At 40.3% G+C, this 57671-nt stretch carries 46 protein-coding genes, 21 tRNA genes, 3 rRNA genes and 1 pseudogene (2 of these 71 only partly in view); 60 read left to right on the forward strand and 11 right to left on the reverse strand.

Annotated elements, in window-relative coordinates:
- Positions 1–4227: the 3' portion of a Cna B-type domain-containing protein gene (locus MKY20_RS07660; RefSeq protein ID WP_341000858.1), read on the forward strand. It extends 2550 nt beyond the left edge of the window; 4227 of the gene's 6777 nt are visible here — the last part of the coding sequence; its start codon lies beyond the left edge, outside the window; its stop codon occupies positions 4225–4227.
- A gap of 310 nt (positions 4228–4537) precedes the next feature.
- Positions 4538–5113: a class D sortase gene (locus MKY20_RS07665; protein ID WP_251175042.1), complete on the forward strand. Its 576-nt coding sequence runs from the start codon at positions 4538–4540 to the stop codon at positions 5111–5113.
- Between the two features lie 100 nt (positions 5114–5213).
- On the opposite strand, the gene MKY20_RS07670 is transcribed toward MKY20_RS07665, so the two are convergent.
- Entirely contained in the window at positions 5214–6329 is a 1116-nt protein-coding gene (locus MKY20_RS07670; protein WP_251266891.1) for a response regulator, read from the reverse strand.
- Between the two features lie 112 nt (positions 6330–6441).
- Between MKY20_RS07670 and MKY20_RS07675 the strand changes: the two genes are divergently transcribed.
- From MKY20_RS07675 to galU, 11 genes are all read left to right on the forward strand, one after another.
- Positions 6442–9462 carry an ATP-binding protein gene (locus tag MKY20_RS07675; RefSeq protein ID WP_341000859.1) on the forward strand — a complete coding sequence of 1007 codons (3021 nt, stop codon included), beginning with the start codon at positions 6442–6444 and terminating at the stop codon, positions 9460–9462.
- Positions 9463–9733: 271 nt separating this feature from the next.
- Positions 9734–10657, forward strand: coding sequence for an NAD-dependent epimerase/dehydratase family protein (locus MKY20_RS07680; RefSeq protein WP_251175045.1), 924 nt, complete (start codon positions 9734–9736; stop codon positions 10655–10657).
- A 17-nt stretch (positions 10658–10674) separates the two neighbouring features.
- On the forward strand, positions 10675–11418 hold the full coding sequence (locus tag MKY20_RS07685) for a YveK family protein (RefSeq protein ID WP_217034008.1): 744 nt from the start codon (positions 10675–10677) through the stop codon (positions 11416–11418).
- Complete coding sequence (locus MKY20_RS07690; RefSeq protein ID WP_034296032.1) at positions 11411–12052, forward strand: CpsD/CapB family tyrosine-protein kinase; 642 nt, start codon at positions 11411–11413, stop codon at positions 12050–12052. The genes MKY20_RS07685 and MKY20_RS07690 overlap by 8 nt, the downstream gene beginning before the upstream one ends.
- A 30-nt stretch (positions 12053–12082) precedes the next feature.
- Positions 12083–13534 (forward strand): oligosaccharide flippase family protein, encoded by a 1452-nt coding sequence (locus MKY20_RS07695; protein WP_341000860.1) that lies wholly within the window; start codon positions 12083–12085, stop codon positions 13532–13534.
- A gap of 1 nt (position 13535) precedes the next feature.
- Complete coding sequence (locus MKY20_RS07700) at positions 13536–14789, forward strand: O-antigen ligase family protein (protein WP_251175047.1); 1254 nt, start codon at positions 13536–13538, stop codon at positions 14787–14789.
- 16 nt (positions 14790–14805) lie between these two features.
- Positions 14806–15858 (forward strand): glycosyltransferase family 4 protein, encoded by a 1053-nt coding sequence (locus MKY20_RS07705; protein ID WP_374940703.1) that lies wholly within the window; start codon positions 14806–14808, stop codon positions 15856–15858.
- Between the two features lie 97 nt (positions 15859–15955).
- Positions 15956–17311, forward strand: a complete 1356-nt coding sequence (locus MKY20_RS07710; protein ID WP_251175048.1) for a sugar transferase — start codon at positions 15956–15958, stop codon at positions 17309–17311.
- Positions 17312–17384: 73 nt separating this feature from the next.
- Positions 17385–18158 carry a glycosyltransferase family 2 protein gene (locus MKY20_RS07715; protein WP_251175049.1) on the forward strand — a complete coding sequence of 258 codons (774 nt, stop codon included), beginning with the start codon at positions 17385–17387 and terminating at the stop codon, positions 18156–18158.
- A 198-nt stretch (positions 18159–18356) separates the two neighbouring features.
- Entirely contained in the window at positions 18357–19217 is an 861-nt protein-coding gene (locus tag MKY20_RS07720) for a hypothetical protein (RefSeq protein WP_341000861.1), read from the forward strand.
- A gap of 184 nt (positions 19218–19401) precedes the next feature.
- Positions 19402–20286, forward strand: coding sequence for a UTP--glucose-1-phosphate uridylyltransferase GalU (gene galU / locus MKY20_RS07725; protein WP_251175051.1), 885 nt, complete (start codon positions 19402–19404; stop codon positions 20284–20286).
- A gap of 228 nt (positions 20287–20514) precedes the next feature.
- Here galU and MKY20_RS07730 read toward each other — a convergent pair whose 3' ends face one another.
- Positions 20515–20739, reverse strand: coding sequence for a hypothetical protein (locus MKY20_RS07730; RefSeq protein WP_341000862.1), 225 nt, complete (start codon positions 20737–20739; stop codon positions 20515–20517).
- Positions 20740–21128: 389 nt separating this feature from the next.
- Here MKY20_RS07730 and MKY20_RS07735 point away from each other — a divergent pair, with 389 nt between their 5' ends.
- From MKY20_RS07735 to MKY20_RS07750, 4 genes are all read left to right on the forward strand, one after another.
- Complete coding sequence (locus MKY20_RS07735; RefSeq protein WP_251175053.1) at positions 21129–21683, forward strand: signal peptidase I; 555 nt, start codon at positions 21129–21131, stop codon at positions 21681–21683.
- 20 nt (positions 21684–21703) lie between these two features.
- Positions 21704–22417: a hypothetical protein gene (locus tag MKY20_RS07740; RefSeq protein WP_251175054.1), complete on the forward strand. Its 714-nt coding sequence runs from the start codon at positions 21704–21706 to the stop codon at positions 22415–22417.
- A 189-nt stretch (positions 22418–22606) separates the two neighbouring features.
- Positions 22607–22867: a hypothetical protein gene (locus tag MKY20_RS07745; RefSeq protein ID WP_019383228.1), complete on the forward strand. Its 261-nt coding sequence runs from the start codon at positions 22607–22609 to the stop codon at positions 22865–22867.
- A gap of 223 nt (positions 22868–23090) precedes the next feature.
- Positions 23091–23723, forward strand: a complete 633-nt coding sequence (locus tag MKY20_RS07750; RefSeq protein ID WP_251175055.1) for a protease inhibitor I9 family protein — start codon at positions 23091–23093, stop codon at positions 23721–23723.
- Between the two features lie 96 nt (positions 23724–23819).
- Here MKY20_RS07750 and MKY20_RS07755 read toward each other — a convergent pair whose 3' ends face one another.
- The gene (locus tag MKY20_RS07755) at positions 23820–24107 is read right to left on the reverse strand and encodes a helix-turn-helix domain-containing protein (RefSeq protein ID WP_308937093.1); all 288 of its coding nucleotides are present in this window, start codon (positions 24105–24107) and stop codon (positions 23820–23822) included.
- Positions 24108–24359: 252 nt separating this feature from the next.
- On the opposite strand from MKY20_RS07755, the gene MKY20_RS07760 reads away from it, so the two are divergent.
- From MKY20_RS07760 to MKY20_RS07800, 9 genes and pseudogenes are all read left to right on the forward strand, one after another.
- The gene (locus tag MKY20_RS07760) at positions 24360–24740 is read left to right on the forward strand and encodes a protease inhibitor I9 family protein (RefSeq protein ID WP_341000863.1); all 381 of its coding nucleotides are present in this window, start codon (positions 24360–24362) and stop codon (positions 24738–24740) included.
- A 444-nt stretch (positions 24741–25184) separates the two neighbouring features.
- Positions 25185–25573: pseudogene (locus MKY20_RS07765) on the forward strand (S8 family serine peptidase); the annotation flags it as partial.
- 218 nt (positions 25574–25791) lie between these two features.
- Complete coding sequence (locus MKY20_RS07770) at positions 25792–26148, forward strand: hypothetical protein (protein ID WP_019383232.1); 357 nt, start codon at positions 25792–25794, stop codon at positions 26146–26148.
- Between the two features lie 30 nt (positions 26149–26178).
- Positions 26179–26577 carry a DUF350 domain-containing protein gene (locus MKY20_RS07775; RefSeq protein ID WP_009331584.1) on the forward strand — a complete coding sequence of 133 codons (399 nt, stop codon included), beginning with the start codon at positions 26179–26181 and terminating at the stop codon, positions 26575–26577.
- Positions 26578–26593: 16 nt separating this feature from the next.
- On the forward strand, positions 26594–27052 hold the full coding sequence (locus MKY20_RS07780) for a hypothetical protein (protein ID WP_019383234.1): 459 nt from the start codon (positions 26594–26596) through the stop codon (positions 27050–27052).
- The gene (locus MKY20_RS07785) at positions 27052–28296 is read left to right on the forward strand and encodes a glutathionylspermidine synthase family protein (protein WP_251175056.1); all 1245 of its coding nucleotides are present in this window, start codon (positions 27052–27054) and stop codon (positions 28294–28296) included. Before MKY20_RS07780 ends, MKY20_RS07785 begins: the two co-directional genes overlap by 1 nt.
- Before the next feature lie 6 nt (positions 28297–28302).
- The gene (locus MKY20_RS07790) at positions 28303–29331 is read left to right on the forward strand and encodes a potassium channel family protein (protein ID WP_019383236.1); all 1029 of its coding nucleotides are present in this window, start codon (positions 28303–28305) and stop codon (positions 29329–29331) included.
- A 138-nt stretch (positions 29332–29469) separates the two neighbouring features.
- Complete coding sequence (fosM, locus tag MKY20_RS07795) at positions 29470–29892, forward strand: FosM family fosfomycin resistance protein (protein WP_019383237.1); 423 nt, start codon at positions 29470–29472, stop codon at positions 29890–29892.
- Positions 29893–30049: 157 nt separating this feature from the next.
- Positions 30050–30568 carry a DinB family protein gene (locus tag MKY20_RS07800; protein ID WP_251175057.1) on the forward strand — a complete coding sequence of 173 codons (519 nt, stop codon included), beginning with the start codon at positions 30050–30052 and terminating at the stop codon, positions 30566–30568.
- Positions 30569–31041: 473 nt separating this feature from the next.
- Here MKY20_RS07800 and MKY20_RS07805 read toward each other — a convergent pair.
- Both MKY20_RS07805 and MKY20_RS07810 read right to left on the reverse strand, forming a co-directional pair.
- A tRNA-Ala gene (locus MKY20_RS07805) sits at positions 31042–31114 on the reverse strand.
- A 67-nt stretch (positions 31115–31181) separates the two neighbouring features.
- The gene (locus MKY20_RS07810; protein WP_009331578.1) at positions 31182–31880 is read right to left on the reverse strand and encodes an MgtC/SapB family protein; all 699 of its coding nucleotides are present in this window, start codon (positions 31878–31880) and stop codon (positions 31182–31184) included.
- 146 nt (positions 31881–32026) lie between these two features.
- On the opposite strand from MKY20_RS07810, the gene MKY20_RS07815 reads away from it, so the two are divergent.
- Complete coding sequence (locus tag MKY20_RS07815; RefSeq protein ID WP_009331577.1) at positions 32027–32941, forward strand: DMT family transporter; 915 nt, start codon at positions 32027–32029, stop codon at positions 32939–32941.
- 60 nt (positions 32942–33001) lie between these two features.
- On the opposite strand, the gene MKY20_RS07820 is transcribed toward MKY20_RS07815, so the two are convergent.
- Entirely contained in the window at positions 33002–33181 is a 180-nt protein-coding gene (locus tag MKY20_RS07820) for a hypothetical protein (protein WP_009331576.1), read from the reverse strand.
- 757 nt (positions 33182–33938) lie between these two features.
- Between MKY20_RS07820 and MKY20_RS07825 the strand changes: the two genes are divergently transcribed.
- The 23 genes from MKY20_RS07825 (at position 33939) to MKY20_RS07935 (ending at position 40906) form a co-directional block, all read left to right on the forward strand.
- Positions 33939–35488 (forward strand): 16S ribosomal RNA (locus MKY20_RS07825).
- 301 nt (positions 35489–35789) lie between these two features.
- A 23S ribosomal RNA gene (locus tag MKY20_RS07830) occupies positions 35790–38725 on the forward strand.
- 127 nt (positions 38726–38852) lie between these two features.
- Positions 38853–38969: ribosomal RNA gene (gene rrf / locus MKY20_RS07835) — 5S ribosomal RNA — on the forward strand.
- The 16S, 23S and 5S rRNA genes sit together here with 20 tRNA genes alongside, the layout of an rRNA operon.
- Before the next feature lie 9 nt (positions 38970–38978).
- Positions 38979–39054: transfer RNA gene (locus tag MKY20_RS07840), tRNA-Val, on the forward strand.
- 20 nt (positions 39055–39074) lie between these two features.
- A tRNA-Thr gene (locus MKY20_RS07845) sits at positions 39075–39150 on the forward strand.
- Positions 39151–39293: 143 nt separating this feature from the next.
- Positions 39294–39369 (forward strand) — tRNA-Lys (locus tag MKY20_RS07850).
- A gap of 15 nt (positions 39370–39384) precedes the next feature.
- A tRNA-Leu gene (locus MKY20_RS07855) sits at positions 39385–39469 on the forward strand.
- 8 nt (positions 39470–39477) lie between these two features.
- A tRNA-Gly gene (locus MKY20_RS07860) sits at positions 39478–39552 on the forward strand.
- Positions 39553–39558: 6 nt separating this feature from the next.
- Positions 39559–39647: transfer RNA gene (locus tag MKY20_RS07865), tRNA-Leu, on the forward strand.
- Positions 39648–39662: 15 nt separating this feature from the next.
- Positions 39663–39739: transfer RNA gene (locus MKY20_RS07870), tRNA-Arg, on the forward strand.
- Between the two features lie 7 nt (positions 39740–39746).
- A tRNA-Pro gene (locus tag MKY20_RS07875) sits at positions 39747–39823 on the forward strand.
- 9 nt (positions 39824–39832) lie between these two features.
- Positions 39833–39908, forward strand: a tRNA-Ala gene (locus tag MKY20_RS07880).
- An 18-nt stretch (positions 39909–39926) separates the two neighbouring features.
- Positions 39927–40003 (forward strand) — tRNA-Met (locus tag MKY20_RS07885).
- A gap of 17 nt (positions 40004–40020) precedes the next feature.
- Positions 40021–40097: transfer RNA gene (locus MKY20_RS07890), tRNA-Ile, on the forward strand.
- A 13-nt stretch (positions 40098–40110) separates the two neighbouring features.
- A tRNA-Ser gene (locus MKY20_RS07895) sits at positions 40111–40203 on the forward strand.
- A gap of 18 nt (positions 40204–40221) precedes the next feature.
- Positions 40222–40295, forward strand: a tRNA-Met gene (locus tag MKY20_RS07900).
- Between the two features lie 3 nt (positions 40296–40298).
- A tRNA-Asp gene (locus tag MKY20_RS07905) sits at positions 40299–40375 on the forward strand.
- 25 nt (positions 40376–40400) lie between these two features.
- Positions 40401–40476, forward strand: a tRNA-Phe gene (locus MKY20_RS07910).
- Between the two features lie 14 nt (positions 40477–40490).
- Positions 40491–40564 (forward strand) — tRNA-Gly (locus tag MKY20_RS07915).
- A gap of 4 nt (positions 40565–40568) precedes the next feature.
- A tRNA-Ile gene (locus MKY20_RS07920) sits at positions 40569–40645 on the forward strand.
- A gap of 14 nt (positions 40646–40659) precedes the next feature.
- Positions 40660–40734: transfer RNA gene (locus MKY20_RS07925), tRNA-Asn, on the forward strand.
- A 5-nt stretch (positions 40735–40739) separates the two neighbouring features.
- Positions 40740–40830, forward strand: a tRNA-Ser gene (locus MKY20_RS07930).
- 4 nt (positions 40831–40834) lie between these two features.
- Positions 40835–40906 (forward strand) — tRNA-Glu (locus MKY20_RS07935).
- 87 nt (positions 40907–40993) lie between these two features.
- Here MKY20_RS07935 and MKY20_RS07940 read toward each other — a convergent pair.
- Positions 40994–41191 (reverse strand): hypothetical protein, encoded by a 198-nt coding sequence (locus MKY20_RS07940; RefSeq protein ID WP_009333423.1) that lies wholly within the window; start codon positions 41189–41191, stop codon positions 40994–40996.
- 223 nt (positions 41192–41414) lie between these two features.
- Here MKY20_RS07940 and glgB point away from each other — a divergent pair, with 223 nt between their 5' ends.
- From glgB to MKY20_RS07970, 6 genes are all read left to right on the forward strand, one after another.
- On the forward strand, positions 41415–43361 hold the full coding sequence (gene glgB / locus MKY20_RS07945; RefSeq protein WP_251266972.1) for a 1,4-alpha-glucan branching enzyme: 1947 nt from the start codon (positions 41415–41417) through the stop codon (positions 43359–43361).
- Positions 43303–44448 (forward strand): glucose-1-phosphate adenylyltransferase, encoded by a 1146-nt coding sequence (locus MKY20_RS07950; RefSeq protein ID WP_019382985.1) that lies wholly within the window; start codon positions 43303–43305, stop codon positions 44446–44448. Before glgB ends, MKY20_RS07950 begins: the two co-directional genes overlap by 59 nt.
- A gap of 54 nt (positions 44449–44502) precedes the next feature.
- Positions 44503–45531, forward strand: coding sequence for a sugar phosphate nucleotidyltransferase (locus tag MKY20_RS07955; protein WP_019382986.1), 1029 nt, complete (start codon positions 44503–44505; stop codon positions 45529–45531).
- On the forward strand, positions 45528–46979 hold the full coding sequence (gene glgA, locus MKY20_RS07960; RefSeq protein WP_341000865.1) for a glycogen synthase GlgA: 1452 nt from the start codon (positions 45528–45530) through the stop codon (positions 46977–46979). Before MKY20_RS07955 ends, glgA begins: the two co-directional genes overlap by 4 nt.
- Positions 46969–49383, forward strand: coding sequence for a glycogen/starch/alpha-glucan phosphorylase (locus tag MKY20_RS07965; RefSeq protein WP_251266971.1), 2415 nt, complete (start codon positions 46969–46971; stop codon positions 49381–49383). Before glgA ends, MKY20_RS07965 begins: the two co-directional genes overlap by 11 nt.
- Before the next feature lie 116 nt (positions 49384–49499).
- Positions 49500–49646, forward strand: a complete 147-nt coding sequence (locus tag MKY20_RS07970) for a hypothetical protein (RefSeq protein ID WP_157380199.1) — start codon at positions 49500–49502, stop codon at positions 49644–49646.
- A 410-nt stretch (positions 49647–50056) separates the two neighbouring features.
- On the opposite strand, the gene MKY20_RS07975 is transcribed toward MKY20_RS07970, so the two are convergent.
- Positions 50057–50905, reverse strand: coding sequence for a dimethylarginine dimethylaminohydrolase family protein (locus tag MKY20_RS07975; protein WP_019382990.1), 849 nt, complete (start codon positions 50903–50905; stop codon positions 50057–50059).
- Between the two features lie 154 nt (positions 50906–51059).
- Here MKY20_RS07975 and MKY20_RS07980 point away from each other — a divergent pair, with 154 nt between their 5' ends.
- Positions 51060–51272 carry a hypothetical protein gene (locus tag MKY20_RS07980; protein WP_009333415.1) on the forward strand — a complete coding sequence of 71 codons (213 nt, stop codon included), beginning with the start codon at positions 51060–51062 and terminating at the stop codon, positions 51270–51272.
- A 67-nt stretch (positions 51273–51339) separates the two neighbouring features.
- On the opposite strand, the gene MKY20_RS07985 is transcribed toward MKY20_RS07980, so the two are convergent.
- The 3 genes from MKY20_RS07985 to MKY20_RS07995 are packed head-to-tail and all read right to left on the reverse strand — an operon-like array spanning position 51340 to position 53324.
- Complete coding sequence (locus tag MKY20_RS07985) at positions 51340–52095, reverse strand: TraR/DksA C4-type zinc finger protein (RefSeq protein ID WP_217028096.1); 756 nt, start codon at positions 52093–52095, stop codon at positions 51340–51342.
- 44 nt (positions 52096–52139) lie between these two features.
- Entirely contained in the window at positions 52140–52352 is a 213-nt protein-coding gene (locus MKY20_RS07990; protein WP_019382991.1) for a hypothetical protein, read from the reverse strand.
- A gap of 39 nt (positions 52353–52391) precedes the next feature.
- On the reverse strand, positions 52392–53324 hold the full coding sequence (locus MKY20_RS07995; RefSeq protein WP_009333413.1) for a 1,4-dihydroxy-2-naphthoate polyprenyltransferase: 933 nt from the start codon (positions 53322–53324) through the stop codon (positions 52392–52394).
- 410 nt (positions 53325–53734) lie between these two features.
- Here MKY20_RS07995 and MKY20_RS08000 point away from each other — a divergent pair, with 410 nt between their 5' ends.
- The 3 genes in view from MKY20_RS08000 to menH are tightly spaced (at most 6 nt apart) and all read left to right on the forward strand, a layout consistent with a single transcriptional unit that may run on beyond the window.
- Positions 53735–55141, forward strand: a complete 1407-nt coding sequence (locus MKY20_RS08000; protein WP_019382992.1) for an isochorismate synthase — start codon at positions 53735–53737, stop codon at positions 55139–55141.
- Positions 55138–56883 carry a 2-succinyl-5-enolpyruvyl-6-hydroxy-3-cyclohexene-1-carboxylic-acid synthase gene (gene menD, locus MKY20_RS08005; protein ID WP_251174694.1) on the forward strand — a complete coding sequence of 582 codons (1746 nt, stop codon included), beginning with the start codon at positions 55138–55140 and terminating at the stop codon, positions 56881–56883. The genes MKY20_RS08000 and menD overlap by 4 nt, the downstream gene beginning before the upstream one ends.
- Positions 56884–56889: 6 nt before the next feature.
- Positions 56890–57671 carry the 5' portion of a 2-succinyl-6-hydroxy-2,4-cyclohexadiene-1-carboxylate synthase gene (menH, locus tag MKY20_RS08010; RefSeq protein WP_251156430.1) on the forward strand. The gene runs 58 nt beyond the window's last position, so the window shows 782 of its 840 coding nt (coding positions 1–782); its start codon is at positions 56890–56892; its stop codon lies off the right edge, out of view.

A 57671-nucleotide genomic window follows, 5' to 3' on the forward strand; every position in this document is an offset into this window, starting at 1 on the left:
TCGATAGAAGTCTATCAGATGTTGGTCCAATCAAATGGTAATTGGTCGAAGGGTGAGAAGTTATCTTCAGATCAATACGGTAAAGAAGAATTTGAGTCAGAGGGCAAGCCAGGTTTTCGTGTGAATTTAGGAGAGATCAATAGTCCCTATGTAATTGAGTTCAAAACCAATCTTGCAGGAGAATTGATAGTAAATCGGTACAATAATGAAGCGCTATTGAAAGATGGAGCAGCAGATTTTCCTTTGAACGCTCATGTATCGGTCGCGAATGGCGGAACTTACACTACAAAAGATGCTGCACAAAACGGACAGAATGAGGAAGTTCTGAATTGGTCAGTCCGCATTAACGCTGCGCAATCAATGATTGAAAACCCAAAATTGATTGATCGTCCAAGTGCTAATCAGCTCATTTTAAAAGATTCTTTTGTTCTCTATGGAACAACTGTACATGAAAGCGGCAGTTTCACTAAAAATACAGAAGACATTTTAAAAGAAGGAACGGATTACTCCATTGAATTTAAGAAGGATGAAGAAGGAAAAGAATACTTTGAATTACTATTCTCAAAAACAATAGACCGTCCATATATTTTGGAATATGATACGTTCCTGATGGCGGGGCATGGAGAAGAAGTTAGTAATCACGCACTCATAGAGGGAAAGAATATCACAACAGAAAAGACAGACACTAAAAAGCAACACATTGTTCGTTATTCTGCCGGTGATGGAGGAGCTAGCGGTAAGGTTGGTAAGCTTACTATTAAGAAAGTAGATGCAGCGACTGAAGAGCCTCTCCAAGGAGTAGAGTTCACCCTCTTCGATAAATCAGGAACGATTGCTCTTTTCACTGAAAAAACCGATTCAAAGGGAGAAATCACATTCGATCAATTGCGATTTGGTGATTACGTCTTAAAGGAAACGAAAGTACCTGAAGGGTATGTAAGTTTTTATGTAGATGGAAAAGTCATTACCATTGATCAAGAAGTGAACAGCCCTGAGGATACAGGCAATATCCATAAAGTTGAAAATCATCCAATTATCTATGCAGTTCAACTTACAAAAGTGGATGAAGCTAACCCGGATACCAAGTTAGAGGGAGCTGCATTCGAACTTCAAAAACAAGTAGATGGAGAGTTTGTCACCATTACCGATAAAGTCTTGACTAATAACAAAGGCATCATCTACGTGGATGATCTGACTCCTGGTAAATATCAGTTCATCGAAAAAACAGCGCCATATGGTTATCTCCTAGATAAAAAGCCTGTGCTTTTTACTATTCAGGAAGAGGCAATTGAAGTTGTGGAAGTCACAGCTGCTAATAAGGCAATTGAAATAACGTCCATTAAAGGCCAGAAGGTATGGAAAGACGAAGGCCCATCTGAACGTCCTGAAAGCATCTATGTGGATTTACTTCAAAATAATAAGGTTATAGAGACACTGAAAGTTTCTGAAGATTCTCAGTGGTCTTATAGTTTTAATGATCTGTTGAAAACAGATTCACTAGGCAATGCTTACAAATATGCTATTAATGAGCATCCAGTCCCCGGTTACGAGTCCATAGTCGATGGCTATGACATTACGAATCTGCGCATTGGCAAGACGTCCGTCGAAGGCGCGAAGATATGGAAGGATGACAATTCGCCTGAACGACCAGAATCAATCATGGTGAACTTGCTCCAGAACGGTGAGGTCATCGACAGCCGAGAAGTCACATCTGAAACAAACTGGACATATAGCTTCACCGGCCTGGAGAAGTATGATCTGGAAGGAAAAGCTTACGAATACACAGTTGAGGAAGAGCCAGTTAAAGGTTACGAGTCTGCAATCGATGGCTACGATATTACGAACCTGCGCGTCGGTAAGACATCGGTTGAAGGTTCTAAGATATGGAAGGATGACAATTCACCTGAACGACCAAAGTCAATAACGGTAAACCTCCTTCAGAATGGGGAAGTCATCGACAGCCAAGAAGTCACTGCAGAAACGGACTGGACATATAGCTTCATCGACCTGAATAAGTACGACGAGGAAGGGAAAGCTTACCAGTATACTGTAAAGGAACTGCCCGTCCAAGGCTATGAATCTACAATTGAAGACCATAATATCACGAATGTCCGCACAGGAAAGACAGCTGTTGAAGGAATAAAAACATGGAAAGATGGAAACTCCAAAGATCGTCCATCTAAAATTAAAGTGAATCTCCTTCAAAATGGGGTGGTCATCGATACGCAGGAAGTAACAGCTAAGACAGATTGGACATATCATTTTACAGACCTGGAGAAGTATGATCAGGATGGAAAAGCATATAACTATACTGTAAAAGAGCAAGGGGTCCCGGGCTATGAATCAAAAGTTGACGGGTATAATATCACGAACACACGCTCAGAGCAAACCTCCGCTGTTATTACAAAGGGCTGGAAAGACGATAACTCTGAAGACCGTCCGGAAAGCGTGACAGTGAAACTTCTTCAAAACGGCAAAGTTATGAAGACAGTTGAATTGAAGGCAATTGAAGGCTGGACATATAAGTTCAAGGATTTAGAAGCATATGATGAAGATGGTATTGCTTATGAGTATACTGTCGAAGAAGAAGCGGTTGAAGGTTACGAATCCAAAGTAGATGGTTATGACATCACCAATGTCCGAGTCGGCAAAACTACCGTAGAAGGCTTAAAGACATGGAAAGACGATAATTCCAAAGACCGTCCGGTAATGATCAAAGTGGATCTTCTTCAAAATGATAAAGTTATTGCTACTCAAGAAACAACTGCTGAAACGGACTGGAAGTTTAGCTTTACGGACCTTGAGAATTACGACGAGGAAGGGAAAGCTTACCACTATACTGTAAAAGAACAGCCGGTTCAAGGCTATGAATCTACAGTTGAAGACCATAATATCACGAATGTCCGCACAGGAAAAACAACAGTTGAAGGAACAAAAACATGGAAAGATGGAAACTCTAAAGATCGTCCATCCAATATTAAAGTGAACCTCCTTCAAAATGGGGTGGTAATAGATACACAGGAAGTTACAGCCAAGACCGATTGGACATATCAATTTACTGACCTGGAAAAGTATGATGAGGATGGAAAGTCATATAATTATTCTGTAAAGGAGCAAGGAGTTCCGGGCTATAAATCAAAAGTAGACGGGTTTGACATCACGAACACACGTTCAGAGCAAACCTCCGCTGTAATAACAAAAGGCTGGAAAGACGATAACTCTGAAGAACGTCCGGAAAGCGTAACAGTGAACCTCCTCCAAAACGGTAAAGTTATTGAGACAGTTGAATTGAAGGCAAGTGAAGGCTGGACATATGATTTCAAAGGTTTAGAGGCATATGATGAAGATGGTATTGCTTACGAATACACTGTCAAGGAAGAAGCAGTTGAAGGTTACGAATCCAAAATAACTGGTTACGATATCACCAATGTCCGTATAGGCCAAACATCTGTAGAAGGAACAAAGATTTGGAAAGACGATAATTTCAAAAATCGTCCGAAGATAATAGTAATTGATCTTCTGCGGAATGGTAAAATAATTCACACGCAAGAAGTGACTGCTGATACTGGCTGGAAGTACAGTTTTCCTGATCTAGAGAAGTATGATCAAGAAGGTAAAGCATATGCTTATACAGTCAAGGAGCATCCTGTTAAAGGTTATGAATCTATTATTTCCGATTATAATATCACCAACAAGTTAATTCTTGGCACGGTTGAATTGACCAAGGTCGATAGTGACAATCATCAGATTAAGCTTGAAGGGGCTGTATTCAAGCTGCAGGATGCAGAAGGCACGACTCTGAAAGAGGGTCTTACCACAGATTCAAACGGGAAGCTTGTTATCGATGATTTGAAGCCGGGTAATTACCAGTTTATTGAAACGAAGGCTCCGGAAGGTTATGAACTCGACCCGTCACCTGCTTCCTTTACAATCGAAACAGGACAACACGATAAAGTGACGGTTATAGCAGAAAACCATAAAAAACCTGAAAACGGAGCCCCAGGGGTTGATAAGCCGCAAGGTCCGGCTGATCTACCTGGGAAACCTGATACAACAAAACCAGCAACACCCGGCACACCAGTCAACGGAAATGGTCAGTTAAACTCCAATACTGGCAATATATTGCCGGATACGGCTACTTCGATTTTTAATTCTGGGCTGATAGGAATCCTTCTCTTGTTGGCAGGATTGCTTCTCACAGTTCGAAGGAAAAAGAAATTAAGATAAACAGGAAGGCTATCCTCTACGTATCACAAAGAGGATAGCCTGTTTGCAGATTATCCTCATATTCATATTGTCAAGTTCTTCCTAAAAGATAACCAATGGCATTGAACTCAAAATACACGGTAGACGTATTTTAAAAGTATCTTTCAAGAAAATCAGCATTATTCAGAGGATTGCTTTTTATGTTTCTGAACGATAAACTGTTAGACTGCAATTTGAAAAACTTACAAAATGGTTAGCGGCAGACAACTTGGGACTTAACATTTCCAAGTTGTTTTAAATACCGGTAACAAAAATGGAAGGAAAAGATAGGATGAAAAAAGCAGTCAGTACCCTGCTAATAATTACAGGCGCATTGATATTAACGATCTCCATCTGCCAATTTTACCAACAAAAAGTAAGTACAAACAAAACTCTGGAAAAAGCACAGCAGCTTGTCTTCAAAAGTGATGGACGGGCAAAGATGGTGGATCAATTTTCCCCAAAGGAAAACGATGTCATTGGAGTTTTGAATATCCCTAAATTAGAAAGGTCTTTGCCAATTATAGAAGGAACAGATGAGGAAATCCTGGAAAAAGGTGTAGGACACTATTCATCCACCGTGTTCCCAGGTCAGGATGAACAAATTCTCTTATCTGGTCATCGAGATACGGTATTTAGAAAGTTTGGAGAGCTGGAAATAGGAGACCGTTTAATTGTGGAAATGACATATGGGGAATTCGAATACGAAATAAGGAAGACGGAGGTTGTAGCATCTGATAATACGACGGTGATAGGCCCAAAAGGAGAGGAAGTTCTGACAGTTTCGACCTGCTATCCGTTCTCCTACATCGGTTCTGCACCGGATCGCTATATCATTTACGCCTATCCTGTGAAACAATTGGAATAGAAGACATGCTAGGTTAAAGCAGTCTAATTATATACCTAAAAGAGGCTATATCTTGGGAATATAGAGAAAAGTTCAGAGGGCTTTGGCCTGCTGAACTTTCTTAATTAAGCAGCTTTGAATACAAATCTTTTATTTGAGGGGCAGGGCTTAATGCCATTTCCTCTTCCAGCAGTTTTTCGTAGCACTGATAGGTTTTAAGGGCTTCTGACCACAAGCCTATTTCAGCAAAGATTTGAATAAGATTAAGTACTGCAAATTCTGAATATGGTTCGACTTTCTGGTAAATTTTTAAGTATGATATTGCTTTATTTAAATCTGTGCGTTTTGTCTCCTTAATTGCCGCTGTCAGTATATGGAGCAGGGTTTCCTTGTATGTTTCTGAATATTCATAAACCCACTCATATGCATTTATTTCTAAAAATGGTCCTTTATATTTTTCGATTGCTGATTCAATTGTTTTAAAGTCCAGAGCTTTACTATTCAATATATCCTTGGCCAATTTATTAAATTCATCAGCATCAAAAAGTACATTATCAAGCATCAAACAGTAGCTTTGGTTTATAAAGCTAATTGGATTTGAAATGCCCAGCCCAGAAAAGGTTTTTCTTAAATGTGACAAACACGTGTGCAAATATGTTTTTGCATTTTTATAATCATGCTCTGGCCAGAGTTTTTCTATGATGATGTCGCGGTGAACATACTTTCCCATATTTGCAGTCAGGAATGCAAAAAGCTCCTTGGTTTTTGCTGTCCTAAATCGGAGTGGCTTCTCATTGAAGTATACTTGCAGCGCACCAAAACAATAAATTTTAAGGATCGGTTTGGTTTTGTTAACAATTGCCTTTGACTGTGACTGAGTTCGGGTTTTCAGACGCTTAACCGTTTTCTCCAACCTTTTGGCTGTAACCGGCTTTAGGAGGTAATCGATACTTTCAAGTTCAAATGCATTGACTGCGTAGTTTGTATGTCCCGATACAAAAACAACTTGGGTTGAAGGGTAAGAAGATAAAATTTCCTGCGCAAGTTCAATACCGTTTATGTCTTTCATTTCAATATCCAAAAATATTGCATCAATAGATTCATTTTTTAAATCATCAAAAACATTCTCGTGTGTAGTATAACTTCTGACAATTTTGATATCTGGGAAAATTTGCAGTTTTTTTTCAAGGGCCAGCAATGAAAGCTCTTCATCATCTATAATGATTGTCCTTATCATATTTGCCTCCTTACTTATAAATTTCTAAGTATTTCCTTTTCTGGTATTATACCTTACTATTATTAAAAAGCATAAAAATATGGAAAAATGTGAGTCAAGGGGAAGGACTGCCATGCAGCGTAAAATATCAATCATTGTTTCTATCTTAGTCTGCGGTTTTACACTAATAAGTATAATTAGAGAATCTGGATTAAACTGGGGAAATCATTCTGCAGTAAATAAAGGTCAAATGCACCTAACATCTTCCGAGGATCTAATGGAATTAAATGGGGAATGGGGATTTTATCCGAATAAATTAATTAACCCAGCAGATCTTGAGAAAAGTAATAGAAAGCCTATTTTTTTAAAAGTGCCGATGAAGTGGGATTCTCTATATAGCTATAAAGACCATCTAAAAATTGAGGTGGGAACCTATCGGCTAACTATAACTGTCCCAGAGGATGGAATGTATGGATTCAGGGCGGAGTCTATCAGACAATCCAGCAGAGTTTATATTAATGGAGAAAAAGCGGGTGGAATTGGTAATCCAAGTATAAATAAAAAAGAATATGAATTCCGTGAGGGCCCCTTTTTATTTTTCGGAAAAAGCAAGAATAAACGAATGGATGTTATTATTCACGCTGCCAATCGAGCAAGTCCTAACGGTGGAATTGTAAAACCCATACTATTCGGCGAGGCAGACCAAATAGTGCTTCAAGCCGCTCAAGAGAAACAGACCGAGGGATTTATTACAGCAGGATACCTGATTCTGTCTTTGCTTATTTTATTTCAGTATTTCCGGCAAAGACACGCAAAAAATGAACTGTATTTTGCGGCATTCTGTTTTTCACAGAGTATTTACATATCTACCCAAAAAGAAAAACTTATCTATTTATTTTACCCAGACATCTCCTCTAAGGTGCTCTTAAGCCTACAGCTGAGTTTTATTCATTTATCGGTTTTGTTTTTCCTATGGTTTGCCCATAGTACATTCAAGAAGCAGTCTTCAATAAAAATTACGAAGTGGATGTCTATTCTGCTTATTATAAAAATTGCCTATGTAAGTATAACGCCATTATTATTCTGGTTTTATTCATTGATACCTATGATATTTATGCAGGTTAGCTTAATTGGTTTACTTGGGAGTGTTTACATCTATATCCTGTTTATCCTTTTTCGAGCTTACAGGGAAAAGGTGAGCGGATGTGAATATATCCTAACTGCTGCCATTTCATTCACCTGCTATGGTGCTGCGTTAGGCATTGAATTATTCCTGCAGATTGATATAGGCAAGATACCCTTGTTTTTATTTTTAATCATGACGATATGCCTGTCTCTCTATATAGGCTATTTAAGACAGCTTTCTTTTATTATGATTGATAATCTCTCAAAAGACTTGCTGGTCCAGGATCAGCTAAAAAATGAGTTTTTGATCAAAACATCCGATAAGTTAATGGAACCATTGCGTACTTTTATGTGGCATTCCAAAAAGTTAATGGAAGGTAAGGAAGGGCCGTTAAATAAAAGGCAGCTTAAATATATCCTGGAGATGCAAAGTTCAGGGAAAAAAATAGATCGTCTAGTAAACAACCTAAGGCATGCAAGTTCCAGTATAAACCATTCATTAAGATTAAGACCAGTTCCTCTAGACGTTATCTCAGAAATGGTGCTTGAGCTGCGGGATGTCCTAAAGCTTCCTAAAGAAGTCAAACTGGTAGATGACATACCCAAGAAGATGCCAAGTGTAATAGCTGATAGCAATATATTGAAAGAAGTAATTTTCAATGTGCTCGATAATGCTATTCGGCATACAGCTTCAGGTGAAATTCGCATCAGTGCTTTTAGAGTGAGAGAGAGTGTGCATATCGAAATATCAGATACTGGGCAAGGGATGGATTCCTTATACCTGGAAAAAATATTTGAAACATTTTACCAGATACCTGACCATTCCAAACATGATGGGATTGGAATTGGCCTGAGCATTTCAAAGAAATTTGTCCATCTTATGAAAGGTGAGATTTGGGCAGATTCTTCAAAAGGCAGAGGATCAACCATTACTATAAAGCTCCCAGCCTATAAAAATCTTTTTTACGAAGATAAAGATTTACTTGGGGAAGTTTCTGCTGACTTGGAATTGTTACGTGATTATCCTGAAGAAATTGGCAATCATAGCAGAAAGGAAATTGTATTTGCATGTGCCAATACCGAAAATAATCAATATCTTAAATACTATTTAAAGAGTTCTGGTTACTCGATTACAATTTCTCATGATGAAAAAACTGCTTTTGAAAAGGTTGAAGGTGTGATGGCGGATATGCTGATTATTGATTTAAATCTGGGGAATCAGTCTGGTATTGCACTTTGCCAAATGATCAGAAAAAGGTACCTCTTAACAGAACTGCCTATTCTCATGATTGGGTCAACAAATCAAATAGTGCCGATACTCGATAGTATGGAAATTGGAGCCAACGAATATATTCAAAAACCAGTTGATAAACTGGAGTTACTGGCCAAAATCAAATCCTTATTCGCTATGAAGGATTCTGTTAGCCAGTCCATTCACAATGAATTAAGTTACTATCAAGCGCAAATCACTCCGCATTTTTTATATAACACTATGAACACTATCATTGGGCTGAGTTATCAAAACGCGGATAGGGCAAGGGATGCGCTTGAACATCTGGCAGTTTATTTTCGATCTAAACTAGATTATACGAAGCATCATAGCATGGTCTCGATAGAGGAAGAAATGGAACTAGTCGAATCCTACTTAGCAATTGAAAAAATCAGGTTTGGTGACCTATTATTCTTTGATTGGGATATAGATGAAAGCATAGATATAATGCTTCCATCCATGACAATTCAGCCGCTAGTAGAAAATGCCGTTCAGCATGGCGTTTCCAAAAAGAAAGACGGTGGACGAATTAAGCTATCCATTCGTCAAAAAGGAAATAAGGCTGAAATAGTAGTAGAGGATAACGGAATTGGAATGTCAAAGGAAAAGCAAAATCAGCTTTATAGGGGATATAACCACCGGATAGGCTTCATTAATCCATATACAAAGGTGAAATTAATAAAGAATGCAACTTTTGAATTAATAAGTGAGGAGGGGAAAGGGACAAAAGTAATCATTACAATGCCAAATGAGAGATAAATTCTAGACGAAGAAAAGCTGTCCCCATTATTAGGGACAGCTTTTCTTGTTTAAGTCCTACAAAAAATAATAGGATTAAGGTTCAATTTAAATCGAATATACAGTTTTTCTTAATACTGGATATTATTTGAAAATAATAGTAAAAAAGTATGGTTATATAATGGCTGGGACTACATATATTTGTTTAAAGAGTCAGGTTTTCTCGAATCAATGGTGAAAAATGAACTATCAATTCGAGGAGAAAAATTCTTTAAACGGAAAGGTGAATACTATGAAGGTTTTGTTAACCGGCGGAGCAGGATTTATTGGTTCCCACATTGCCGAAGAGCTTATTAAAGAAGATTATGAAGTCGTTATTTTGGACAGTTTAGTAACTGGACAAGAACACAATATTCCTGCCGGAGCTAGATTTTACCATATTGATATATGCGGAAATTTAGATCCAATTTTCCTGGCAGAAAAACCGGATTATGTAATTCATCAAGCTGCACAAGTGTCAGTTTCCAATTCATTGATTCATCCAAAATTAGATGGAGAATCAAATATTATTGGAACAATCAATCTTTTGAATGCATGTGTAAGGCATCAAACGAAGAAATTTATATTCGCATCCACAGCTGCATTATATGGAAATCCAAAATATTTATCGATTGACGAAGAACATCCTGTATTACCTATATCCTTTTATGGCTTATCGAAACTAAATGCTGAATCCTATATTAAGCTTTTTTCAGATCTGTACGGACTGTCTTACACAATTTTACGGTACTCGAATGTTTATGGCATGAGGCAAGATACAGAGGGTGAAGCAGGAGTAGTTGCTATTTTCATTGAGAGGGCAATAACTGGACAATCCTTGAATATTTATGGAGATGGTTTCCAGACAAGAGATTTTGTATTTGTAAAGGATGTTGCCAAAGCAAATGCAGCAGCTATTCTTTATGGTGATAATGAAATAATTAACATAAGTAATAATACTCAAACTTCCATTAAAGATATTGTAAACGAGCTGAACTATCTATTAGAGTCTGAGGTTATGCCAATTTACCATGAGGAAAGGGAAGGAGATATAAGGCATAGCTGTTTATCAAATAAAAAAGCTCTTAAATTGCTGAAATGGGAGCCCCGGTATACTTTTATAGATGGTTTAAGAGAAACGGTTGCCTTTATGGACCAAATTCAATTAAAGGCATAAAAGTTTTGGAGGTTTCCATGAACGAACATATAGATCTAAAAACATTTTTCAAGATAATGAAAAAAAGATGGCTGACCATTATTTTTACTGTGATTTGCATTTTCCTTCTGACTTTGTGTCTGTCCATTTATGTTATAAAGCCGACTTATGAAGCAACTGAGAATATACTTATCGGCAAGCTGACAAAAAAGGATGGGCAATATGGAGATTCACAGGAACTTAACATGCTGCTTGCTTCAACAATTGATCTAATTAAGAGTCCGATTGTCCTGAATTCTGTTAAAGAACAGTTTAATTTGGAAGATGATGAACTAGAGAAAAAGTTAGCTGTCCAAAACAATCGAGACTCACAAATAGTCAACGTAGTGGTAAGAGGGCATGATTTGGGTACGACCAAGGAAATTGCCAATACGATTGCTAAAACAACAGTTAATAAAATGAATGCTCAGTTTGATGTGCAGGATATAAAGCTATTAAGCGACAATGATACAGACCCATCGATTAAAGTTGTCGGAAGTTTGTCATTGAATATCGCAATTGGTCTGGTAATAGGCCTTTTTCTTGGAGTGGGACTTGCCATGTGCAGAGAGTATTGGGATGAATCAATAAAAAATGTAAACGAAGTAGAAATGACTTTGGGACTTCCTGTCCTGGGACAGGTTAATTTAAAAAAAAGCAAAAGAATGTATAAGAATAAAACTGGAGTTAAACATCAGGCATCCTTAGTAAATAATGAAAAAGGGAGACAAATCGGTGTTTAAAAAAAAGAAAATAAAAAAATATACCAAGATGGTCCAACAAAGTGGCCAATCCATTTGTTCAGAGCAAATTCGTATGATTAGTACTTATATAGAACATTTATATGATAGTGAATCCCCATTATTAATGGTAACTTCACCCAGTGAGGAGGGACAGAAATCTATTATCTCTTCTAAATTGGCGATTGCTTTTGTCGAACAGGGAAAAAAGGTGCTTTTGGTAGATGCAAATATTCGCAGCCCTTCACTCCATCATTGGTTTCAGATGAAGAATGAAAATGGATTTACAAATGCAGTTAGGTATGCGGAAAGCATCCATTTGAATAGTAAAGAGACGCTTATTCCAAACTTATTCGTAATGCCTGCAGGTCCAGTTCCTTCAAATCCATCAGAAATATGGGTAGCCAGCAAAATAAAGGATATGGCAAGCTGCTGCAGGACAGAATACGATGTTGTTATTTTTGAGGCACCGCCTATTTTATCTGCATCAGATTCTCAAGTGTTAGCGAGTTATTGTGATGGAACCATATTAGTACTTAAGGAAAACAAGACAAAAAAAGATGATGCTTTCAAAGCAAAAATGAAGTTAGAACGGAAAAACAGCAAAATATTAGGGGTTATTTATCAAACAGGTTAATGCCTAACTAACACGCGGGTGGCTATGCCATTGAAAAAATTACAGAAACATACTATAGGAAAAAATATATTTCACTTATTTTATAGTACCGCCTTATCGAGTGGTTTAAATGCTGCTGCCTTAATTATTTTAGCTAATTATCTTCAATCCTATTATTATGGCATGTTTAGTGTAGCGTTAGCTTTTGCAATGATTATGGGATATTTAACAGATGCCGGGCTGAACAACATTGTGTTAAGAGAAGGATCTAAGAAAGACGTGGACCTATCAATTCTAATTTCCTCTTATTTGAAGGTTAGAATCATTTTACTTGCTGTTTCTCTCTTATGTGGATTTGCCATAATTCATTTTACAAATTCATGGAATAAAGAGTTCATTTTAACATCATATTTTTTAATTATTCCTATGGTGTTAGGGCTTACTCTGCAAAGTATTGGAACCATATTCTTTCAAATGATTGAGAGAATGCACTATTGCGGCTTAATCCGGATTATAGCCTCTGTTTGTTTAGTTGTCACATTGTCTGCTGGATTAATATTTAATTTAAACCATTTAATCATCTGCACTTTATACGGCTTTTCTTACCTGGCAGCAGGAGCGTTTGGAATATATAAAGTACGCCAATACGTGCAAATACGAATGAAAAGTTCGTTTCATAAGGGACTATTGCGAAATATTGGATCATTTTCGCTTGGTGGCCTGCTTTTTGTCATTTTACCTCATTTAGGCCCTCTTATTATAGAAAAAACTTTGACCCTAAGTGAAGTAGGCATATTTGCAGTTGCATACCGGATCCCCCAGGCACTGCAGCAAATCCCGTTTATTATAGCAGGAGCTTACTACCCTGTGTTATTCAGGGCATATAATAATAATCAACTACAGGAGCACTTACATAAAAACATTACTCTTATTAAACTGATGGCATTGGCTGGTATAACGATAACAGTTCCCCTGTATGCTAAATCGGATGCAGTTATCCGTTTATTATTTGGTGAAATGTGGATTGATGCTTCATTTCCGCTAAAGATTTTATCTTTAATGGTTACTCTGCAGGCTATAAATATTGCATTAGCTGACGGGCTAACTACTAAAGGGCTGCAATCTTACCGAACTGCCATACAGGCCATAGCCATTATTACAGGCATCCCTTTATATATTCAGTTCAGTAAATCATATGGCATAGCCGGTGCTGCATGTGCAGGAGCGGCAATTGAAGGAATTGCACTTTTGGGGTTTTGGATCTGTAATCCTAATCGCTGGATAATAGCAAAAAAAGCTTTATTTCCATATTTATTATTTTTTGCTATCTGCATCTGCAGTATAAAACTGTTTACTGATTCTCACTATATCATCGTTTTCTTATTTCATTTTCTTCTATTGGTTCTAGTCATTTTCATAGATAAAGAGATGAAGAATATGATTCTTGATGTTATGACAAGAGTACTTAATAAATGGAGGGTCAAGGAAACGCAGGGAGGATAAGATGGACCAAGGTATTATGATCAGAAAACAAAAAGCCAGCTTCACACTATTCTTCCTTTTTTTGCTCGTAACTATGGCAAATTATTATATTTACATCGGTTTTGCCATAAAGCCATACTTGATCTTTTCTTTTTTATATTTACTAGTCCATATAAGTTCATTTTACTTTCAGCGCCTGCATGGATTTGAAGTGGCAATGCTGATTTTTTACTTAATGTATAGTTTTACAGGAGCGTTTGCGTTATATCCCTCTGCAAGTATAAGAATTTTACTGGGGATTATACTTTATATTGCATGTTATTTCATTATTAAATCAATCATCGGCCGTACTAATAATTGGACTATCGAAAGAGCTATTGCCGATGCAGGTGTTTTGTTTAATACCCTAAGCCTCATTTTATATTTGATAGGGCTGCAGAGACTCGGCTTTGACTTTGAGGGTGACAGAATCTATGAATGGGGTGTGATGCTTGACCGTAATTACCCAAGGTTAATCGGAGTACTGCAGGATCCAAATTACTTTGTCTTTTATAATACTCTCTTTTTCTGTTATTTTTTATGCCATTCAAAATCCATGAAAAATAAAATGGGATTGCTCCTTTGTATTCTTACAAATTTATTAACCTTTTCAAGGGGAGGACTATTAGTATTATTGATTATTCTATGCCTTTATATTTTGAAAGATAAGCCTTTAAAAAGGATAAAGCTTCTAGCTGGGATGGTTGTTTCTCTATCAGCTGCTGTTTACCTTGCGGTCTTCTATATGAAATTAGATCTTTTCAGTATCTTAGGATCTAGAATAGAAGATCTTGCAGAGGATGGCGGAAGCGGAAGATTGGAATTATGGGGAAGAGCCTGGGATTTCTTTGTTTCCAATAAGTATTTAGGAATTGGAGCTTATAATTTTCCCGAATATAATTCATTTCAATATGGTGATTCGCTTCAGGTCCATAACACCTTTTTGGAGATTTTATCAGAATCAGGATTAATCGGCATATCCTGTTTCGGTGTGTTTATTCTTACAGTGTTTATGCAATTGATCCAAAGTAAGTTATATAGAAACAAACCCTATCTCTTACTTGTTTTTTTTGGAATAATACTTCAAATGGGATTCCTCTCGATCATTATTAACGATATGTTTTTTTTGTACTTAGCGATCCTATCAACCTATTTGCATAATGAACGGAACAAAAATCAAATAAATCAGCGAGGCGCAGTGATTTATCCTGTCCATTCCGCAGAAAAAAATGAATAGGAGGTGAAGGCAAAGCGTGAATATCCTGGTTATTACAGACAAATTAGATTTCGGAGGAGCTGAAATGTATTTTTGTAAATTAGAGAACCTCATGCATGATTCAAATATTACTTTTCACTTTGCAGCAGGACACGGCCAACTGTACGAAAGAATCAAAAATAAACACCGTTTTCACGAACTAAGCAGAACGAGCCATACTCAGAATATGAAGAAACTGGTAAAGATAGTTTCTGATGAAAAAATTGACCTGGTTCACGCGAATAGTTTAAGGATGGTTCTTTACTGTATATGTGTCAGAAAAATATCTGGCATTAAATTTAAAATAATGTATACAAAGCATAATGTAACAATCCTTGAGAATAGAAGCCGCAGGGTCTTTGCCTATTTAATAAATAGGTATGTTGAAAGAGTGATCACAGTAAGTGACTTTGAAAAAAACAACCTTATTAAGGCTGGGATAAAGGCAAACAAAATTAAGACTGTGTACAACGGAGTAGATTTGAACCAATTTGGCTTTAATCAAGAGGAAAAAGGTGATTTTTTTAAAGTTGGTATATTAGCAAGATTATCTGAGGAAAAAAACCATGAATTATTTATTAGAATTGCAGATCAGCTAAGAGATAAACCGCAAATTATATTTTATATTGCGGGTGATGGTCCGAGGAAGCAAAAAATCAAAACCATGATTGAAACCTGCAATCTGTCTCATAAGGTTAAATTGATTGGTTCTGTGAACAGACCGGAGGAATTTATAAAAAATATAGACATTCTGCTCTTAACTTCTTATCGTGAGGTATTCCCAATGGTTATTTTAGAGGCTATGGCTGTGGGAACCAACGTTATTTCTATAGATCGGGGCGGTATAAGGGAAGCCATTATTGATAAAGAGACTGGTTTTTTAATAAGCAGTCATTCAGCAGAAGAGTTTTGCCGAATAATACTAGAAATGGAATCCGATGAGTCACTTAAATATAAGCTAATTGAAAATGCCAGAAGAAAAGTGGAGGATGAATTCTCATTAGATAGCATGGTGGAAAATACTCTCGGGGAGTATCGGAAGTGTTATTAATATGTGCTATTACAAATCCGCCCTCTGAGCTGGAAATTCCTATTATGGATTTGAGCCAAACTTCCCCCAAGGACACTGTGAAAAGGAGTAGTGTAAATTGATTTTGGCCATTTTGGATATCGGGTTGGTTTTTTTAGGGTATATAGTGACTATTTGGTTTTACCATGTATTTTCAATACCTGCAGAATTAGAATCCTTAAATTTACTCTGGTTATTGGTACCCTCAGCAGCAGCTTTCATCTTTTTCTATTTCTTTGATTTATATAAGAATTTACGCGGAAATTCTTTAAAAACACAGCTTTATTCCCGTGTTTTACCAATGATATTATTTTCAATCTTCGTTTCCGCTTCATCCGGCTTAGGATCCTTATTGTTTTATCGGAAAAGCTTCTTTATTGAAGCATTCTTTATCCAAATTATTTTGCTGGCGGCCGTTCATGCCGGAATATGGCTTATTGCTAATAAATTACATGGCCGTAAAAGAGTAATCATTATTTGTGAGGATGAGAATACTGGCCAGTCTTTGGCACAAAAATTCCATAGGCATAAGTGGTTTGAAATTTCAGGATATTTACCTTTAAATCAAATAGCGCATTTAGAAAACTACGTAAATAAATTCGATGTATTTCTCCTTGCACCTACTATAATCGGACAGTTAAAAAGCGACATCCTCAACTTATGCATCAAGAACGGGAAGGAGGTCCTGATCGTTCCTCATGTTTCGGACTTGTTTGTACAATCTGCTAAATCACAACAAGTTGGTGATATGCTGGTAATTCCAATTAATGCTCCTGGATTAAACATTTGGCAGCGGATAATTAAACGGGGTTTTGATGTAGTCACATCAGTAATCCTGCTTGTACTTGCAAGTCCGATTTTTTTACTGTTGCTTATAATAATCCCACTGACCTCTAGTGGTCCAGCTATATATAAACAAGAACGGATAGGGATAAATGGAAAACCATATTGGATCTATAAATTCAGAAGTATGATAGAGGATGCTGAAAAAATAACCGGTCCTGTATTGGCTGCAAGTAAGGATACAAGGATAACAATAATTGGAAGATTCTTAAGGGCTATTCGTTTAGATGAGCTCCCCCAGCTCCTTAATGTATTGAAAGGGGAGATGAGCTTAATTGGTCCAAGACCGGAAAGAGAATTCTTCATTAGCCAATTTAAAGAAAAACTTCCCGATTATCCTTATAGATTATCAGTTAAACCGGGCATTACAGGACTTGCTCAAGTATTAGCTTACTATTCTACGACCGCTGAGGATAAGCTGCGCTTTGATTTATTATATGTGCGAAATTATTCCTTTTCATTGGATCTAAAAATTTTGTTTCAAACATTGCAAGTAGTCCTTCAGCGAGATAGAGCTCAAGGATTATTGAAGAATAACAATTATGGACATCAGAATCTAATAAAAAGTCTGAAACAAGATAAGGCAATTTAGAGATTACTTTCTAATCATTTGTTTATGAAGATATACTCCAACATGAAAAATGAATATTGAGGAGATGCCAAAAATGGGAACTTCAGTTCAGGATCTTGTTTCGATTATTACTCCGTCATATAATTCTTCAAACTATATTTGCTCTGCAATCCAATCCGTTAAAGCACAAACTTTTCAGAACTGGGAATTGATTATTATTGATGATTGTTCTTCTGATGACACATTAGAGAAAGTAAAAAAAGAGATGCATGATGAATCCAGAATTAAAGTAATACAGCTGAAAGAAAACAAGGGTCCTGCCTATGCCAGGAATTTAGGTATTGCAGCAGCAAAAGGGAACTACCTATCCTTTCTTGACAGTGACGATATTTGGCTTCCGGAGAAACTGGAAAGACAGTTAATGTTCATGAAAAGAAATCACATAGCTTTTTCATATACAAGCTACAGAATAATGAATGAAAGCGGGGAAAAAGCAAAAGAAGTTATTTATGTCCCGCCAAGAACGACTTATCATAGCTTACTAAAAAATACGGCGATAGGGACACTTACTGTAATGCTTGATATAAGACAATTAGGGTTCGTGCAAATGCCTTTATATAGAGATTGTTCAGAGGATTTCGGACTTTGGCTTTCCATTTTATCTAAAGGGATCCATGCATATGGCCTAAATGAGGAGTTGGCTATTTATAGAAAGAGAGAGCATTCCCTATCAGGCAATAAACTCAGATCCGCTCAAAAAACATGGAATACCTATAGGAAAGTAGAGAAAATTAATTTCGCTTCCGCACTATGGTATTTTGCAAATTACTCAGTAAATGCCTTAAAGAAGCATTCAATAATCAGTTAATAGAAAACAGTTAACCGGCTCTCAAGAAAAAATTAGGGGCTGGTTCTTTTCTTTTACTTATTGTTTACTAAAGAATAATTGAAATCAATCATTCGAATTCTTCCAATTTAAATATTAATTTTGGATGCATAGGTTATTCGTTTATTCGTTGAATTTAAAGATACATACAATATAGTAATAAATTGGATGGAGTGAGTTATGATGGCAGAAAATCCAAATATTGTTTACGTTGAAGATTTCGCCGGCAGTACAGCACAATCGAAAATTCAGGCGGCAATAAATTTCGCCTTTCAAAATAATAAAAAAACCGTTATTGCAGCAAATAAGGATTATTACATGACAGGTAACGTTATTATCAAACAGGGGGTGAAGCTGCAAGGCAGTTATGGGACAAGATTTATCATTGGAGCAAACGTTAGAGGATTTGAATTAGAGAGGGATGCTTCGCTGTGGAACGCCAGTATTATGGTTGATTATAAAGGCTACACCAAAGAGGTTATTTATTTGGACGGAAAGCATAAGTACTATAACACATGGCATAATGCTTCACTAAATAACATTGTGATAATAAATTGGTCAGGAACAGTATCAGGAACTGGAATTCACTTGTATTCAGGCGGGAGTGGACATGAAATCTCTTTTGTGAATTTTATGGATATCAAAATTGTAGGATTTGCGAGAGGGCTTTATTTAAAAGCAGTTAAACCTGCAAGCGGATTTGCTTACGTGAATGCAAATCGTTTTGATAAGATTTCTTTGGATGATTGCATTGATAATATTATCTTGGAAGGGAGCGAAACCATTCCAAATGAATGCAGCGGAAATTCCTTCACAAATTTACAGATACAGCCAACACCCAACACTAAACGAATTATGACCATTCAAGGGCAAATTAATAAAGTTGACGGAATTTGCTGGGATCTGGAGCAAATACAGCATTCGGACCCTATTTTTATATTTAAAGCAGAAAGCAATTATAATTATTTAGACATGAGAACAATACCTGCAAATCGCATCTTAAATAGTGGGAAATCAGGCAACCGCTTCGAACCACTTTAATAAACATTTAATACAGTTTAAGGTTCGACATGCAGTGTTAAAGATTCCTTTAAAAAATCTAGAGCCTTTCTAGCAACTCATTTGAAGTTTTTCTTCTGATTGTAGGCAGTAGTGCATACTAATAGTAGTACGAGACAAGGGAAATGCAGATACTGCTTAAGGAGTTTTTTTGGGGGGATCTTACATGAAAATTCGAAAAGCAATCATTCCGGCTGCGGGTTTGGGAACTAGATTTTTACCGGCAACTAAATCACAGCCAAAGGAAATGTTGCCTATTGTTGATAAGCCAACACTTCAATATATTGTAGAGGAGGCAGTGGAATCCGGGATAGAGGAAATTCTAATAATAACAGGAAGAAATAAAAGTTCGATTGAAGATCACTTTGATAAATCTTTAGAACTCGAACTTGAGCTCGAAGCAAAGAAAAAATATGAATTACTAAATGAAGTGCGCTCTATCTCAGAGATGATCAATATTCATTATATTCGGCAAAAGGAGCCAAAGGGACTTGGTCATGCGGTATATTGTGCAAAAAGCTTTATTGGCAATGAGCCTTTTGCAGTTCTATTAGGCGACGATATTGTATATGGAAAAAAACCATGTTTAAAGCAATTGATAGAAGCCTATGAAGTATATAAAACAACAATTCTCGGAGTCCAAACAGTAAATACAAATGAAATCAGTAAATACGGCATAATCCAAGGTGAATATATTAAAGAAAGCATATTCAAGGTAAACAGTCTGATTGAAAAACCCTCTATTAAAAATGCTCCATCTAATATAGCAATTCTGGGCAGATATATCATTACTCCTACGATTTTTGATATCCTCGAAAATGCCCCTCCAGGATTAGGCGGTGAAATTCAGTTAACAGATGCACTAAAGGAATTGTCAAAGGCAGAATCACTATTTGCGATTGCTTTTGAAGGAACTAGGTATGATGTTGGGGATAAACTGGGTTTTTTACAGGCAACAATTGATTTTGCGCTAAGAAGAGAAGATCTAAGAGAAGAATTCCTTAGCTATCTATTTAAAATTCTAAAGAAAGAGAAAATACTCGTAAAATAAATCGTGGATTCCCTGTTATATAAAATCATCGTTTAGAAAGAATCCTATAATATAATAACTTTGTGTAATTGAAGATATTTGACATTATTTTATAAAGAGCAGCGGCTTTTCAATTCTGGTCCCACCAATGAGCAAAGCAAATGGAACCAGAATAGGAAAGCTATTTTATTTATTCTGACTAATAAAAGAGATAAGGAAAGAGTAATATCCCAAAAGATATCAATTTCTTTAATAAAGCGGCTGCTGGTTATGACAAGGAGGAAATCCATTAATATCCTGAATCATAAAGGCATCATATTGCTTTAAGGCAAATTGAGCTTGATACAAGTATTCAATAACAAGAACCTTTGTACCTGATACTCCGCATAAAACCCACGTTGCACCTTGCCCATTGGTGAATGAAATCTCAACAGGCTGGCCTGTTAAATATCTGATTTTTTGCTGCAAAGGCATTGCCATCACTCCTTTTGTATATCCTATTAGATTGGAAAAAATGGATGCCTGTATGATTTACCGTGTTGAAAACAAGCTGCAGCTGAAATTTTTATAATAGTACAAGCCTTAAGCAGACAAAGCTTGGGGGAATTACTTAGGTGATATAGACTGGTTATTTAGGCATGCTTCGGCTATCTGCGCATATTTTTAAGAAATCCAGTTCCTCAATCCTGGATTTTTAGGAATGAATACCTGTATCTTCATGAGTAATTTCCTCTCTTAAAACCCCAATACAACAACTTTTAGAACTGTGCAATAATATAATTATTAATCAGAATAGTAATTAAATTCTGATTAAATCTGTCAATATTATTACTAATCATATATACGGGAATAGAGGGTGAGTATTGGAAAAAGTAATGTTTTTAGTAAAAAAAACAGTCCCAGCAGCAATTATATTATTCATCATGATGATCATACTTTCCATCTTTGCAAGCATTAGCAGCAACAAACCATTAACCGTTTTTGGATTTAAACCGCTGACCGTATTGTCGAATAGTATGGTTCCTGTCTTTGAAGCGGGGGATGTCATTATTACTAGAGAGATTGATGCAGAGGACCTTAAAGAAGGTGACATTATCTCTTTTTACAACGAAGAAAAGAACCTCATTACCCATAGAATAACATCTATCGTTGAAAAAAATGGGGAAAGACTTTTTTTTACAAAAGGTGATAACAACAATACGGCGGATGAAGAGGCTATAACAGCAGGTGACATAGCAGGAAAAGAGCTGTTTCATATTCCGAAGCTCGGTTTTCTTTCCAACTATACGAAAGGGCCGATGGGCTTTCTGCTGTTCATTGTTCTTCCATTAACAGGTTATATTTGTTTAACCGTATATGAAAAATTGAAGCAAGCGAAGAAGCAAGAGAAGAAGCAAGAGGAGTTTACCAAATCATAATAAATAATAGGGGGATACACATGTTTAAGTTGAAAAATGCCTTTTTAGGAAGTGCGTTAGTCGGAGCGATTGTTGTGTCAGGCAGTTTTGGTACATATTCCTGGTTTACCTCCCAGACGAATGCTTCAGGTGAGATTACAAATGGCACACTGGAAATTAACAACAGCCAGGACATGCAGACAAAAATTATCGAAGCTACCGGGTTTGCTCCTTCTCAATTAAAATATGGGGAGTGGCTGAAAATAGAAAACACTGGAGATATGGATGCTTATCTGAAAGCTACATACAATCAGTCTCTAAGCACAGATGTTCCTTTAGATGCCTATAAGGTTGGATACATTGCCTATAAGTTTTCAGAAGGGCAAGAAATGACCGAGGATATTCTGGAAGAATCAAGAATTTATCTTGACCAGCTTTTCAAAGGAACGACTAATGAAGTTACGCAGGCAGCTAAGACCATTGCTCCTGGAGTTGAAATGATCGTAGGGTTTGTAGAGGGAGCAGAGGCTGAACCAGCTGCAAAAGGCATGGCAGGAAAACCAAAGATGTTGTTAGGCGATGGATCAAAAGAGGGTGAGAAGCATGAGTTCTGGCAATTAAACGATGACCAGTACATCGATCTTTCTTTCGCTATTAAACTTAATGAAAATGCAGGAAACGAATATCAGGGAGTTACATATAGTTCAAACTTAAATGTAACAGCTAAACAAATGGATGATGGAGCAAAATATTAATTAGTTTTATAATATTAATAACAAGCCACTGAATGTACAAAACGGTGGCTTGTTATTTTTTAGTCGCTATTAATTTTGCGTAATGGATGTCTTCCTTTCAATTTACGATTACAATAAAATGGTGAAAGTGACATTGTGCCAGTTGTATTCAATAATATTGTCCAAAAATATACAAGGAGAGATAGATAAATGGCAGACACAGATCAATTAATAAATTCTTTTGAAGAGATCAATTTCAATCAATATCAAATGCCGATTATTTGCATATTCTCAAATCCAAAAGATTATCGCGGAATGTTTGTTGCACGAATTTTCGATACGGATAAGCCGACAGAATATATAATCATGAGAGTCAGTTTAGATGCAATAAGAAAGGAAATACCGGATGGTTTCACTTTAATGCCTAAATCTGCTGATGATGATTCTGCGTTAGTAGAAACCTGGATTTGATAGAGAAAGGTTTTTTGTCCAAATACAACAGGAAAATAGTTGTGTATCCTTTTGTCTATATATATCTTAATGTTTATAAATTAGTGATTTTTCTGCTTTTCATTCGTTGAAATGGTCCTATTTAACCATCAATTATCCATGTTTACTTTGTTGAATTAACCCCAATGACAATCTAATTGTCAGAAAATATAATTAGAGTCAGTAAAGTAGAGGGGTTGAATCAATGAGTAAAAGTAAATATTCAAAAGTGGCATTAAGCCTTGGACTGCTCATAGGCGGTGTCGCACCAATAGGCTATGAATCTATTGGACATGCAGAAACTCAATCAGATGCCATGAACATCTTAGCCAGTCTAACGAAAGAGCAGCGCGAAGCTTTGCAAAAGCTAGAAGCCAACCGGTCTTTGCAGGGACTCCAATTATCTAGGGATATTGATTTGGAGAGCACAGAAGAAGTGAATGTTATCGTGGAATTTAAACAGCTTCCAGCAAAGGTAGAAAAAGTTCAAAAATCGTTGAAGGGGGAAGAGGTTTCTCTTGAAGCGGCCAAGAAAAAGATAGAGGCGTCACACAAAAAGTTTGCGAAAGACCTGCAGGACAAAATAGGCAAAAAGGCTAAATCGGGAAATGCAAAGTATGAGATCAAACATACATATAAAAATGCTTTAAATGGAGCCGCTGTAACACTTCCGGCAAACGAAATCCAGAATCTTCTGGAATCGGAAGTCGTGAAAGCAGTTTACAGTGAGTTAGAAGTAAAGCTTGCCCCGCCTAAATCCAATGAGGAAGAGGGCTCAGCTACAAAAGTAGACAGTATTCCTTTTCTAATCTATTTTTCTATGGATGCACTGGATTAGACTGTTAAAGCATTGATGTCAGCGGAATAATTCCCCCCATTGCCGCTTTAATGAGCATTATATAAAATTTTAACTAGGGTACCCATCCATTTTGAATTATTCTAGTTGCCGGAAGTTGAATTTATTAATCAAATGGTCAGGGGGAAAGTATCTTGATATCTTTAGATCGCATGATCTCCTCTTCAATATTAATTCCGAGCCGTTTAGAAAACAGCAAGTGATTTCTGGAGAATAATCTGTAATCCCCCTTTCAATTTTACTGACATGTGTATCAGAGCAAATCCCCTCACCAAGCTGCTGTTGTGTTAATTTAGCCTTCTCACGATAAAATTTAATAGTTTTTCCCTCATATATGCAAAATTCACCCCATAGCTGAAAGCAGATTTTTTAAAGGTAAAAATCCTAATAGCTAGAAATCCTATTTTGGTCATCAACACTTGCTGAGTTCTATATTTATTATTGATATCAAATTATGTTTCATTATAATGAAATTTGATGGAATAATATTTTTGAAAAATTCTATCAAGTAGGAAGGGGTTAACATCTTAGGAAGAAGTGTTACATTATATTTGGTGGATGTCAGGTTAATAAAGGAAAGAATGATTCTCAAAAAGATGACAAGGTGGTGGAAAAAAGATGCATTCGTCAGCCAAGGTAGATCCATCCATTGACCTTTCAAACAATCAGCTCGTTTCCATTATAATTGAATTCAAAACGAAACCTGCAAAAATAGCTGTTTTAGAAGCGAAAGCGAAAGGACTCACCCTGACATTAGAGGAAGCTAAAAGGCAAGTTGAACAAAGTCATCAATCGTTCCGGAAACTTCTCTCATTATTAGAGGATAATAAAGTGCCGTATCGGATTAAACACACTTATAAGGCTGCTTTAAACGGAGTTTCAATGGAAATGCCAGCAAATGAAATAAATCGATTATTGGGTTCTTCCGTTATTTCTAAAATCTATCCAGATAAACAAATTCAGCTTGACCCGCCCATATATCCTTCAGACCAGTTGTAAAAGAGAACGGTCAGTTAGTCTAACTTAATATTTTTCCCTTTAGACAGTCAGATAAATAGTTGGATCAAAAAAATTAAGAACCCCAGCTCTTCAGATGAAGACAGCTGGGGTTTGTATATGTGAAACAACACTTAATATATAAGAAAATGTTCGGTCAAAGTGACATGGGTTGCCAGACAGTGTTTTATCATAAAAATCAACTTGATGAAATTTGCGGGAAATAAAATTATATCAAATATCAATATAATAAAATCCTAACTTAACCATTATGAGGACGAACTTATACCGGCTTCAGCAAATGGTCGCTATAAAGGTTAGTGAGAAAAATACTATAGTACTCCATTACACACAGAAAAATAGCAGGTGAGAGAATGAATACAATTTTATTCCAGAAGATAATCAGGATATGCGGAATTCAATCCATTGACCGGCGCTACTTATTAAACTCAACATGGAACCCATGTTTCCCCCAGTATTGCGGGCCAAGGTGAAAATAAAACCGATTATGCGATGACAGGAGTTGGGCCGGATGTGGATATTTTTGCGTATCGTGTATTAGGACAATATGGTTCCGGTACAACAGAAGAATTTTAGCTGCAATCGATCGGGCTGTAGCAGATGGAATGGATGTCATCAACCCTTCTCTGGGAATGTCCTATAATATTCCTTTCTATATCACAAGTATGGCATAAAATAATGCGGTGCTGGCGGGTGTAACGTCGGTTGTTGCTGCTGGAAACTGCGGTGACAGGATGTATACACTAGGGTCTCCAGGTACAGCTGCCTTAGCGATTACAGTAGGGGCGAGCGATACATCAGAAACCATTGCAACGTCCAAAGGTATCTTAGAAGGTGTTTCCTCAGATTTAAAGCTGATGGCCGAGGGGACATGTGCATTGTCCCGATTGATCATTTTTCTTGGGTCATAAATCTTCCGCCTTGTCCTTCACATAATGTTCGAAAAAGAGAAATCCGCTGTTTCAAAAAATAAATGTTTTCGAATCTTTTGTGGTTTATATTCGTAAATTAAAAAGTGTGAGGAAGCGGGGTGATGATATTGACAAAAACGAGAAAAATGATGACGGGCATTACATCAACGGCACTTATGCTTGGTCTTTCCGGCTGTGGTTCAGAATCTCAGGAAATTCCTCCTCCGCCTGAGGATTCGAGCTGCAGTGATTGGGAGTGGGATGAAGATGACGGGGTATGGGAATGTGATGACAGCCGTTCCAGTTATTATAGACATTATTATTATGGGGGCCAATATTTTAAAAACAAAACAGCTTTGTACAAAAGCAAGGATTTTCTAAACTATAAAAATAGCACGTCTTTTAAAGGGGGAAGTAATTCTGAATTGGGACAGAAAAGCTCTGGATTTGGAAGTGGCAAAAAGAGCTACGGAGGATAAGGTAAAGAATTGATGAAAGGGAGTATGTTTATGAACTTATATGTAAATTTTGCTTCGTATTTAGGAGTAGCGCTGCTTCTTTTGGCTGCCGGAATTGTTCTGTTTATGATTAGTACACCAAAATTGAAGGAAATTAGCTTAATTGCCGAAAAGAATGTTTCGGCAGCATTGGTGCTTGGAGGAAAGATTATTGGTCTTGCCATTGTTTTGGGGGCTGCAGCTGAATACTCCATCTCACTTTTTGACATGGTCATATGGGGTATAATCGGCATCGTTTCGCAGGTGATTGTATTTATTTTGGCAGAAGTTATCACCATTCGTTTCAGTATCCATAAGGCAATCGAAGATGATAACCGTGCTGTAGGTGTCATGCTGTTTTCCTTATCATTGGCAATCGGCTGGATCGTGGCAAAGTGCCTATCTTACTAAGAAAGCTGGTTAATAGATGAAAAAGCTGACGTATTATATCGACAAAGGGAAAGGCGAATACGAACCTTTTTATGAGTATTCTGCTCAATCTGTGGGAATTGATGAATTATATGCCAGGCAGCTATGCACTTATTTTATCATGAGAGGCCAGCAGTACGAGCTTATTTGCAACGAGATGGATGGAGAAGAGGAGATTCTCGTCATTAAAGACATAGGAAGAAATCCACACGTGCTGGACGAAAAAGTTTTCCGCGGAAAAGGGCTGAATATCGAGGTTCGCAGGTACCGTGAAATGGAGAATTATAAACTGCTTTCCATTATCCCTTGTCAAACGCATTTTGATATCATTCGCTATCTTTTAAAAGATATTGTTGATATCCCCGGAATTGGGCAAAAGCAAGTGACTTCTACTGAAATCGACGAGGACAGGGGCGTATATGTTCTATATATCAAGGACATAGGAGAGAAGGAATAGTGGATAAAAAAGCCTACCATGATAAAAGAAAAAGGTTTTACCGCAAAATAAATCATTTCTGGGCCGATCTATATGGGGAAGAATATGCACTATATGATATTGCCTATATCGATAGAACTGAACGTGAACGTATCCGAACTGTCAGTGAAAGAATTGGCAAAATATTTTTTAAGGTGTGCAGCCTGCTTCGAGAAGTGCCAGATCGGACACTTATTGAAATGGGATTTCCGAAAGAAACGCTTTCGTTCATCAGACTGAAAAGCATTGCCTCAGAAAGCGTTATTGCCCGGCTTGATCTAATCCCATACGGAGCTGGCTATAAATGCATTGAAATCAATGCTGATACCCCAACATTTATTAAAGAGCTTTTCCATGTCAATAGTGAGGTGTGCAAAGAATTTGCAGCAGAAGACCCAAATGAAGGAATGGAACGTCTACTGAGTAAAGAAGTTTGTGGAAGCATTGAACAATATGCACGGAAATTGAAATTGAAAACACCTAATGTTGTCTTTACTGCCCATGAAGACAACCTCGAAGACCGGGAAACAGTCCGATATATTCAAAAGCTTTCCGGTGTGGCTTCTAATTTTATCCCTCTTCATAAACTGGAGATTCAAAGAGGAATTGGGCTTTTTGATGAAAAGGGATCCAGAATTGATATATTGTACCGTCAAACTTTCCCGATTGAGAACTTAATTTCCGATGAGGATGCAGATGGAAACAGGATTGGTTTATGGCTCCTGGAACTGGTCGAGGCAGAAAAGCTTGCGATTATTAATCCCCCATCCGCATTTATGCTGCAAAACAAAGCGGTACAGGCGGTTATTTGGGGATTGCACATGGAGGAACATCCATTTTTTACAAAGGAAGAGCATGTATGGATTGAAGAATCCTTCCTTCCAACCTATCTTGAGCCTGATATTTTTATTATGTCGGGGCTGTCATTTGTTAAAAAGCCTGTTTTTGGAAGAGAAGGAGATACGGTCGAAATATATAATCATGAAGGCTTCCTCACCCATGCTGACGCCCAGCAATCATATACTGAATATCTGCCAGTTTATCAGCAATATGTAGAGCACCCTGCTGTTGATTTCAATAGTGAAAAGGGAAAACAGAAGGGCAGACTTTTATTGGGAAGCTTCCTTCTTAACGGCAAACCGTCGGCTGCAGGATATAGAATAGGAGGAGCGATTACAAATAATCTCTCCTATTATTTGCCGTTCGGGATTAAAAAAGGGGGGTGAAAAAAAATGTGGATTCTACATAAAGTTTTTTTAAAAATGACGAAAATAAGTATATTGCAAGCATCGGCTCTTGCACTATTTCTCATTGTCTTCAGCAGCATTACGATGAGGGCAGCCGAGCCGGAAACATTTCCGCGCTTTATTGATGCTCTGTGGTGGACGATGACAACACTTGTCACAGTAGGCTATGGCGACTATTTTCCTGAAAGTGATTTTGGTCGAATCTTCACCATGCTGCTGCTTTACACATTTGGCATTGGCGCAATGGGTATCATCATAGGGAAAGTCTTTGAAAGCTTCAGCATGTACCGGAAATGGAAGGAGGAAGGACGATTGACTTATTCGGGAAAAGGGCATTACATACTAATTGGTGCATCAAAAGAAAAATTGGAAAATGTGGTAGAGGAGATCCTTCACAGCAAGCAAAAATGTGATGTTGTCATTGTTGACCATTCTGAAAGAACACCCATGGAGCATGAGAGGGTCCATTTTGTCAGCGGAAATCCTGCTGAAGAGGAAGTGTTAATGAAAGCCAATATCCTTGAAGCAAAATCAGTTGCCATTTTTTCGGATGACCGAAATGACCATGCTGAATACTCCGATGGAAAAACTCTTCTCATCGCTTCCAGGGTGGAACATATCTCAAAGAAATATGAGAAAAGCATCTACACCATTGTTGAAATAAAAAAAGATAAGCACGTTTCCTTGTTTGAACACGCAAACGTTGATGAATTGATCCTTTCAAATGATTCTATCTCCCGCCTCATGGCTCATGCGGCCATCAACCACGGTTCAAGCAAGCTTTTTAATCAGATGCTGAGCAGCTCTGAAGGGGAAAACCTCTATGAAATTAAGGCTAAACCGCATTGGAGCACATACAGGGATGCAGCGATGGAACTTTTTGAAATAGGAGCGACCTTAATTTCAGATGGAAGTTCTCTTGATTTAGCCCGCCGTCATCATGAATTAATTCCCGATTCAGCGAAACTATTTGTCATTTGCGATGAGACTACATATCAAAAAATTATTTCATAAAGTTTTTATTGTACTAGTCCTATTTAAAGCTGAAGATAATACGAATCTTCAAGCTTTTTACTTGTAAAAGGATGGGGATCATAAATCTTTATACAGGTGCAATAATGAATATAAAAAAACTTAGTTTGGGGTGATTTGGTGTCAATAAAAGGCATTAATCATTTTTTATTTTCAGTTTCCAATTTAGAAGCTTCTATTGAGTTTTATAAAAATGTGTTTGGTGCAAAGTTATTAGTTAAGGGAAGTAGTACTGCCTATTTTGACTTAAACGGTATATGGCTTGCCCTCAATGAAGAAAAGGATATTCCACGTACTGAAATTTCCCAATCATATACACATATAGCTTTTTCAATAGAAGAAGCGGAATTTGATAATATGTACCGTAAGCTAAAAGAATTGAAGGTAAACATTCTGTCAGGGCGTCCAAGAGACGAAAAAGATAAAAAGTCTATTTACTTTACTGATCCAGATGGGCACAAGTTTGAATTTCATACAGGTACTTTACAAGACAGACTAAATTATTACAAAAAGGAAAAAACACATATGGAGTTTTACAATTAAATGATTTTGTACAAACTTAGTTGGTTAGAAGAGTTTGTGAAGGTTTGTACTTAAAGAAATTGGTGCTTTTGCTCTCTTCAACAAACGGGCAGGGTTTTTTACAGTGAGGACCGAAGTATTTAGTTAGGGAAAATTAACTAAAAGGGAGGAATCCTTGATGAGAAAACATCATGCATTAGAATTGTATGATTATCATGTTTGGGCAAACAAAAAGTTTTTCGAGCGATTGAAAGAATTACCCAAGGACATTTATGATCAGGAAATACAAAGTGTTTTTTCCTCGATTTCGAAGGCACTTGTTCATATTTATATGACAGATACAGTATGGCTTGGTGTAATGCAGGAGAATAGTATGGAAGAGATTCAAGCTTCTATCGCCATTGCTCAAGACAAGACAAAGGATAAGAGTCTTGAAGAAATGGAAAAGCTATTTCAAAGTTTATCAGAGGAATATCAAAAGCTTCTTAATAATATTAGCGATTTGGATAAAGAGATTTCCCCGGTACATCCTAAATTTGGGCGTCTGGATACTTACTTCTCAGAATTGGTTCAGCATGTTGTTAACCATGGCACATATCACCGCGGAAATCTTACGGCAATGATACGACAACAGGGTTATTCAAGTGTATCTAATGATTATGTTTTCTATCTTTACGATATCAGCAAGTCAAATTAGTTTTTTTGCTTCTGATTATTGCAATTGGATTCTTCTCGAGTAACACGTTTTTTGTGGATAGGAACCAGTTAATATCTGCAAATTTTTCAACCTATTAAGACTAAGACCAGTAGGCTGATAAGACACAATGTCAGACTTAGAATGGGCAATGAATTCACAGGATAGTAAAATTAGTGTTGGAGTTTCACGCGGACAAGCCTTCGAAAATCGCGAGTAAATAAACGGAGCTAATACTACTGTTGGTAGTGAAGTAGAATAGTTAGTACTCTCTAATTGAGTTGGGGCGATAATGCATTTCTTTTTATATACAAAGATTGTGACGAATGTTACATAAAGAAAAGGGTGCGTTAGTATTAACAAATACCTCAAAATGTATAAAGACTCCAAAAATAAATTTCGTGACAGTCCAGCGACAATAACGAACATTCTGAATCGAAAATAAAAAAAGCCTTGATATACAAGGCTTTTTTCTATGGAGAATAGGGGGCTCGAACCCCTGACCTCAACGCTGCCAGCGTTGCGCTCTCCCAGCTGAGCTAATCCCCCGAGTAGTGGTACAAGAAAAATTATAACCACATCGGAGTTATCTTGCAAGAGGAATTATTAAAAAATTTTACTGCATACTATCAATTTCCATGCACTGCACTCCAGGGATGCTTGAAACGCTGTAATAAACATCCGTTGTTCTTCTTTTGTAGTCGACGGCAACTATCAGCTGTACAAGATGCAGATGTTCATCTTCTAGGTCTTTAATACGAATATGTTTTATAGATATATCAAGGTCTTTTACCGCTGGGATGATATCAGCAATATTTTCTTTATCCCTTACTTTCAGCTGCAGGTTGATTTCTTTTTCTCTTAAGCGTTTGGGACCAATTAAGCCCATGATAAAAGGAATTACCTCCACTGAAATAATCAGCAGCGCCACTCCGGCCATTGCTTCAATATAAAAGCCTGCTCCTACAGCAATTCCGATTCCTGCTGCCCCCCAAATTAATGCGGCTGTTGTAAGGCCAGAAATACTGTCATTTCCCCGCCTTAAAATAACGCCTGCACCCAAAAAGCCGATGCCTGAGACAATTTGGGCAGCTAAACGGAGAGGATCCATCGTTATGTTGATGTCATCATTACCAGGAAACATATAAGCCGATTCTATAGACACAATAGTCAGCAGGCAGCTTACTATGGAAATAACTAAACTTGTCTTTAAGCCGACCGGCTTTCTTTTTAATTCTCTCTCCAGGCCGATAACAAGACCAAGCACTGCTGAAATCCCCAGTTTCATTAATATTTCTATCTCTAAACTGCTCATAATATCTCCCGCTTTTTTAAGTATTATATATCCAAAATATGATCTTTAAAATCCTGCTATAATAAAACCGTAGTAAAAGTTTGAATATACGTTGTAAAATGAAATATACCCTAATTATTAGGAAACAGAAACAAGGAGTATTAAAAATGTCAGATAAAAAAATAAATCCCTATGTTGCCCTGGCAATTGGTGTCATTTCTGTCTCAACCTCAGCCATATTGGTGAAGGTATCCAGCGCTCCATCGGGAGTCATTGCGTTTTACAGGTTATTATTTTCTGTCCTATTCATGCTGCCTGTATTTCTTATAAAGTATGTTCCGGAACTTCGTCTTATTACACGGCGGGATTGGATCTATTCCATCATTGCCGGTGTGTTTCTCGCCTTTCATTTTATTCTTTGGTTTGAGTCACTGAACTACACCTCTGTAGCCAGTTCTACAGTCCTTGTAACACTGCAGCCCTTATTTGCATTTGCAGGCACGTATTTCTTTTTTAAAGAAAAGTTTACCTGGAAAGCAATATTAAGCGGGCTTCTCGCAATTGTGGGCAGTATTATTATCAGCTGGGGAGATTTTCAAATCAGCGGGACTGCTTTGTTCGGGGATATACTTGCAATCATTGCCTGCGCCCTGGTAACAGCCTACTTAATGTTTGGGCAAACAGTCAGAAAAAGGATGTCACTCGTTACCTATACTTTTGTTGTCTACAGTATAAGTACTGTTACATTGTTATTCTACGTGTTAATGGTTAATGAACCTTTAATCCCATATGGAACCAGTGACTGGGTATATTTTATATTGCTGGCTCTAATTCCAACCCTGCTTGGACACACATTATTTAATTGGTCACTTAAATGGCTAAGCACCTCAACTATTTCTATGGCCATCTTATTTGAGCCGGTAGGTGCTGCAATTCTAGCTTATTATTTGCTTCATGAGTCGATTATATGGACACAAGTTCTTGGTGGAACAGTGGTAATTGGAGGAATAACTATCTTCTTATTAGATGAGAGAAGGATTCGGATGAAAGAATTGAAGAAAAAAACAACGATTTCCGGATAAGTAGATAATCTATCTATAGTTATATAAGAGAAAAATCTCCCTGGGAATGGGGAGATTTTTTTATTTGAATACATAGGTCAGAGCAGAAAAAATAAATGCGGCTGTAACTGAAAAGATGAAGGTGCCACCATAAACCTCTTCATCTGAATTTGCAATTTTAATGCCCTCTGCATAGGCATAAGCAAATAAAAATATGGCCATGATTACTGATAGATATAGTGCTGCGGTTTCCAGTGTCATTCACACCTTCCGTATAGAGTAGAGTTAATAGATTTTATGAAAAATAACCAAAACTATTACTATTTCTTTGTATTGATATTTTGTTAAAACTTGATTTCTCATCCTTTTGACGGCTAATCAGTAAAATATGTATTAATTTAATTATTGTTATAAGAAGCTTATAAAAGTGTGGAAAAGTGAACAAGATTATCCACATGCTGTGAGTAACTTTGTTGACAACTGTATTAATAAGTGTTTTGCAGTGGATAAGTTTGTGGGTATTTGAGATGGAGGTTTCGAGAATTATGTTACTGATATAATGAATTTTCAAAAGATCAGGTGAAATGCGTATAAATCTGATGTTAAGAAAATGCACACTTTATAAGATCTGGCTGCAGAACAATTAAAATAAAATCAGTTTCGTAAAGGTACCGTCTTTTAATTTGATCCCAAAAAGGCAATCGATAGAGAAGAGATATATAATTAATATGCACTGAAAATATAAAGATAAACATTTTTAAAAATTATATTGCAAACATTTAATAAGTCGTGGTATATTAATTCTTGTCCTCAACAAGGCAAGTTAAACTGCGAAAAAACATTTTAAAAAGCTGTTGACTTGTTGATGGATAACATGTTATATTGATAAAGTCGCTTCCGGGCGACGAGGTAAAATATAGCAAAGAGAAATTGATCTTTGAAAACTGAACGAACAAAAACGTCAACGTTAATTCTTTAGTCTTTTTTGAAAAGACAACTTATGAGCTTAATCAACTCTTATATGGAGAGTTTGATCCTGGCTCAGGACGAACGCTGGCGGCGTGCCTAATACATGCAAGTCGAGCGGACAGATGGGAGCTTGCTCCCTGAAGTCAGCGGCGGACGGGTGAGTAACACGTGGGCAACCTGCCTGTAAGACTGGGATAACTCCGGGAAACCGGGGCTAATACCGGATAATTCTTTCCCTCACATGAGGGAAAGCTGAAAGATGGTTTCGGCTATCACTTACAGATGGGCCCGCGGCGCATTAGCTAGTTGGTGAGGTAACGGCTCACCAAGGCAACGATGCGTAGCCGACCTGAGAGGGTGATCGGCCACACTGGGACTGAGACACGGCCCAGACTCCTACGGGAGGCAGCAGTAGGGAATCTTCCGCAATGGACGAAAGTCTGACGGAGCAACGCCGCGTGAGTGATGAAGGTTTTCGGATCGTAAAACTCTGTTGTTAGGGAAGAACAAGTACCGGAGTAACTGCCGGTACCTTGACGGTACCTAACCAGAAAGCCACGGCTAACTACGTGCCAGCAGCCGCGGTAATACGTAGGTGGCAAGCGTTGTCCGGAATTATTGGGCGTAAAGCGCGCGCAGGCGGTTCCTTAAGTCTGATGTGAAAGCCCCCGGCTCAACCGGGGAGGGTCATTGGAAACTGGGGAACTTGAGTGCAGAAGAGAAGAGTGGAATTCCACGTGTAGCGGTGAAATGCGTAGAGATGTGGAGGAACACCAGTGGCGAAGGCGACTCTTTGGTCTGTAACTGACGCTGAGGCGCGAAAGCGTGGGGAGCAAACAGGATTAGATACCCTGGTAGTCCACGCCGTAAACGATGAGTGCTAAGTGTTAGAGGGTTTCCGCCCTTTAGTGCTGCAGCAAACGCATTAAGCACTCCGCCTGGGGAGTACGGCCGCAAGGCTGAAACTCAAAGGAATTGACGGGGGCCCGCACAAGCGGTGGAGCATGTGGTTTAATTCGAAGCAACGCGAAGAACCTTACCAGGTCTTGACATCTCCTGACAACCCTAGAGATAGGGCGTTCCCCTTCGGGGGACAGGATGACAGGTGGTGCATGGTTGTCGTCAGCTCGTGTCGTGAGATGTTGGGTTAAGTCCCGCAACGAGCGCAACCCTTGATCTTAGTTGCCAGCATTCAGTTGGGCACTCTAAGGTGACTGCCGGTGACAAACCGGAGGAAGGTGGGGATGACGTCAAATCATCATGCCCCTTATGACCTGGGCTACACACGTGCTACAATGGATGGTACAAAGGGCTGCGAGACCGCGAGGTTAAGCGAATCCCATAAAACCATTCTCAGTTCGGATTGCAGGCTGCAACTCGCCTGCATGAAGCCGGAATCGCTAGTAATCGCGGATCAGCATGCCGCGGTGAATACGTTCCCGGGCCTTGTACACACCGCCCGTCACACCACGAGAGTTTGTAACACCCGAAGTCGGTGGGGTAACCTTTTGGAGCCAGCCGCCTAAGGTGGGACAGATGATTGGGGTGAAGTCGTAACAAGGTAGCCGTATCGGAAGGTGCGGCTGGATCACCTCCTTTCTAAGGATATTTACATGAAACGTGACGCGTTTTGTTCGTTCAGTTTTGAGAGTTCAATCTCTCAATGAAAGATTCGTTCTTTGAAAACTAGATAATGTTAATGAAGAAGCAATAACCGAGTGATCGCCATCTTAGTTTTTTTCTCTTATTTTGAAAATAAGTAAGAGCACAAACCATGAGGACGATGAGCGGCAAGGAGATCAAGGAAGCGACCGAGTGAGCACCGGAGCGTACTTCAGTACGTGAGGAGCGGAGCGAGAGAGCTGACGCAGAGATCCGCAGTCGATCAGCGGCCGAAGTAGGTTAAGTTAGAAAGGGCGCACGGTGAATGCCTTGGCACTAGGAGCCGATGAAGGACGGTACTAACACCGATATGCTTCGGGGAGCTGTAAGTAAGCTTTGATCCGGAGATTTCCGAATGGGGAAACCCCCTATCCGTAATGGGATAGGATCTTTACCTGAATACATAGGGTATAGAAGGCAGACCCGGGGAACTGAAACATCTAAGTACCCGGAGGAAGAGAAAGCAAACGCGATTCCCTGAGTAGCGGCGAGCGAAACGGGATTAGCCCAAACCAAGAGGCTTGCCTCTTGGGGTTGTAGGACACTCTACACGGAGTTACAAAGGAACGAGGTAAATGAACAGGTCTGGAAAGGCCGGCCAGAGAAGGTAAAAGCCCTGTAGTTGAAACTTCGTTCCCTCCAGAGTGGATCCTGAGTACGGCGGGACACGAGAAATCCCGTCGGAAGCAGGGAGGACCATCTCCCAAGGCTAAATACTCCCTAGTGACCGATAGTGAACCAGTACCGTGAGGGAAAGGTGAAAAGCACCCCGGAAGGGGAGTGAAAGAGATCCTGAAACCGTGTGCCTACAAGTAGTTAGAGCCCGTTAATGGGTGATAGCGTGCCTTTTGTAGAATGAACCGGCGAGTTACGATTACATGCGAGGTTAAGTTGATGAGACGGAGCCGCAGCGAAAGCGAGTCTGAATAGGGCGAATGAGTATGTGGTCGTAGACCCGAAACCAGGTGATCTACCCATGTCCAGGGTGAAGTCCAGGTAACACTGGATGGAGGCCCGAACCCACGCACGTTGAAAAGTGCGGGGATGAGGTGTGGGTAGCGGAGAAATTCCAATCGAACTTGGAGATAGCTGGTTCTCTCCGAAATAGCTTTAGGGCTAGCCTCATGTAGTAAGAGTCTTGGAGGTAGAGCACTGTTTGGACTAGGGGCCCCCATCGGGTTACCGAATTCAGACAAACTCCGAATGCCAAAGACTTATCCATGGGAGTCAGACTGCGAGTGATAAGATCCGTAGTCAAGAGGGAAACAGCCCAGACCACCAGCTAAGGTCCCAAAGTATACGTTAAGTGGAAAAGGATGTGGAGTTGCTTAGACAACCAGGATGTTGGCTTAGAAGCAGCCACCATTTAAAGAGTGCGTAATAGCTCACTGGTCGAGTGACTCCGCGCCGAAAATGTACCGGGGCTAAACGTATCACCGAAGCTGTGGATTGACATCTTACGATGTCAGTGGTAGGAGAGCGTTCTAAGGGCGTTGAAGCGGGATCGCAAGGACCCGTGGAGCGCTTAGAAGTGAGAATGCCGGTATGAGTAGCGAAAGATGGGTGAGAATCCCATCCACCGAATGCCTAAGGTTTCCTGAGGAAGGCTCGTCCGCTCAGGGTTAGTCGGGACCTAAGCCGAGGCTGAAAAGCGTAGGCGATGGACAACAGGTTGATATTCCTGTACCACCTCTTTACCGTTTGAGCAATGGGGGGACGCAGGAGGATAGGGTAAGCACGCTGCTGGATTAGCGTGTCCAAGCAGTTAGGCCGGTAACGAGGCAAATCCCGTTACCACATAGGCTGAGCTGTGACGGCGAGGGAAATTTAGTACCGAAGTTCCTGATTCCACACTGCCAAGAAAAGCCTCTAGCGAGGGAAAAGGTGCCCGTACCGCAAACCGACACAGGTAGGCGAGGAGAGAATCCTAAGGTGAGCGAGAGAACTCTCGTTAAGGAACTCGGCAAAATGACCCCGTAACTTCGGGAGAAGGGGTGCTCATTAGGGTGAATAGCCCTGATGAGCCGCAGTGAATAGGCCCAGGCGACTGTTTAGCAAAAACACAGGTCTCTGCGAAGCCGCAAGGCGAAGTATAGGGGCTGACGCCTGCCCGGTGCTGGAAGGTTAAGAGGAGAGGTTAGCGCAAGCGAAGCTTTGAATCGAAGCCCCAGTAAACGGCGGCCGTAACTATAACGGTCCTAAGGTAGCGAAATTCCTTGTCGGGTAAGTTCCGACCCGCACGAAAGGCGTAACGATCTGGGCACTGTCTCAACGAGAGACTCGGTGAAATTATAGTACCTGTGAAGATGCAGGTTACCCGCGACAGGACGGAAAGACCCCGTGGAGCTTTACTGTAGCCTGATATTGAATTTTGGTACAGCTTGTACAGGATAGGTAGGAGCCTGAGAAGCCGGAGCGCCAGCTTCGGTGGAGGCGTCGGTGGGATACTACCCTGGCTGTATTGAAATTCTAACCCGCGCCCCTTATCGGGGCGGGAGACAGTGTCAGGTGGGCAGTTTGACTGGGGCGGTCGCCTCCTAAAAAGTAACGGAGGCGCCCAAAGGTTCCCTCAGAATGGTTGGAAATCATTCGCAGAGTGTAAAGGCACAAGGGAGCTTGACTGCGAGACCTACAAGTCGAGCAGGGACGAAAGTCGGGCTTAGTGATCCGGTGGTTCCGCATGGAAGGGCCATCGCTCAACGGATAAAAGCTACCCCGGGGATAACAGGCTTATCTCCCCCAAGAGTCCACATCGACGGGGAGGTTTGGCACCTCGATGTCGGCTCATCGCATCCTGGGGCTGTAGTCGGTCCCAAGGGTTGGGCTGTTCGCCCATTAAAGCGGTACGCGAGCTGGGTTCAGAACGTCGTGAGACAGTTCGGTCCCTATCCGTCGTGGGCGCAGGAAATTTGAGAGGAGCTGTCCTTAGTACGAGAGGACCGGGATGGACGCACCGCTGGTGTACCAGTTGTCTTGCCAAAGGCATCGCTGGGTAGCTATGTGCGGAAGGGATAAGTGCTGAAAGCATCTAAGCATGAAGCCCCCCTCGAGATGAGATTTCCCATAGCGTCAAGCTAGTAAGATCCCTGAAAGATGATCAGGTTGATAGGTCAGAGGTGGAAGCGTGGCGACATGTGGAGCTGACTGATACTAATCGATCGAGGACTTAACCAAGTCATTGGTGAATACTCGGCAAATGCTTCTTCATGCATTATCTAGTTTTGAGAGAATGAAAAATATGAAATTTTCTCTTGAAAAATCCTAAAAAGACGGTATAATAAAACTTGTCTTTGGAAAATAGTCTGGTGGCGATAGCGAGAAGGTCACACCCGTTCCCATACCGAACACGGAAGTTAAGCTTCTCAGCGCCGATGGTAGTTAGGGGCTGTCCCCTTGTGAGAGTAGGACGCTGCCGGGCGTTAATAATGGAGGATTAGCTCAGCTGGGAGAGCATCTGCCTTACAAGCAGAGGGTCGGCGGTTCGATCCCGTCATCCTCCACCATTAATTTAAATGTACAAGCTGCCGGTGTAGCTCAATTGGTAGAGCAACTGACTTGTAATCAGTAGGTTGGGGGTTCAAGTCCTCTCGCCGGCACCATTTCAACGAGCCATTAGCTCAGTCGGTAGAGCAGATTGCAGCATCAGTGAATTTCTACATCCGAATAGCAATCTGTGACAAAGCGTTTAGCTTTGGAACATCTGACTGCACATAACAGGCTTTAGGTAGTCTCATAAAATTATGAGCCATTAGCTCAGTCGGTAGAGCATCTGACTTTTAATCAGAGGGTCGAAGGTTCGAGTCCTTCATGGCTCACCATTTTAATTTCATATTGCGGGTGTGGCGGAATTGGCAGACGCACCAGACTTAGGATCTGGCGCCGCAAGGCGTGGGGGTTCGACTCCCTTCACCCGCACCATTCTTTATGCGGAAGTAGTTCAGTGGTAGAACATCACCTTGCCAAGGTGGGGGTCGCGGGTTCGAATCCCGTCTTCCGCTCCATTTATTGCCGGGGTGGCGGAACTGGCAGACGCACAGGACTTAAAATCCTGCGGTAGGTGACTACCGTACCGGTTCGATTCCGGTCCTCGGCACCAGTAGAATTTAACATTGCGCCCGTAGCTCAATTGGATAGAGCGTTTGACTACGGATCAAAAGGTTAGGGGTTCGACTCCTCTCGGGCGCGCCATTATATACGGGGAGTAGCTCAGCTTGGTAGAGCACTTGGTTTGGGACCAAGGGGTCGCAGGTTCGAATCCTGTCTTCCCGACCATTTATTATTGGGGCCTTAGCTCAGCTGGGAGAGCGCCTGCTTTGCACGCAGGAGGTCAGCGGTTCGATCCCGCTAGGCTCCACCATAAATATTTTAACACTTCGGCGGTGTAGCTCAGCTGGCTAGAGCGTACGGTTCATACCCGTGAGGTCGGGGGTTCGATCCCCTCCGCCGCTACCATTTAATTCATCGATGCTGGACCTTTAGCTCAGCTGGTTAGAGCAGACGGCTCATAACCGTCCGGTCGTAGGTTCGAGTCCTACAAGGTCCACCACTTTCATTTCTACGGAGGAATACCCAAGTCCGGCTGAAGGGATCGGTCTTGAAAACCGACAGGCGGGTCAAACCGCGCAGGGGTTCGAATCCCCTTTCCTCCTCCATATATTTAATAATATTATCGCGGGGTGGAGCAGTCCGGTAGCTCGTCGGGCTCATAACCCGAAGGTCGCAGGTTCAAATCCTGCCCCCGCAATCTGGTCCGGTAGTTCAGTTGGTTAGAATGCCTGCCTGTCACGCAGGAGGTCGCGGGTTCGAGTCCCGTCCGGACCGCCATTTTTACAAAAAATAAATAATATATGGCTCAGTAGCTCAGTCGGTAGAGCAAAGGACTGAAAATCCTTGTGTCGGCGGTTCGATTCCGTCCTGAGCCACCATTTTAGAACCTTATGCGGGTGTAGTTTAGTGGTAAAACCTCAGCCTTCCAAGCTGATGATGAGGGTTCGATTCCCTTCACCCGCTCCAAAATGGGCCTATAGCTCAGCTGGTTAGAGCGCACGCCTGATAAGCGTGAGGTCGATGGTTCGAGTCCATTTAGGCCCACCATTTTATATTATTGTTCCGCAGTAGCTCAGTGGTAGAGCATTCGGCTGTTAACCGAACGGTCGTAGGTTCGAATCCTACCTGCGGAGCCATATATGGGGAAGTACTCAAGTGGCTGAAGAGGCGCCCCTGCTAAGGGTGTAGGTCGGGTAACCGGCGCGAGGGTTCAAATCCCTCCTTCTCCGCCATATTGGCCCCTTGGTCAAGCGGTTAAGACACCGCCCTTTCACGGCGGTAACACGGGTTCGAATCCCGTAGGGGTCATACAAAAAAGCTGTCAACAATTTGTTGGCAGCTTTTTTGTTGTCTTTTCTGTTCCAGCCTGCCCTCGGTTAGTTGCTTCTCTGTTTTTTAATCAAACCTCTCTTCTTCCTTGCTTAATTTATTGCCTGGATTATTCAAATCGATTTCAGAAGATATTCCCGTATAGGGACCTCTAAACATATCCCCTGTGGCCATAATCTTTCCATCCGGTGCTTCAAATATCGGAATTCTTATTTCATCTTTTGATGCCTCGTTTAATAAAAATTCCTCTTCTTTATTGCTCAAAATATTATTCTCCTTTCATTTTTTGCTTGCATACTTTGTTTTATTTTGTCTAAGTTTACCGGAGATTATGTCGAAGACTGTTAAATTGGGCAGAATGCTATCGGTTTTTAACGGGATTTGAATGTTGTTGTCATAAAATTAAAAAAACTTTTACAAGGATTTTTCTCACGTCTCACGAATATAACAGGAAAGTCAAAAGAAACGACACTGGGTGGGGAGAAGGATGGTAGTGGATACTTTGGTTCCAACCGATTACCAGCTGCATTTGTTCCATGAAGGGACATATTATGAGAGTCACCAGTTATTTGGTGCACATGTAGTTTCAAATGGCGGAGAAGTGATTACCCGTTTTTGCGTATGGGCACCGAACGCTGAAATTATCAGATTAGTCGGTGATTTTAATGATTGGAATGGAGAAGGCTATACCTTACATAGAGTGAATAATGAAGGTGTCTGGTTTATTCAGCTGGATGGAAACATGGAAGGTGCCTTGTATAAGTATGAAATTGAAACAAAGAAAGGGGATGTGGTATTAAAGGCTGATCCTTATAGCTTTTTTTCAGAAGTAAGGCCCAATACAGCATCTATAGTATATTCGCTTGACGGATATCAGTGGAATGACAGCAAATGGATGCAAAAAAAAGAAATGAAGCCTATTTATACGGAGCCTGCAGTCATTTATGAAGTTCATCTGGGTTCGTGGAAGCAAAAAGAGTCTGGAAGTCTGTTTACATACAGGGAGCTTGCAGATGAACTCATTCCTTATGTGGTGGAGCATGGGTTTACGCATATAGAATTGCTTCCTCTAATTGAGCATCCGCTCGACGCTTCCTGGGGCTATCAGGGAACAGGTTATTACTCTGTTACAAGCCGTTACGGCAACCCGCATGATTTTATGTATTTTGTTGATCAGTGCCATCAGCAGGGTGTTGGGGTCATTCTGGACTGGGTACCGGGACACTTCTGCAAAGATGCCCACGGCCTTTACCAGTTTGATGGATCGTATTTGTATGAGTATGAAACAGAAGGCGACAGAGAGAACCGAGTATGGGGGACTGCTAATTTTGACCTCAGCAAAAATGAAATTCAAAGCTTTCTTATTTCCAACGCTGTTTTTTGGATGGAAAAATATCATATTGATGGCTTCCGGGTTGATGCGGTGGCTAATATTATCTATTGGCCTAACCGGGATGGAAAGACAGAAAATCCATTCGGCACCCGTTTTCTGCAAAACTTAAATATAGTTGTTTCGCAATATGATTCTTCCTTTCTTATGATGGCAGAGGATTCAACAGATTGGCCGCAAGTGACTGCACCAGTCCATTATGGAGGGCTGGGTTTTCATTACAAGTGGAATATGGGCTGGATGAATGACGTTCTTACATATATGGAAACAGCACCTGAGAGACGATCTGATGTTCATGGAAAGATGACTTTTTCGCTTTTGTATGCTTTTACGGAAAACTTCATACTTCCTTTTTCACATGATGAAGTTGTCCATGGAAAGAAATCGCTGCTTGATAAAATGCCCGGAGATTACTGGCAAAAATTTGCGCAATTCAGGCTCCTGCTTGGCTACATGATTGCCCACCCCGGCAAGAAGCTTCTTTTCATGGGGAGCGAACTTGGGCAGTTTTCCGAATGGAAAGACAAAGAACAGCTTGATTGGCATCTGCTTGATTACGAGATGCATAAAAAAGCAAATGATTATGTGAAAGAATTAATAAAGGTTTATAAACGTTCAAAGGCTCTTTTTGAGCTTGATCACCTTCAGGATGGCTTTGAATGGATTGATTGTCATAATGCAGACCAATCCATCTTTTCCTTTATCAGAAAAGGCTCAAAAGTGGATGATTTTCTTGTGATTGTCTGCAATTTCACACCTGCTTTCTACCCTAATTATCGTATTGGAATTCCAAAGGCGGGGTCTTATAGGGAAATACTCAACAGTGATAGTGATAGCTTTGGAGGATCAAATAGCACCAACAAGAGGGTCCTTAAGACTGAGGAAAAAGAGTTTCACGGCAAGCCGTTCAGTTTGGAAATGTCTATTCCGCCATTTGGCATTTCAATCTTACGCCCTGTAAAACATCGGAAGGAGAGGAAGGGAAATGGGAAAGAAAAAGTGCGTCGCAATGTTATTAGCAGGAGGGAAAGGGAGCAGGCTTAGTTCTCTAACAAAAAGTCTTGCGAAACCTGCAGTGCCATTTGGAGGGAAATACCGGATTATTGATTTTACATTGAGCAATTGCACCAATTCCGGAATTGATACAGTCGGTGTTCTTACCCAATACCAGCCGCTGGTTCTGAATTCGTATATTGGCATAGGCAGCGCATGGGATCTTGATAGAAAGAACGGCGGTGTGACAGTGCTGCCCCCTTACAGTGAATCATCGGAAGTCAAGTGGTATACGGGAACAGCAAGTGCTATTTATCAAAACCTCAATTATCTAAAGCAATATGATCCGGAATATGTCCTGATTTTATCCGGTGATCATATTTATAAAATGAATTATGAGCTGATGCTGAATTATCATATTGAAAAAGGCGCGGATGCGACTATTTCTGTAATTGAAGTACCTTGGCCGGAGGCAAGCAGGTTCGGAATCATGAACACGGATGAGGAGATGCGGGTCGCAGAATTTGAGGAAAAACCAGCATATCCAAAAAATAATCTTGCCTCCATGGGAATATATATTTTTAATTGGTCTGTTTTAAAAGAATATCTGGAAATGGATGACCGCAATCCGGAGTCCACTCATGACTTTGGAAAGGATATCATTCCATTAATGCTTGACGAAAATAAAAAGCTGTTCGCATACCCGTTCAATGGCTATTGGAAGGATGTCGGTACAGTCAAGAGCCTGTGGGAGGCAAATATGGATTTATTGGATGATGAATGCGAGCTGAATCTTTTTGATCATGATTGGCGGATCTATTCGGTGAATCCGAATCATCCTCCACAGTATATTTCAACTCAAGCTGAGGTTGCAGAGTCTTTGATAAATGAAGGCTGTACAATTGAAGGGGAAGTTGAAAAGTCAGTGCTTTTTCAAGGGGTGCTGGTTGGGAAGAATACTGTGATCCGTGAATCGGTCATCATGCCTGATGCTGTAATTGGTGAAAATGTCTATATTGAAAAGGCGATAGTGCCAAGCGGACTGAACATACCTGATGGCGTTGTGATTAGTGCTTCCGAAGAAGATGATGAAATTATTCTGATAACACCGGAAATGATACAGGGAATTTGTTCTTAATTCACAGCCTGGATGCCAAAACGGCCCCTGGCCAATAAAACGGGAGGGAATGTCATGAAGAAGAGAATGCTTGGTGTGATAGACGCAACAACCTACCATGAAGATTTAGAGGAATTGACAGTACACAGGTCGCTCGCAGCTGTTCCGTTTGCAGGCCGCTATAGGCTAATCGATTTTGTTCTCTCCAATATGGTCAACTCGGATATTGAAAGTGTTGCCATATTTCCAAAGTATCAATATCGCTCTTTAATGGATCATCTTGGTTCGGGAAAAAACTGGGACCTAAACAGAAAAAGGGATGGGCTATTCTTTTTCCCATCTCCTTTGCTGGATAGTCCAAGTAAAGGAATTGGATCTTTCAATCACTTTGCTGCTAATTTGGATTATTTTTATCGCAGCAAACAGGAATATGCATTGATCTCAAACTGTTTTACCGTTTTTAATATGGATTTCAGGCCTGTTCTAGATAGACATATTATGACGGGGTGTGATATTACAGTTGTTCGGCAGGATGGGCGCTCCCTTGAAATGTACCTTGTAAAAACTTCGCTGCTCGTTAGCTTAATAGAAAATAGAAACGAAACTGGATACACATGCATGAGTGATGTCGTTACAGACATCCATCATTCCTATACGATATGCAATTATGAATATGCCGGTTTGGCCGTCATGATTGATTCCATTGAAAATTACTTTGCTGCCAGCATGGGCCTATTGGAACCGGAGGCATGGAAAAATATTTTCCTTCGCAGCCAGCCAATTTATACAAAAGTAAAAGATGAACCGCCAACCCGTTATATGAAAGGTGCAAGCGCAAAGAATTCGATGATTGCGAATGGATGCATGATTGAAGGGACAGTTGAGAACAGCATTATCTCCCGCGGGGTAAAAATTGGCAAGGGCTCAGTCGTGAAAAACTGCATAATTATGCAAAAAACCCAAATTGGAGAAAACTGTGTTTTAGACTCCGTTATTTTAGATAAAGATGTTAAGGTAGAATCCGGTGCCAGGATTGAGGGAAGACATGAAATGCCTCTTGTTATTCGCAAAGGTACCGTACAAGGAGCGCTGATGAACTCGTGAAAGTATTGTTTGCTGTTTCTGAATGTGTTCCATTCGTTAAATCCGGAGGTCTTGCTGATGTAGCCGGTTCTCTCCCGAAAGAACTTGCAAAGCAGGGGACTGACGTACGGGTTATTCTTCCTAAGTATGGTTCCATATCAGATGATTTAAAAAAGAAAATGTCTAAAAAGTGCGAGTTTACAGTTCAGGTAGGATGGAGAAACCAGTTTTGCGGAATTGAAGAACTTGAGCATCAGGGAATCGTATTCTATTTTGTTGATAATGAATACTACTTCAACCGTGAAAAATTATACGGGTATTACGATGATGGAGAGAGGTTTGCCTATTTTAACCGCGCCGTGCTGGATGCTCTTCAGCATATTGATTTCTATCCGGATGTTATTCACAGCCATGATTGGCATACTGGGATGATTCCTTTTCTGCTGAGGGTTGAGTATCGTGCGAAAAAGGGGTATGAGTTCATTCGGACAGTCTTCACCATTCATAATCTTCAGTTTCAGGGAATCATGCCGGGGAGTGCTTTAGGAGATTTATTAGGGCTTGACTATAGCCATTTTCATCCAGATAAGCTTGAATTCTTCGGAAATATCAATTTTATGAAGGGCGGACTTGTCGCTGCTGATAAAATTACAACAGTCAGCCCTACTTATAAAGATGAAATTCAAACGAAATATTACGGAGAGAAACTGCATGATTTGCTGAAGCGCAGAGCTTATGATTTGGAAGGAATCCTAAATGGGATTGATGATGAGTTTTATAATCCTGAGAAGGATCCATTTATAAAAGAAAATTATGCCTTTGAAAAGCTTCAGATTAAAAAAGAGAATAAGATGCATCTTCAGAAAAAATTCAGCCTGCCGGTAAAGGAAGAGGTTCCTCTGATAGCCATGGTTACGAGACTGACAAAACAAAAGGGCCTGGACCTTGTTAAATGTGTGTTCCATGAGCTAATGCAGGATGATATACAAGTTCTAGTTTTAGGAACTGGGGATCCTGAGTTTGAGCAATTTTTCAGGGAGATGGAAGCGGGGTACCCCGATAAGTGCAAAGCATTTATTGGGTTTGATGAGGGGCTTGCACATGAATTCTATGCAGGGTCCGATTTATTCTTAATGCCTTCACAATTTGAGCCATGCGGTTTAGGACAGATGATTGCCATGAGGTATGGATCCATTCCCATCGTCAGGGAAACAGGCGGATTAAATGATACTGTTCATTCTTATAATGAATACACAGGAGAAGGCAACGGTTTTTCCTTCAGCCATTTTAATGCCCATGATATGCTGTACACTATTAGAAGAGCAGTAAGCTTTTTCGGTGACAGCAAAATATGGGAGCAAATTATGAAAAATGCAATGGGAATGGATAATAGCTGGGCGCAATCCGCTTTCAAATACAATCAGCTATATGCAGACCTTGTTTCAAGGAGTGAAAGCCATGTTTTCTGATCGCGATGAGTTCAAAGAGGAATTCCTGAAGAAACTGGAGATGACATGCGGTAAAAGCTTTGGTGAAAGCACAGAAAGAGATCATTACTTCACACTCGGAAATATGATCAGGGAACATGTGAGCACAGAGTGGATTAATACAAATGAGCGGTACCGCATCGACCGTGAAAAGCAGGTGTATTACTTATCCATCGAGTTTTTATTGGGACGCCTGCTTCATCATAATCTGATCAATCTGGGAATTGAGCAGGTTGTTAAAGAGGGCCTCGCAGATCTGGGAATTGACTTGAACCGTCTTGAAGAAATCGAGGCAGATGCAGGGCTTGGAAACGGCGGGCTGGGACGTCTGGCAGCTTGCTTTATGGATTCACTTGCATCCTTGAATCTTCCCGGCCATGGCTGCGGAATTCGCTATAAGCATGGACTATTTGAGCAGAAAATTGTGGATGGCTATCAGGTGGAGCTTCCGGAGCAGTGGCTGCGGAACGGTCATGTCTGGGAAGTAAGAAAAGCAGACCTGGCGATTGAAGTTCCTTTTTGGGGCAAAGTCGAAACAGCAGAGGACAACGGCAGGCTTGTTTTCCGCCATGTGAATGCTGAGACAATTTCGGCTGTTCCTTACGATATGCCTGTCGCTGGATATAAAACAGATACAATTAACACTCTCAGGCTTTGGAATGCTGAACCCTCTCCTTATCCTGTAAATCATGATATTTTAAAATATAAACGGGAAACCGAATCTGTTTCGGAGTTTCTTTATCCTGATGATACCCATGATGAAGGGAAGATTTTAAGGCTGAAGCAGCAATACTTTCTTGTTTCAGCCAGTATCCGTTCCATTGTGCGTTCCTATCGAAAGCAGCATAATAGTTTAAGAGATTTCCATGATTTTGTGAGCATTCATATTAATGATACACATCCGGTCCTTGCCATTCCTGAACTTATGAGAATCCTGCTGGATGAAGAGGGAATGGGCTGGGAGGAAGCCTGGGACATTACTGTCCGGACGATTGCCTATACGAATCATACTACTCTTTCAGAGGCTTTGGAGAAATGGCCTATCCGTATTTTCCAGCCTTTGCTTCCGCGGATTTACATGATAGTGAATGAAATTAATGAGCGCTTTTGCAGCGAACTTTGGAACAGATACCCGGGTGACTGGAAGCGGATTGAGGATATGGCGATCATCGCACATGACCAGGTTAAGATGGCACACCTTGCCCTTGTCGGCAGCTCCAGCGTAAATGGTGTAGCTGCACTTCATACAGAAATCTTAAAGAAGCGGGAAATGAATCAGTTTTATGACATTTTTCCTGAGAAATTTAATAATAAAACCAATGGGATCACACATAGAAGATGGCTCCTGAAAGCCAATCCGCTTTTGTCCGATCTTATTAATGAGGGCATTGGGGCTGGCTGGATTCGGGAACCGGAAAAGCTTCACGAACTGGCAGATTTTAAGAATGATAGAGTTTTCCTTGATCAGCTGCATCAGGTTAAGCAATTGAACAAGGAAAGATTGGCGAAGCGCATCCAGGAGCAGCAGGGCATTGTGGTTGATACGTCTTCCATTTTTGACATTCAGGTTAAGCGTCTGCATGCTTATAAGCGCCAGCTGTTAAATATTCTTCATGTTATGCATTTATATAATAGGCTGAAGGAAGACTCCAATTTCCGCATGCACCCGCGGACATTTATTTTCGGGGCAAAAGCTTCGCCGGGCTATTACTATGCAAAGAAAATCATTAAATTAATTAATACCGTTGCTGTAAAGGTGAACAATGACCCGCAGACAAGAGATATTCTAAAGGTTATCTTCATGGAAAATTACCGGGTTTCGCTGGCGGAGGAAATTTTTCCGGCTGCGGATATCAGCGAGCAAATTTCAACGGCAAGCAAGGAAGCTTCCGGTACAGGCAATATGAAATTCATGATGAATGGTGCTTTGACAGTGGGCACGCTGGATGGAGCCAATATTGAGATAAAAGAAAAAGCAGGGGATGACAATATTTTCATCTTTGGCTTAACGGCAGATGAGGTTCTCAGTTATCACCAGAATGGCGGATATAATTCCAGAGAGTATTATCATCATGATAAACGAATCCGCCAGGTTGCCGACCAGCTCGTGAATGGATTTTTCCCGGACGCCGATGATGAGTTCGAGCCCATTTTTGACTCACTGCTGATGGAAAATGACCAATACTTTGTGTTGAGGGATTTTGCTTCCTATGTCAATATCCAGAAAGAAGCCGGGAAAGCATATGAGGGTCGGGAACATTGGCTTAAAATGAGCTTAATGAACATTGCCGGTTCAGGATACTTTTCCAGCGACCGCACAATCAGCGAATATGCACGGGATATCTGGAAAATCAAGCCCGCTGGCGTTGAAATGATGAATAAGTAAAAAGGAGAACAGCCTTTCCGGTGAGAAGAGGCTGTTTTTTGTTGATTAGTGGGAATTACCCCCAGAATGAAGGTGGTCAAGAGAAAATGGGAGTTAATCAGGGGGAATAGCCCAAAATGAAAGTGCTCAAGAGAAAATGGGAGTTAATCAGTGGCAATAAAGCCCAAAATGAGGAGGCTCAAGAGAAAATGGGAGTTAATCAATGTAATAACGCCCAAAATGAAGGTGGTCAAGAGAAAATGGGAGTTAATCAGTATGAATAATGCCCAAAATGAAAATGCTCAAGAGAAAATGGGAGTTAATCAATGTGAATAACGCCCAAAATGAAGGTGGTCAAGAGAAAATGGGAGTTAATCAGGGGGAATTACGCCCAAAATGAAGGTGCTCAAGAGAAAATGGGAGTTAATCAGTGGCAATAAAGCCCAAAATGAGGAGGCACAAGAGAAAATGAGAGTTAATCAATGTGAATAACGCCCAAAATGAAGGTGGTCAAGAGAAAATGGGAGTTAATCAGTATGAATAATGCCCAAAATGAAAATGCTCAAGAGAAAATGGGAGTTAATCACGAGGATTAACTCCCAAACATGCCTAAGAGAAAACAGCGGTTAATCACAAAAAAGGCGGTTTCCAAGAGAGTCTATAATCATTATTCCGTTTCATTGAGGCAGGAGATCTACCCTTTACTGCGCCTAACAGGCATCGTGCAGCAGCGGAAGGCACCTCCGGATTTAATGATTTCAGTAATGTCTACCTCAATGACTTCATAGCCCCTGGACCTGAGCTCTTTATTGACATTCTTATTAATCGGTAGACTGAAGATTTTTTTATTGCCGATAGAGAGGACGTTGGTTCCGAGCGTGAATTGCTCCTCTTCCGATACTTTTATTAAATCATAGCGTGATTCCAGCATTTTGACTTTTTCCCCATGGATCTCTCCCGGAAAGATAAGAGCTTCCTCCGGTGAAATAATATTGAATACACAATCAAGATGCAGATATGTATCAGTGAAAGGGATGGATACAACATCATAATCGGGCATAAGGCTGCGAAGATGCTCGATCGCTTCTTCGTGGGTACGGCTGCTCACTCCTGCAAATATCGTTTGGCCATCGATCAGGACGTCTCCTCCCTCTATGCGGTCTCCCGTAAGATTGTAAAAAGGAACCTGGTTTACTTCCAGCCATTGCTTCAGAACATTTTCTTCTCCTTGCCGAATGTCTGCCGCCATTTCTGCAACATATACCTTTTCTCCAAGTGTAAATCCGATATCACGGGTAAAAACCTGTTCAGGATATTTTTCAAGCGAGGGCAGCAAAACCACATTGATTCCCTGATCCTTTAATGCACTGACAAAATGTCTGTGCTGTTTCATGGCTGTATCTATATTAATTCCTTCTTTTTCATAATGCTTTTGTGTTTCATTAATTGTATCTACAATCGTCATGTACTTCGGTTCACATAACACCACTTGTTCAAGTTTGTCATATTCTGAAAAGCATGCAGCTTTTATTTGTCCAGACATTGTGATCCTCCCAGCGATATATTCTTAAGATAATATTGCCTATGAAAAGCGGTTTTACTCCGTAAAGTGCAAATATTAACAAAAATTCCCACTACAAAAAAGGTTTAAAAACCCTGATAATGAAATCATTAGATATAAAGGGGGTAGCTGTTAAATGTACCAAATCGAGAAAGGATCAATGGAAGAAGTTTTGCTGCATCTTCAAAATATTGGACTGCAACTAAATGAATTCGAGAAATCAAATGATTCTATTCCGGTGAAAAATTATAAAGAACTGCTGGAATTCAGCATCTCCATTGCCCGCCGCACAAACGATGTTTCTGATACGATTGATGAGATTATCCAGGATATCGAATCCAAATTATAAATATATATAAGGGTATCTTATTTTGCCATTTGACATAAAAAAGCGATGCATCTGCATCGCTTTTACTTTAATCCTTATCTTCATCCACATAGCCGTCAGTCTGATGATACGGCACATCACCGAAAGGTGCTTCGATATCATTTTCATCCAGCATCGCTTCATACTCTTCCTGTTTCTTGGAAGGATACACTTTTCTCCCCTTGCCTTCAAGGTCATTTCCGATAAACGTCTCATAATCTTCTGTAAACCCTTCATCATCATGCCCTTCATTATAAAGAGAATTATAATCTTCATAGTCGCCTCTTAAGTCAGAGGGTGTCTCAGAAGTGCCAAAACGGGCAACTTCCTGGAAGCTGTCTTCGTTATCCACAACTTCTCTAAATTGATGATGCTGAAAGGTATTCCCGTGTGCAGGTTCAAGCACATCTTCTTCAACAGGACGGTCCCCGGGCACGTTTTGCTCTGGACTATGTTCCTTGCAGTAAAGGGTTGCTGGAATCACTTCAAGCCGATCATATGGAATTTCGGAACCGCACTCTTTGCATTTGCCGTATGAACCATCTTCAATTGCCTGCAGTGCTGCATTTACTTTATTCAGTTCAGAGTCATGATGTTCTTCTAAAGCAAAATCCTTTTCACGCTCATAAAGTTCAGAACCCATATCGGCTGGATGGTTGTCATAAAGGGATAGCTCTCCTACTGTGTCTCTGGCACTCGCACCTTCCAGACTTCCTTCTTTATTGCCTTGAAGCTGGGATTCCAGTGATTTTTTTTCATCATTCAATTCTTTTTTTAAATGGCTGATTTGTTCATTGGTCAACATATTAGTCACATCCTTGGATTTGATAAATATTATACAAGGCCTGCTCATGCCAGAGTCAAGCCCAAAATAAAGCCGAGCTTTGCCGCTCTTGCTCTGCTGAGTATTAAAAATCTTAGTCCATATGGGTTTAGTATGGACGTAGTTGGCAAAATCATAACGGAAGAAAAAATTTTAGGGTCAAGCATCTTCCTTAAATAAAAAATACCCGTTAAAAATGGGATGAAACCAAGAGGGTGCTTTCTGCTGTTTTTTTCCAAACAAAAAACCCCTGCTATAAAAGCAGAGGTTCCATTTAATTATAAAAGATATCCGATAAACAAGCCTACTGATAAAAGAAAGCCAAAGATTGTATTTGTCTGGGCAGTGGCTTTCATCGCAGGCATCATTTGCATAGGCAGTGTTTTTCCGATGAAGCCTTTCGTTGCTTTAATGGCCTTGGGCGCACTTAGAACAACAATTGCAAGCCATGGTGTTATGATGTTCATGGCAATCAATATGAAAACCCATGCATACGAAACGATGAACATTGCGGCAAGCAGCTTAATTGCTCCTTTTTTCCCTAAAAGAATTGCCAATGTTTTGCGGCCGAATTCCTTGTCGCCGTCCAGGTCTCTGATATTATTGGCCAGCAGAATGGCGCCAACAAGAATCAAAATAGGGAAGGAAACTAAAACACTTGTTGCAGTTACGGTTCCTGCCTGAATGTAAAAAGAAATTAGGATGATCAGCATGCCCATGAAAAAACCTGCAAATAATTCACCAAATGGTGTGTACGCTATCGGAAGCGGACCGCCTGTATATAAATATCCTACTGCCATGGAGGCCAGTCCAATTGCTGCAATCCACCAGCTTGTGTTCATGCAAATATAGAATCCAAGCAATATCGAAATCCCATACAGGCCAAAAGCAAGGTTCAGAACCGTTTTTGGTTTGATTCCTTCCCGTACAATAGCCCCGCCAATTCCGACAGAGTCTTCCGTATCAAGCCCTCTTTTGAAGTCGTAGTATTCGTTAAACATATTAGTGGCAGCCTGAATCAGCAAGCTTGCTGCCAGCATAGCAAAAAACAGGCCAAAATTTATTTCAGTAAGTTCCATAGCAAGAGCTGTTCCAAGCAGAACCGGCACAAAGGCAGCGGTAAGAGTATGTGGCCTGGTCAGCTGCCACCAGACCCTCCAGTTCTTTGAGTTGGAAGCAGGCGGAAAATTGGTCTGTGCTTGTGGTTGCATGATAACTCTCCCCTTATTTATCTATTCTGTAATGATATCATTAATTGGATCATTCAAACTTGTTTATTTTAACCGATTAACAGGGTATTGTCAAAGTAAACCGCTATATTACCAAACACCTTAAGTTTAGGTAAATAATGCAAGAGTGTCAACGTATTATTGCCGTAAATAGAACCGGTATTTTCCATAAATAAGGAAACCGTAAAGCAGCACATTCCGATGTTAACAGTGCTAATGGCTGAATTGAGTTCAATTCATATTATAGATGCCTAAAGTAAGCTATAATATAATAAGGATGCAAAATGGAATGGCGTGATTGACATCATTGACATTCCCTGAATCACAGGTGTATCTTAGAATAAGTTTAAAGTAGGATAACGGCAATTTAAGCTGTTATTGGAGGGATTTTTTTGGTTACGATACAAGATACGGAACTAAAAGAAGGGATCCAAGAGGCAATTGAGAGGGCCAAATCCTTGTCAAAGCCTGTTTTAGTGAGCGAAGTTCAAAAAATAAATCATATAGACCCCCTTTCTTTTTATGCGGCAGGAAAGAGCCGTTTTTTTGGTGAACGCTTTTTCTGGAAGGATCCTTCTGGTGAAACTTATATAATCGGGCTTGGGATTTGCAAGCAAATTCAGTCAGATCAAAGTACCGGCAGATTTAATCATGTTGAAAAGGAATGGAAGCGTTTTATTAATAACAGCATTATTTTTAACCCTTATGATAAAAATGCTACAGGGCCCGTGATGTTTGGCGGTTTTTCTTTCGATCCTCTAAAGAGGAAAACAAAGCTTTGGTCGAAGTATTCTGATTCCCTTTTTCATGTGCCGACTTATATGTATAGTGAAATGAATGGACAGGCCTTTTTGACAACAAATGTTGTCTGCACTCAGCATGACGGTGATTCTCTTTTTGAAAAGATAGTGGCCGAACGAGGCATGATAATGGCTTCAATCAGCGATTATCATCCTGAGAATGCAAACACTCTTCAGGAAGAAGCAGATATAAATCCGGAAAAATGGATGGAGACAGTAGATGCGGTTGTGGATGAACTTAAATCAGGATCTTTAAAAAAGGTTGTGCTTGCCCGGGAGTCCAGGCTCATCTATGATAAGCCGATCGAGATTGAAAGAGTTCTCTGGAATCTTATGGAGATGCAAAGGGAAAGCTTTATTTTTGCTTTTGAATCGAACGGTGACTGCTTTATTGGAGCCTCTCCTGAACGGCTTATAAAGAAATATGGAGAAAATGTTTTTACAACCTGTCTGGCAGGTTCCATCCCAAGAGGGAAAACAGCAGAAGATGATCATATCCTTGGCGATGCTTTATTGCATGATCAGAAAAATTTAACCGAACATCAATATGTGGTTGATATGATTAAGGAAGCAATGGAGGAATCCTGCTCAGAAGTTGAACTGCCGGATGAGCCGCAGCTGATGAAGATGAGAGATATACAGCACCTTTATACTCCTGTAATAGGTAAAACCAAGGGAGATGCTTCCCTTCTTGCTTTAGTTGACCGTCTGCATCCGACTCCTGCTCTTGGAGGCCTGCCTAAGAGAGAAGCAGTGGAAAAAATAAGAGAAGTAGAAGAACTGGATCGGGGCTTTTATGCTGCTCCATTAGGATGGATGGACTTCAGGGGAAATGGCGAATATGCTGTTACAATCAGATCTGGTCTTATTCAGGGAAATGAAGCATCCTTATTCGCAGGCTGCGGAGTGGTGCAGGATTCAAATGCCGAAAGCGAGTATCAGGAAACAAAAATTAAATTCCGGCCAATGCTTACGGCTCTTGGGGGTTATGAAAAGTGAATCATCAGGAAGCTTTAACTTCATATATAGCCGCATTTGTGGCTGAATTAGTAAAAAGCGGGGTAGAGGATGTCGTGGTCAGTCCCGGCTCCCGTTCTACCCCAATGGCTATGGTAATGGCAGAGCATCCGGAGCTTCGTGTACATATCCATGTGGACGAGCGATCGGCTGCCTTTTTTGCGTTGGGGATTGCTAAGGCATCCCAAAGACCAGCAGCTCTGCTGTGTACATCTGGAACGGCTGCAGCCAATTACTATCCTGCCATTGTGGAAGCCCAGTATTCCAGAGTACCGCTAATCGTGCTTACTGCGGACCGGCCTCATGAACTAAGGGATGTTGGCGCTCCTCAGGCGATCGATCAGATTCATTTGTATGGAAAAAATGTAAAATGGTTTGTTGAGATGGCTCCTCCTGAGAATACAGCAGAAATGCTTCGTTATGCCCGCACAGTTTGCGCAAGGGCAGCATCTGCTGCCCAGACCTCACCAGCAGGGCCGGTTCATCTTAACTTTCCTTTCCGTGAGCCTTTAGTGCCGCAGCTTGACCGCAATGATTTATTTGAGCTGAGTGAGCGCACCGAAGGTTATGTAAATATCCATAGTGGCCAGTTTGGTTTGCCTAATGAAGAGTACAAGGAAATGGCACAGATATTTAACTCTGCACAAAAAGGAATTATTGTCTGCGGTCCTCTGGAAAAAGCTGACTTCTCTGCAGCCGTGATTAAGCTGGCGGAAAAGCTCAACTATCCGATCATTGCTGATCCATTATCCCAGCTAAGAAGCGGACTTCACGAAGGAAGCTTCATTATTGATGCCTATGATAGCTTTTTGAAAAACGATGATGCGAAGAAGGCACTCAAGCCGGATGTCATTATACGCTTCGGTGCTATGCCTGTATCGAAGCCATTGACTATTTTCATGAAAGAAAACAGCACTGCCCGCCAGATTATTGTCGATGGAGGCAGGGGATGGCGGGATCCTGCACTGCTCTCAACCGAAATGATTCATTGCGATGAGATTCTATTCTGCGAGTCTGTCACCTCATTTTTAAACACTTCAGAGAATGATGAATTTATTGCTTTATGGAAAAAAATCAATGATCTTACCAGATCAAAGCTTGCGGATATTAATGCAGTGGACGAACTGAGCGAGGGGAAATTATTTTTCCAGCTGGCGGAATTACTGCCGGAAGGCTCTACCCTATTTGTAGGAAATAGTATGCCTATAAGGGATCTGGATACATTCTTCCATTATAATCAAAAGAGCATTAGAGTAATGGCCAACAGGGGAGCAAATGGCATTGATGGCACCGTTTCAACTGCTCTTGGTGCTGGAATGGCATCACAGCCGCTGTATCTAGTGCTTGGTGATTTAACCTTTTTCCATGACTTAAATGGCTTAATTGCCTCTAAGCAGTATGGAATAGATATCAATATATTGCTGATTAATAATAATGGAGGCGGAATCTTCTCATTCCTGCCGCAGGCAAATCACCCCAGAAATTTTGAAAAATTGTTTGGGACACCTCTTGATCTGGATTTTAGCCATGCCATTAAGATGTTTGGCGGCCAATATGATTTAATCTCAGATTGGGAACATTTTATTTCCGCCTTCCAACAGAACATGGGCAGATCAGGCATAAAGGTAATGGAAATTACGACAAATCGGGACAGGAATTTAACCGAGCATCGAGAATTGTGGGAATCTGTTTCCCGGGAAATAAGTCGATTGCTGGAAGGGTGAATGCCGATGAAATATGTCATTAATGGAGTCCGATATCATGTCGATACATGGGGAACTGGATTTCCACTTCTGCTTCTCCATGGCTTCACAGGAAATAGTGAAGGGTGGAAAGAGTTCGCTCCCTTCTGGAAGGATCATTCGAAGACAATAGCTTTGGATATCATCGGCCATGGAAAGTCTGGATCACCACCTGATATTGGTCAATATCAAATAGAAGAGTCTGCCGCAGTGATTAACAGTCTATTAGAAAAGATGGGAATCGGGAAGATTGATGTTCTTGGATATTCTATGGGAGGGCGCCTTGCGCTAACTTTTGCGGTCAATTATCCTGAAAAGGTCCGCAAGCTGATTTTGGAAAGTGCATCTCCAGGTCTTAGGACGGAAGCGGAAAGGCATGAAAGAAGGATTCAGGATAAAAAATTGTCTGAAAAGATTCGGCAGGAAGGCATTAAGAATTTTATTGACTATTGGGAGAACATCCCTTTATTTCAAAGCCAAAAAAGTCTTCCGGAAAAAATTCGAACCAGAATAAGATGCCAGCGTTTGGCCAATTCCATTGATGGCCTGGCAAACAGCCTGAACGGCATGGGCACTGGGGTGCAGCCATCCTGGTGGGATGAGCTTGCTCATCTCGAAATGCCAGTCCTTCTAATTACCGGAAACCTGGATCAAAAATTCTGCAGAATTGCGGAAGAAATGTCAAAAATTTTGCCAAATGTCAAGTGGAAGACCGCTGAAGATGCAGGACATGCAATTCATGTGGAGAAACCTGAATTATTTGGTACAAT

The sequence above is a fragment of the Cytobacillus sp. FSL W8-0315 genome, assembly GCF_038002905.1.
GTDB lineage: Bacteria > Bacillota > Bacilli > Bacillales > Cytobacillaceae > Cytobacillus > Cytobacillus pseudoceanisediminis.

Coding starts and splice junctions, on each gene's coding strand:
- MKY20_RS07675 (WP_341000859.1), top strand. CDS start 6,442: ATGCAGCGTAAAATATCAATCATTGTTTCTATCTTAGTCTGCGGTTTT.
- MKY20_RS07670 (WP_251266891.1), bottom strand. CDS start 6,329: ATGATAAGGACAATCATTATAGATGATGAAGAGCTTTCATTGCTGGCC.
- MKY20_RS07770 (WP_019383232.1), top strand. CDS start 25,792: ATGATATTGACAAAAACGAGAAAAATGATGACGGGCATTACATCAACG.
- MKY20_RS07720 (WP_341000861.1), top strand. CDS start 18,357: ATGATGGCAGAAAATCCAAATATTGTTTACGTTGAAGATTTCGCCGGC.
- MKY20_RS07815 (WP_009331577.1), top strand. CDS start 32,027: ATGTCAGATAAAAAAATAAATCCCTATGTTGCCCTGGCAATTGGTGTC.
- MKY20_RS07685 (WP_217034008.1), top strand. CDS start 10,675: ATGAACGAACATATAGATCTAAAAACATTTTTCAAGATAATGAAAAAA.
- MKY20_RS07950 (WP_019382985.1), top strand. CDS start 43,303: ATGGGAAAGAAAAAGTGCGTCGCAATGTTATTAGCAGGAGGGAAAGGG.
- MKY20_RS07820 (WP_009331576.1), bottom strand. CDS start 33,181: ATGACACTGGAAACCGCAGCACTATATCTATCAGTAATCATGGCCATA.
- MKY20_RS07970 (WP_157380199.1), top strand. CDS start 49,500: ATGAAAGTGCTCAAGAGAAAATGGGAGTTAATCAGTGGCAATAAAGCC.
- MKY20_RS07760 (WP_341000863.1), top strand. CDS start 24,360: ATGCATTCGTCAGCCAAGGTAGATCCATCCATTGACCTTTCAAACAAT.
- MKY20_RS07740 (WP_251175054.1), top strand. CDS start 21,704: ATGTTTAAGTTGAAAAATGCCTTTTTAGGAAGTGCGTTAGTCGGAGCG.
- MKY20_RS07745 (WP_019383228.1), top strand. CDS start 22,607: ATGGCAGACACAGATCAATTAATAAATTCTTTTGAAGAGATCAATTTC.
- MKY20_RS07730 (WP_341000862.1), bottom strand. CDS start 20,739: ATGCCTTTGCAGCAAAAAATCAGATATTTAACAGGCCAGCCTGTTGAG.
- MKY20_RS07715 (WP_251175049.1), top strand. CDS start 17,385: ATGGGAACTTCAGTTCAGGATCTTGTTTCGATTATTACTCCGTCATAT.
- MKY20_RS07790 (WP_019383236.1), top strand. CDS start 28,303: ATGTGGATTCTACATAAAGTTTTTTTAAAAATGACGAAAATAAGTATA.
- MKY20_RS07985 (WP_217028096.1), bottom strand. CDS start 52,095: ATGTTGACCAATGAACAAATCAGCCATTTAAAAAAAGAATTGAATGAT.
- MKY20_RS07965 (WP_251266971.1), top strand. CDS start 46,969: ATGTTTTCTGATCGCGATGAGTTCAAAGAGGAATTCCTGAAGAAACTG.
- MKY20_RS07775 (WP_009331584.1), top strand. CDS start 26,179: ATGAACTTATATGTAAATTTTGCTTCGTATTTAGGAGTAGCGCTGCTT.
- MKY20_RS07780 (WP_019383234.1), top strand. CDS start 26,594: ATGAAAAAGCTGACGTATTATATCGACAAAGGGAAAGGCGAATACGAA.
- MKY20_RS07750 (WP_251175055.1), top strand. CDS start 23,091: ATGAGTAAAAGTAAATATTCAAAAGTGGCATTAAGCCTTGGACTGCTC.
- MKY20_RS07975 (WP_019382990.1), bottom strand. CDS start 50,905: ATGTCTGGACAAATAAAAGCTGCATGCTTTTCAGAATATGACAAACTT.
- MKY20_RS07665 (WP_251175042.1), top strand. CDS start 4,538: ATGAAAAAAGCAGTCAGTACCCTGCTAATAATTACAGGCGCATTGATA.
- galU (WP_251175051.1), top strand. CDS start 19,402: ATGAAAATTCGAAAAGCAATCATTCCGGCTGCGGGTTTGGGAACTAGA.
- MKY20_RS07955 (WP_019382986.1), top strand. CDS start 44,503: ATGAAGAAGAGAATGCTTGGTGTGATAGACGCAACAACCTACCATGAA.
- glgB (WP_251266972.1), top strand. CDS start 41,415: ATGGTAGTGGATACTTTGGTTCCAACCGATTACCAGCTGCATTTGTTC.
- MKY20_RS07680 (WP_251175045.1), top strand. CDS start 9,734: ATGAAGGTTTTGTTAACCGGCGGAGCAGGATTTATTGGTTCCCACATT.
- MKY20_RS07980 (WP_009333415.1), top strand. CDS start 51,060: ATGTACCAAATCGAGAAAGGATCAATGGAAGAAGTTTTGCTGCATCTT.
- MKY20_RS07800 (WP_251175057.1), top strand. CDS start 30,050: ATGAGAAAACATCATGCATTAGAATTGTATGATTATCATGTTTGGGCA.
- MKY20_RS07810 (WP_009331578.1), bottom strand. CDS start 31,880: ATGAGCAGTTTAGAGATAGAAATATTAATGAAACTGGGGATTTCAGCA.
- MKY20_RS07700 (WP_251175047.1), top strand. CDS start 13,536: ATGGACCAAGGTATTATGATCAGAAAACAAAAAGCCAGCTTCACACTA.
- MKY20_RS07995 (WP_009333413.1), bottom strand. CDS start 53,324: ATGCAACCACAAGCACAGACCAATTTTCCGCCTGCTTCCAACTCAAAG.